The 56660-nt window shown below is 61.1% G+C and carries 52 protein-coding genes, 1 other RNA gene and 1 riboswitch (1 of these 54 running past the window's edge); of the genes, 36 read left to right on the forward strand and 17 right to left on the reverse strand.

Annotated features, from left to right (window positions below):
• The first annotated feature begins 357 nt into the window (after positions 1 to 357).
• On the forward strand, positions 358 to 1683 hold the full coding sequence (gene hisD / locus JN756_RS05160; protein WP_017845969.1) for a histidinol dehydrogenase: 1326 nt from the start codon (positions 358 to 360) through the stop codon (positions 1681 to 1683).
• Between the two features lie 3 nt (positions 1684 to 1686).
• The gene (gene hisC, locus JN756_RS05165) at positions 1687 to 2739 is read left to right on the forward strand and encodes a histidinol-phosphate transaminase (protein ID WP_046384673.1); all 1053 of its coding nucleotides are present in this window, start codon (positions 1687 to 1689) and stop codon (positions 2737 to 2739) included.
• A gap of 129 nt (positions 2740 to 2868) precedes the next feature.
• On the opposite strand, the gene JN756_RS05170 is transcribed toward hisC, so the two are convergent.
• Positions 2869 to 4143, reverse strand: coding sequence for a uracil-xanthine permease family protein (locus tag JN756_RS05170; protein ID WP_017845967.1), 1275 nt, complete (start codon positions 4141 to 4143; stop codon positions 2869 to 2871).
• 2 nt (positions 4144 to 4145) lie between these two features.
• The gene (gene upp / locus JN756_RS05175; protein WP_017845966.1) at positions 4146 to 4784 is read right to left on the reverse strand and encodes a uracil phosphoribosyltransferase; all 639 of its coding nucleotides are present in this window, start codon (positions 4782 to 4784) and stop codon (positions 4146 to 4148) included.
• A gap of 163 nt (positions 4785 to 4947) precedes the next feature.
• Between upp and JN756_RS05180 the strand changes: the two genes are divergently transcribed.
• From JN756_RS05180 to JN756_RS05190, 3 genes are all read left to right on the forward strand, one after another.
• On the forward strand, positions 4948 to 5505 hold the full coding sequence (locus JN756_RS05180) for a hypoxanthine-guanine phosphoribosyltransferase (protein WP_010567709.1): 558 nt from the start codon (positions 4948 to 4950) through the stop codon (positions 5503 to 5505).
• 62 nt (positions 5506 to 5567) lie between these two features.
• Positions 5568 to 6053, forward strand: coding sequence for a hypothetical protein (locus JN756_RS05185; protein ID WP_128191582.1), 486 nt, complete (start codon positions 5568 to 5570; stop codon positions 6051 to 6053).
• A gap of 191 nt (positions 6054 to 6244) precedes the next feature.
• Positions 6245 to 6532 carry a PA4642 family protein gene (locus tag JN756_RS05190; RefSeq protein ID WP_046384671.1) on the forward strand — a complete coding sequence of 96 codons (288 nt, stop codon included), beginning with the start codon at positions 6245 to 6247 and terminating at the stop codon, positions 6530 to 6532.
• A gap of 62 nt (positions 6533 to 6594) precedes the next feature.
• On the opposite strand, the gene mqo is transcribed toward JN756_RS05190, so the two are convergent.
• Together mqo and JN756_RS05200 are read right to left on the reverse strand one after the other, a co-directional pair.
• Positions 6595 to 8103, reverse strand: a complete 1509-nt coding sequence (gene mqo / locus JN756_RS05195) for a malate dehydrogenase (quinone) (protein WP_057004261.1) — start codon at positions 8101 to 8103, stop codon at positions 6595 to 6597.
• A gap of 718 nt (positions 8104 to 8821) precedes the next feature.
• A complete protein-coding gene (locus JN756_RS05200; protein WP_046384669.1) occupies positions 8822 to 9055 on the reverse strand; it encodes a hypothetical protein in 234 nt (77 codons plus the stop codon).
• 193 nt (positions 9056 to 9248) lie between these two features.
• Here JN756_RS05200 and JN756_RS05205 point away from each other — a divergent pair, with 193 nt between their 5' ends.
• Positions 9249 to 9833, forward strand: a complete 585-nt coding sequence (locus JN756_RS05205; protein WP_046384668.1) for a YajG family lipoprotein — start codon at positions 9249 to 9251, stop codon at positions 9831 to 9833.
• Positions 9834 to 9888: 55 nt separating this feature from the next.
• On the opposite strand, the gene JN756_RS05210 is transcribed toward JN756_RS05205, so the two are convergent.
• Positions 9889 to 10098: a hypothetical protein gene (locus JN756_RS05210; RefSeq protein ID WP_017845958.1), complete on the reverse strand. Its 210-nt coding sequence runs from the start codon at positions 10096 to 10098 to the stop codon at positions 9889 to 9891.
• 182 nt (positions 10099 to 10280) lie between these two features.
• Between JN756_RS05210 and JN756_RS05215 the strand changes: the two genes are divergently transcribed.
• A complete protein-coding gene (locus JN756_RS05215) occupies positions 10281 to 10538 on the forward strand; it encodes a hypothetical protein (RefSeq protein ID WP_046384667.1) in 258 nt (85 codons plus the stop codon).
• Between the two features lie 121 nt (positions 10539 to 10659).
• On the opposite strand, the gene JN756_RS05220 is transcribed toward JN756_RS05215, so the two are convergent.
• Positions 10660 to 11823, reverse strand: coding sequence for a 1-acyl-sn-glycerol-3-phosphate acyltransferase (locus JN756_RS05220; protein ID WP_169850554.1), 1164 nt, complete (start codon positions 11821 to 11823; stop codon positions 10660 to 10662).
• 133 nt (positions 11824 to 11956) lie between these two features.
• Here JN756_RS05220 and JN756_RS05225 point away from each other — a divergent pair, with 133 nt between their 5' ends.
• From JN756_RS05225 to JN756_RS05240, 4 genes are all read left to right on the forward strand, one after another.
• Positions 11957 to 12139, forward strand: coding sequence for a CPXCG motif-containing cysteine-rich protein (locus JN756_RS05225; RefSeq protein ID WP_017845955.1), 183 nt, complete (start codon positions 11957 to 11959; stop codon positions 12137 to 12139).
• An 11-nt stretch (positions 12140 to 12150) separates the two neighbouring features.
• Positions 12151 to 12411: a putative signal transducing protein gene (locus JN756_RS05230; RefSeq protein WP_169881201.1), complete on the forward strand. Its 261-nt coding sequence runs from the start codon at positions 12151 to 12153 to the stop codon at positions 12409 to 12411.
• A gap of 36 nt (positions 12412 to 12447) precedes the next feature.
• Positions 12448 to 13068, forward strand: a complete 621-nt coding sequence (locus JN756_RS05235) for an SOS response-associated peptidase (RefSeq protein ID WP_057004262.1) — start codon at positions 12448 to 12450, stop codon at positions 13066 to 13068.
• A gap of 136 nt (positions 13069 to 13204) precedes the next feature.
• Positions 13205 to 14023: a M48 family metallopeptidase gene (locus JN756_RS05240; RefSeq protein ID WP_017845952.1), complete on the forward strand. Its 819-nt coding sequence runs from the start codon at positions 13205 to 13207 to the stop codon at positions 14021 to 14023.
• A gap of 80 nt (positions 14024 to 14103) precedes the next feature.
• On the opposite strand, the gene JN756_RS05245 is transcribed toward JN756_RS05240, so the two are convergent.
• From JN756_RS05245 to JN756_RS05255, 3 genes are all read right to left on the reverse strand, one after another.
• Complete coding sequence (locus JN756_RS05245) at positions 14104 to 14688, reverse strand: TMEM165/GDT1 family protein (RefSeq protein WP_017845951.1); 585 nt, start codon at positions 14686 to 14688, stop codon at positions 14104 to 14106.
• A gap of 88 nt (positions 14689 to 14776) precedes the next feature.
• Positions 14777 to 14898: riboswitch (yybP-ykoY riboswitch) on the reverse strand.
• A gap of 50 nt (positions 14899 to 14948) precedes the next feature.
• Positions 14949 to 15947: a methyltransferase gene (locus JN756_RS05250; protein WP_017845950.1), complete on the reverse strand. Its 999-nt coding sequence runs from the start codon at positions 15945 to 15947 to the stop codon at positions 14949 to 14951.
• A gap of 30 nt (positions 15948 to 15977) precedes the next feature.
• The gene (locus tag JN756_RS05255) at positions 15978 to 16943 is read right to left on the reverse strand and encodes a 2-hydroxyacid dehydrogenase (protein ID WP_017845949.1); all 966 of its coding nucleotides are present in this window, start codon (positions 16941 to 16943) and stop codon (positions 15978 to 15980) included.
• An 84-nt stretch (positions 16944 to 17027) separates the two neighbouring features.
• Between JN756_RS05255 and JN756_RS05260 the strand changes: the two genes are divergently transcribed.
• Positions 17028 to 17660, forward strand: a complete 633-nt coding sequence (locus JN756_RS05260) for a LysE family translocator (protein WP_017845948.1) — start codon at positions 17028 to 17030, stop codon at positions 17658 to 17660.
• Between the two features lie 93 nt (positions 17661 to 17753).
• Here the strand turns inward: JN756_RS05260 and JN756_RS05265 are convergent, their stop codons facing one another.
• Positions 17754 to 18824 (reverse strand): hypothetical protein, encoded by a 1071-nt coding sequence (locus JN756_RS05265; protein WP_046384663.1) that lies wholly within the window; start codon positions 18822 to 18824, stop codon positions 17754 to 17756.
• Positions 18817 to 20856 (reverse strand): lipase family protein, encoded by a 2040-nt coding sequence (locus tag JN756_RS05270; protein WP_201021903.1) that lies wholly within the window; start codon positions 20854 to 20856, stop codon positions 18817 to 18819. The genes JN756_RS05265 and JN756_RS05270 overlap by 8 nt, the downstream gene beginning before the upstream one ends.
• 256 nt (positions 20857 to 21112) lie before the next feature.
• Between JN756_RS05270 and JN756_RS05275 the strand changes: the two genes are divergently transcribed.
• From JN756_RS05275 to JN756_RS05300, 6 genes are all read left to right on the forward strand, one after another.
• Positions 21113 to 22795 (forward strand): fatty acid--CoA ligase, encoded by a 1683-nt coding sequence (locus tag JN756_RS05275; RefSeq protein WP_017845945.1) that lies wholly within the window; start codon positions 21113 to 21115, stop codon positions 22793 to 22795.
• Between the two features lie 331 nt (positions 22796 to 23126).
• Positions 23127 to 24998 carry a DUF1302 domain-containing protein gene (locus JN756_RS05280; protein ID WP_046384661.1) on the forward strand — a complete coding sequence of 624 codons (1872 nt, stop codon included), beginning with the start codon at positions 23127 to 23129 and terminating at the stop codon, positions 24996 to 24998.
• Between the two features lie 29 nt (positions 24999 to 25027).
• A complete protein-coding gene (locus tag JN756_RS05285; protein ID WP_046384660.1) occupies positions 25028 to 26392 on the forward strand; it encodes a DUF1329 domain-containing protein in 1365 nt (454 codons plus the stop codon).
• 225 nt (positions 26393 to 26617) lie between these two features.
• Positions 26618 to 29347: a winged helix-turn-helix domain-containing protein gene (locus JN756_RS05290; RefSeq protein WP_057004263.1), complete on the forward strand. Its 2730-nt coding sequence runs from the start codon at positions 26618 to 26620 to the stop codon at positions 29345 to 29347.
• Positions 29348 to 29473: 126 nt separating this feature from the next.
• Positions 29474 to 30118, forward strand: a complete 645-nt coding sequence (locus JN756_RS05295; protein ID WP_046384658.1) for an MBL fold metallo-hydrolase — start codon at positions 29474 to 29476, stop codon at positions 30116 to 30118.
• Between the two features lie 211 nt (positions 30119 to 30329).
• On the forward strand, positions 30330 to 31103 hold the full coding sequence (locus JN756_RS05300; RefSeq protein WP_046384657.1) for a YiaD family glycine zipper/OmpA-like lipoprotein: 774 nt from the start codon (positions 30330 to 30332) through the stop codon (positions 31101 to 31103).
• 68 nt (positions 31104 to 31171) lie between these two features.
• Here JN756_RS05300 and JN756_RS05305 read toward each other — a convergent pair whose 3' ends face one another.
• From JN756_RS05305 to JN756_RS05320, 4 genes are all read right to left on the reverse strand, one after another.
• Positions 31172 to 31753, reverse strand: a complete 582-nt coding sequence (locus JN756_RS05305) for a BON domain-containing protein (RefSeq protein ID WP_017845939.1) — start codon at positions 31751 to 31753, stop codon at positions 31172 to 31174.
• A complete protein-coding gene (locus JN756_RS05310) occupies positions 31750 to 32343 on the reverse strand; it encodes a phosphoheptose isomerase (RefSeq protein ID WP_003171862.1) in 594 nt (197 codons plus the stop codon). The genes JN756_RS05305 and JN756_RS05310 overlap by 4 nt, the downstream gene beginning before the upstream one ends.
• A 92-nt stretch (positions 32344 to 32435) precedes the next feature.
• Positions 32436 to 32807: a YraN family protein gene (locus JN756_RS05315; protein ID WP_017845938.1), complete on the reverse strand. Its 372-nt coding sequence runs from the start codon at positions 32805 to 32807 to the stop codon at positions 32436 to 32438.
• On the reverse strand, positions 32807 to 34618 hold the full coding sequence (locus JN756_RS05320; protein ID WP_057004265.1) for a penicillin-binding protein activator: 1812 nt from the start codon (positions 34616 to 34618) through the stop codon (positions 32807 to 32809). The genes JN756_RS05315 and JN756_RS05320 overlap by 1 nt, the downstream gene beginning before the upstream one ends.
• Before the next feature lie 187 nt (positions 34619 to 34805).
• Between JN756_RS05320 and rsmI the strand changes: the two genes are divergently transcribed.
• From rsmI to lpxC, 18 genes are all read left to right on the forward strand, one after another.
• Positions 34806 to 35711, forward strand: a complete 906-nt coding sequence (gene rsmI, locus JN756_RS05325) for a 16S rRNA (cytidine(1402)-2'-O)-methyltransferase (protein WP_162231502.1) — start codon at positions 34806 to 34808, stop codon at positions 35709 to 35711.
• Positions 35712 to 35807: 96 nt separating this feature from the next.
• Positions 35808 to 36161: RNase P RNA component class A (gene rnpB / locus JN756_RS05330), an RNA gene on the forward strand.
• 355 nt (positions 36162 to 36516) lie between these two features.
• Positions 36517 to 36972, forward strand: a complete 456-nt coding sequence (gene mraZ / locus JN756_RS05335) for a division/cell wall cluster transcriptional repressor MraZ (RefSeq protein ID WP_003171868.1) — start codon at positions 36517 to 36519, stop codon at positions 36970 to 36972.
• Complete coding sequence (gene rsmH, locus JN756_RS05340) at positions 36969 to 37916, forward strand: 16S rRNA (cytosine(1402)-N(4))-methyltransferase RsmH (RefSeq protein WP_010213048.1); 948 nt, start codon at positions 36969 to 36971, stop codon at positions 37914 to 37916. The genes mraZ and rsmH overlap by 4 nt, the downstream gene beginning before the upstream one ends.
• On the forward strand, positions 37913 to 38206 hold the full coding sequence (gene ftsL / locus JN756_RS05345) for a cell division protein FtsL (protein ID WP_017845934.1): 294 nt from the start codon (positions 37913 to 37915) through the stop codon (positions 38204 to 38206). Before rsmH ends, ftsL begins: the two co-directional genes overlap by 4 nt.
• Entirely contained in the window at positions 38206 to 39948 is a 1743-nt protein-coding gene (locus tag JN756_RS05350; protein WP_164673122.1) for a peptidoglycan D,D-transpeptidase FtsI family protein, read from the forward strand. The genes ftsL and JN756_RS05350 overlap by 1 nt, the downstream gene beginning before the upstream one ends.
• Positions 39948 to 41411 (forward strand): UDP-N-acetylmuramoyl-L-alanyl-D-glutamate--2,6-diaminopimelate ligase, encoded by a 1464-nt coding sequence (locus JN756_RS05355; protein WP_017845932.1) that lies wholly within the window; start codon positions 39948 to 39950, stop codon positions 41409 to 41411. Before JN756_RS05350 ends, JN756_RS05355 begins: the two co-directional genes overlap by 1 nt.
• Complete coding sequence (locus tag JN756_RS05360) at positions 41404 to 42774, forward strand: UDP-N-acetylmuramoyl-tripeptide--D-alanyl-D-alanine ligase (protein WP_057004266.1); 1371 nt, start codon at positions 41404 to 41406, stop codon at positions 42772 to 42774. Before JN756_RS05355 ends, JN756_RS05360 begins: the two co-directional genes overlap by 8 nt.
• Positions 42774 to 43856: a phospho-N-acetylmuramoyl-pentapeptide-transferase gene (gene mraY / locus JN756_RS05365; protein WP_017845930.1), complete on the forward strand. Its 1083-nt coding sequence runs from the start codon at positions 42774 to 42776 to the stop codon at positions 43854 to 43856. Before JN756_RS05360 ends, mraY begins: the two co-directional genes overlap by 1 nt.
• A 6-nt stretch (positions 43857 to 43862) precedes the next feature.
• Positions 43863 to 45209, forward strand: coding sequence for a UDP-N-acetylmuramoyl-L-alanine--D-glutamate ligase (gene murD / locus JN756_RS05370; RefSeq protein ID WP_177030174.1), 1347 nt, complete (start codon positions 43863 to 43865; stop codon positions 45207 to 45209).
• A complete protein-coding gene (gene ftsW / locus JN756_RS05375; RefSeq protein ID WP_057004267.1) occupies positions 45206 to 46429 on the forward strand; it encodes a putative lipid II flippase FtsW in 1224 nt (407 codons plus the stop codon). Before murD ends, ftsW begins: the two co-directional genes overlap by 4 nt.
• Positions 46419 to 47489, forward strand: a complete 1071-nt coding sequence (gene murG, locus JN756_RS05380; RefSeq protein WP_046384652.1) for an undecaprenyldiphospho-muramoylpentapeptide beta-N-acetylglucosaminyltransferase — start codon at positions 46419 to 46421, stop codon at positions 47487 to 47489. The genes ftsW and murG overlap by 11 nt, the downstream gene beginning before the upstream one ends.
• A complete protein-coding gene (gene murC, locus JN756_RS05385) occupies positions 47482 to 48942 on the forward strand; it encodes a UDP-N-acetylmuramate--L-alanine ligase (RefSeq protein WP_201021904.1) in 1461 nt (486 codons plus the stop codon). Before murG ends, murC begins: the two co-directional genes overlap by 8 nt.
• Positions 48939 to 49907, forward strand: coding sequence for a D-alanine--D-alanine ligase (locus JN756_RS05390; protein ID WP_201021905.1), 969 nt, complete (start codon positions 48939 to 48941; stop codon positions 49905 to 49907). Before murC ends, JN756_RS05390 begins: the two co-directional genes overlap by 4 nt.
• Before the next feature lie 3 nt (positions 49908 to 49910).
• Positions 49911 to 50780 (forward strand): cell division protein FtsQ/DivIB, encoded by an 870-nt coding sequence (locus JN756_RS05395; protein ID WP_026139894.1) that lies wholly within the window; start codon positions 49911 to 49913, stop codon positions 50778 to 50780.
• 15 nt (positions 50781 to 50795) lie between these two features.
• The gene (gene ftsA / locus JN756_RS05400; protein WP_017845923.1) at positions 50796 to 52058 is read left to right on the forward strand and encodes a cell division protein FtsA; all 1263 of its coding nucleotides are present in this window, start codon (positions 50796 to 50798) and stop codon (positions 52056 to 52058) included.
• 69 nt (positions 52059 to 52127) lie between these two features.
• A complete protein-coding gene (gene ftsZ, locus JN756_RS05405) occupies positions 52128 to 53333 on the forward strand; it encodes a cell division protein FtsZ (RefSeq protein ID WP_017845922.1) in 1206 nt (401 codons plus the stop codon).
• Positions 53334 to 53445: 112 nt separating this feature from the next.
• A complete protein-coding gene (gene lpxC, locus JN756_RS05410) occupies positions 53446 to 54357 on the forward strand; it encodes a UDP-3-O-acyl-N-acetylglucosamine deacetylase (protein WP_003171886.1) in 912 nt (303 codons plus the stop codon).
• A gap of 95 nt (positions 54358 to 54452) precedes the next feature.
• Here lpxC and JN756_RS05415 read toward each other — a convergent pair whose 3' ends face one another.
• Positions 54453 to 55946 (reverse strand): sensor domain-containing diguanylate cyclase, encoded by a 1494-nt coding sequence (locus JN756_RS05415; RefSeq protein WP_079442879.1) that lies wholly within the window; start codon positions 55944 to 55946, stop codon positions 54453 to 54455.
• An 86-nt stretch (positions 55947 to 56032) separates the two neighbouring features.
• Positions 56033 to 56660, reverse strand: partial view of an OprD family porin gene (locus JN756_RS05420; protein ID WP_201021906.1) — the 3' end only. 701 nt of this gene lie beyond the right edge of the window; the window shows 628 of its 1329 coding nt (coding positions 702–1329); the start codon falls outside the window, past its right edge; it ends in the stop codon at positions 56033 to 56035.

Below are 56660 nucleotides of genomic sequence, written 5' to 3' on the forward strand. Positions count from 1 at the left end.
TGCGCCCGTCTATCCGCCTCATAGCCAGAATTCTCAGGTGCCCAAGCGGAAACGACTGCTGGGAAGGTGCGCTGACGTTCAATAACGAATCGCGCCTTACCCCAAAAGGCAAGTTATGTTAGTAGAAGATTTTTTTTCAATACCTAGCGACGCGTAGCAGCCTGCCTTTTGAGGCAAGGCCCTACGGGTTGGTACTGTGGCCGCGCCATGCCGCGTTGCGGGACTTGGTAAGGAAACAATCCCTTACCGGCGTCCCGCGCCTTGCCTGGCACGGCCACAGCACCAACGCGATTCGTTATTGAACGTCAGCGCACCTTCGGGCGCCTGAGTTTTTGCCAATCCTATGAGGCCCTCGCTATGACCACGTCCACTGCAATTGCCCGACTCAACGCTGCCGACCCGGATTTCGCCCATCATCTGGATCATCTGCTGAGTTGGGAAAGCGTGTCCGACGACTCGGTCAACCAGCGGGTGCTCGATATCATCAAGGCCGTGCGCGAGCGCGGTGACGCCGCGCTGGTGGATTTCACCCGCCAGTTCGACGGCCTGGACGTCAAGTCCATGTCGGACCTGATCCTGCCCCGCGAACGCTTGGAGCTGGCCCTGACGCGCATCACCGCGCCGCAGCGCGAAGCCCTGGAACTCGCGGCGGCGCGGGTGCGCAGCTACCACGAAAAACAGAAACAGGATTCCTGGAGCTACACCGAGGCTGACGGCACCGTATTGGGCCAGAAGGTCACGCCGCTGGACCGCGCCGGCCTGTATGTGCCGGGCGGTAAAGCCTCGTACCCGTCGTCGGTATTGATGAACGCGATTCCCGCCAAGGTGGCCGGTGTGACCGAAGTGGTCATGGTGGTGCCGACCCCACGCGGTGAAATCAACGAGCTGGTCCTCGCGGCCGCCTGCATCGCCGGTGTCGACCGCGTGTTCACCATCGGCGGCGCCCAGGCTGTCGCGGCGTTGGCCTACGGCACCGAAAGCGTGCCGATGGTCGACAAAGTGGTCGGCCCCGGCAACATCTATGTCGCCACCGCCAAGCGCCATGTATTTGGCCAGGTCGGTATCGACATGATCGCCGGTCCTTCGGAAATCCTCGTGGTGTGTGATGGCCAGACCGACCCGGACTGGATCGCCATGGACCTGTTTTCCCAGGCCGAGCACGACGAAGACGCCCAGGCGATTCTGGTCAGCCCAGATGCCGAGTTCCTCGACAAAGTCGCCGCCAGCATCAACAAGCTGCTGCCGACCATGGACCGCGCCGAGATCATCGAGAAGTCGATCAATGGCCGTGGTGCGTTGATCCTGGTGCGCGACATGGAGCAGGCCATCGAAGTGGCCAACCGCATCGCGCCGGAACACCTGGAGTTGTCCGTGGCCGACCCACAGGCCTGGCTGCCGTCGATTCGTCACGCGGGCGCGATCTTCATGGGCCGTCACACCAGCGAAGCCCTGGGCGACTACTGCGCGGGCCCCAACCACGTGTTGCCGACCTCCGGCACCGCGCGCTTCTCGTCGCCGCTGGGGGTGTACGACTTCCAGAAACGTTCGTCGATCATCTTCTGCTCGCCACAAGGCGCTTCCGAGTTGGGCAAGACCGCCTCGGTACTGGCCCGTGGCGAATCCTTGAGCGCCCACGCCCGGAGCGCCGAATACCGCATCCTTGAAGACAATAAGGGGAACTGAGACATGAGCAAATTCTGGAGCCCCTTCGTCAAGGAGCTGGTGCCTTACGTACCCGGTGAACAGCCCAAGTTGACCAAGCTGGTCAAGCTCAACACCAACGAAAACCCCTACGGCCCGTCGCCCAAGGCGCTGGCGGCCATGCAGGTCGAGTTGAGCGACAATCTGCGCCTGTACCCGGACCCCAACAGCGACCTGCTCAAGCAGGCCGTGGCCCGCTATTACGGGATCGACGCCGGTAAAGTGTTCCTCGGCAACGGTTCCGATGAAGTCCTGGCACACATCTTCCACGCGTTGTTCCAGCACGACTTGCCGCTGCTGTTCCCGGATATTAGCTACAGCTTCTATCCGGTGTACTGCGGCCTTTACGGCATCAAATTCGACGCGGTGCCGCTGGATGAGCAGTTCCAGATCCGCGCGGCGGACTACGCCAGGCCGAACGGCGGGATCATCTTCCCTAACCCGAACGCGCCGACCGGCTGCGTGCTGGCCCTGGACGCGGTGGAGCAGATCCTCAAGGCCAGCCCGGATTCGGTGGTGGTGGTGGATGAAGCCTACGTCGACTTCGGTGGCGAAACCGCCATCAGCCTGGTGGATCGCTACCCGAACCTGCTGGTCACCCAGACCTTGTCCAAATCGCGCTCACTGGCCGGTTTGCGCGTGGGCCTGGCCGTGGGCCACCCGGACCTGATCGAGGCGCTGGAGCGGGTCAAGAACAGCTTCAACTCCTATCCGCTCGATCGCCTGGCGATTGTCGGCGCAGCGGCGGCGTTCGACGACCGCGAGTACTTCGAGAAGACCTGCCGGTGGGTGATCGACAGCCGCAACAAGGTCGTCGCGCAATTGGAAGGCAAGGGCTTTGAAGTGTTGCCATCGGCTGCGAACTTCATCTTCGCCCGCCACCCACGGCACGACGCCGCCGGCCTGGCGGCCAAGTTGCGTGAGCAGGGCGTGATCGTGCGGCACTTCAAGCAGGCGCGGATTGATCAGTTCCTGCGGATCAGCATCGGTACGCCGGAGCAGAACCAGGCGCTGATCGATGGCCTAGGCGAGCTCTAAGTCACACTGAAGATCTAACAATGTGGGAGGGGGCTTGCCCCCGATAGCGGCAGATCAGTCGATTAGATGTCGACTGGCACTCCGTCATCGGGGGCAAGCCCCCTCCCACATTCAGTTTTGCAGTGCTGGTTAGATCAACGGCTCATCCGGCTTCTTGTGCTTCCAGCCGTCATTGCCCGGCAGCAGCAGGTTCAAGCCAATCGCTACCACCGCACACAGGGCGATGCCCTTCAGGCCGAAATCGTCCGGACCGGTGCCGGTGCCGATCAGCACACCGCCAATCCCGAACACCAACGTCACCGACACAATCACCAGATTGCGGGCTTCGCCCAGGTCGATCTTGTGGCGGATCAGCGTGTTCATGCCCACGGCGGCGATCGAGCCGAACAGCAGGCACAGAATCCCGCCCATCACCGGCACTGGAATGCTCTGCAGCAGTGCGCCGAACTTGCCGATAAACGCCAGGCTGATGGCAAAGATTGCCGCCCAGGTCATGATCTTCGGGTTGTAGTTCTTGGTCAGCATCACTGCGCCGGTCACTTCGGCGTAGGTGGTGTTCGGCGGGCCGCCAAACAGGCCAGCGGCCGTGGTGGCAATCCCGTCACCCAGCAGGGTGCGGTGCAGGCCGGGCTTCTTCAGGTAGTCGCGACCGGTCACGCTGCCCACCGCAATCACACCGCCGATATGCTCGATCGCCGGGGCCAGGGCCACCGGGACGATAAACAGAATCGCCTGCCAGTTGAATTCCGGCGCGGTGAAGTGAGGCAGGGCGAACCACGGTGCGGCGGCAATTTTGGCCGTATCGACCACGCCGAAGTAGAACGCCATGGCAAAGCCCACCAGCACGCCGGAGATGATCGGCACCAGGCGGAAAATGCCCTTGCCGAACACGGCCACGATCAGGGTGGTCAGCAGCGCCGGCATCGAGATCAGCATCGCCGTCTGGTAATGGATCAGCTCGGCGCCATCGCCGGATTTACCCATCGCCATGTTGGCGGCAATCGGCGCCATGGCCAGGCCGATGGAAATGATCACCGGCCCGATCACCACCGGCGGCAGCAGCCGGTCGATGAAACCGGTGCCCTTGATCTTCACCGCCAACCCCATGAAGGTATAAACGAAACCGGCCGCCATCACCCCGCCCATGGTCGCCGCCAGGCCGAACTGGCCCTTGGCGAGAATGATCGGGGTGATAAAGGCAAAGCTCGACGCCAGAAACACCGGCACCTGCCGCCCGGTCACCAGCTGGAACAGCAGCGTGCCCAGGCCGGCGGTGAACAAGGCGACGTTTGGATCAAGACCTGTGATCAGCGGCATCAACACCAACGCGCCAAATGCCACAAAGAGCATTTGTGCGCCAGACAGGATCTGGCGCCAAAGCGGGTCGTTGAATTCATCCTGCATGTTCACGCGTCCTTCTGCTTGGTACCGAAGATCTTGTCACCGGCGTCGCCCAGGCCTGGGATGATGTAGCCGTTTTCATTCAGGCGCTCATCGATGGACGCGGTGTAGATCTGCACGTCCGGGTGGGCCTTCTCGACGGCGGCGATGCCTTCGGGCGCGGCGACCAGCACCATGGCGCGGATGTCCTTGCAACCGGCCCTCTTCAGCAGGTCGATGGTGGCAACCATGGAACTGCCGGTGGCGAGCATCGGGTCGATGATCATCGCCAGACGCTCGTTGATTTCCGGTACGAGTTTTTCCAGGTAGGTGTGGGCCTGCAGCGTCTCTTCATTGCGAGCCACGCCCACGGCGCTGACCTTGGCGCCGGGGATCAGGCTGAGGACGCCTTCGAGCATGCCGATGCCGGCGCGCAGGATCGGCACCACGGTGATTTTCTTGCCGGCGATCTTCTCGACCTGGACGGGGCCGGCCCAACCGGGGATCTCGTAGCTTTCCAGGGGCAGGTCTTTGGTGGCTTCGTAGGTGAGCAACGCTCCGACTTCCTGAGCGAGCTCACGGAAGTTCTTCGTGCTAATGTCGGCGCGGCGCATAAGGCCGAGCTTGTGTCGGATCAGCGGATGGCGGATCTCGCGAGTGGGCATGGGAAAGGCTCCGGCGGCGGGCAAAAAAACCGGCCTAGATTAATCTATCCGAGGGTGTTGTCCTATAGACATCTAGCACGTTAGTCCATTAAGGCTTGAACGTTGCGCCTCACATGCGTACCTTTGCCCGCTTTTCTTGCCACAGCACCCCCTGGAGAGCGCCATGTCCGCTGATCTCGAGCATATCCGTCAAATCATGCGCGAGGCTGACTGCCTGTACACCGAAGCGCAAGTCGAAGAGGCGATCGCCAAGGTCGGCGCACAGATCACCCGCGAAATGGCCGACACCAACCCGGTGGTCTTCTGCGTGATGAACGGTGGTCTGATCTTCGCCGGCAAATTGCTGACCCATCTGCACTTCCCGCTGGAAGCGTCCTACCTGCATGCCACGCGTTATCGCAACGAAACCAGCGGCGGCGACCTGTTCTGGAAAGCCAAGCCGGAAGTCTCGTTCATCGACCGCGACGTGCTGATCATCGACGACATCCTCGATGAAGGGCACACCCTGGGCGCGATCATCGACTTCTGCAAACACGCCGGCGCGCGCAAAGTCCATACCGCCGTGCTGATCGACAAAGACCACGACCGCAAGGCGCGCCCGGAAATGAAGGCCGATTTCGTCGGCCTGCCGTGCATCGATCGCTACATCTTCGGTTACGGCATGGACTACAAAGGTTACTGGCGCAACGCCAATGGGATTTACGCCGTTAAAGGCATGTGATCAAGGCTCCGACGCAGGGTTGCGCATGCTATCGTGCTTGGCTTCTGCGTCTGGAGCTGTTCATGAGCCTGTTGATTCGCACCTGCGCCGCCCTGGCGCTGACCCTCAGCTTGCCGCTGGCCGCCGCCCCGGCGCCGATGCACAGCCAATTCCTGCCGCCCGACGACCTGGCCCTGCGCGCCGAAGCGCCCGACCAGCAGCAACTGTTGCAAGTCACCGAGTATGCCGTGGTGGTAGGTAATCAGCGCCAATCCACGCAGCAGCCGATCCCGGTGACGTCGCCGTTGATGATTCGCCTCAAGGGTAAGTCCTTGAACAAAGGCGCAAGCATCGCCCAGGTGAACGTCAATTTCGACGCCGAAAGCAAAAGCCTGAAAAAGCCGGTGTTCGATGACAAGACCAAGACCCTGACCTTGTCCTACCCCGCGACCCAATACCGCGTGATCGTCGACCTGCTGCGCAATGACACGGTGTATGTGCAGTTCCTCAGTTATGCCAATGGGCATATCTGGGCGGATCTGCATACCGGCGTGGTACGCACCAAGTAGCCAGCACCCTGACGAACCCAATGTGGGAGGGTGCTTGCTCCCGATGACGGTGTGTCAGTCGACATCTAATTGACGGATCCAGCGCAATCGGGAGCAAGCCCTCTCCCACAGTGGTTCTCAGCGCTTTCGCCGCCCGCGCCTCGCAGGTAGACTTCAAACCCCATGTAAATGTCCGCAGGCTGGAGTCGGTAATGCGTAAAGATAAGAAACAGGTGATTGGTGACGAGATCGGCGACGATCAGATCAAGTTGTTCCTGGACTTCGAACCCGTCGACGCGACTTCACCCTCCCTGCACAAACTGATCAAGGCCTATCGTGGCCTGCGTATCGACGACTTCGAGCGCTTCCTGGGCTTCTTCAAGGCCGCTGGCCTGGACCTCGATGGCAAGGACGAGCATGGCCATACCTTCGTCGACCTGATCAAGGACCAGCGCAACGCCGCCGAGTACATTGAATTGATCGATAACGCCCGCGGCTGATCGCAGGCGAAAAAAAGCCCCGCGGCTCATATCGAGAAGCGGGGCTTTTTTATTTCGAGGCCTTAAGCGTAGCTTTGGGCTTCGTTGTTTTGCTCAACCAGTTCCAGGCTGATGTTGTTCTGCGCGTTGATCTTGCGGTACAGCTCGGCATCGGTCTCCAGGACCTTTTCACGGGCCGGGAAGATCTCGTGCAGTTTGGCCGCCCACTCGCCGGCAGCCTTGGTCGGGAAGCAGCGTTCGATCAGTTCGAGCATGATCGACACCGTCACCGAAGCGCCCGGGGACGCGCCCAGCAGCGCCGCCAGCGAGCCGTCTTTGGCCGCGACCAGCTCGGTGCCGAATTGCAGCACGCCGCCTTTTTTCGGGTCTTTCTTGATGATCTGCACCCGTTGGCCGGCCACTTCCAGGCGCCAGTCTTCGGCTTTGGCTTGCGGGTAGAAGCGGCGCAGGGATTCCAGGCGCTGTTCCATGGACTGCATCACTTCGCTGACCAGGTACTTGGTCAGGTCCATGTTGTCCCGGGCCACGGCCAGCATCGGGCCGATGTTGCCGGCGCGCACCGACAACGGCAGGTCAAGGAACGAGCCGTGCTTGAGGAACTTGGTGGTGAAACCGGCGTAAGGCCCGAACAGCAGGGACGTCTTGCCGTCGACCACGCGGGTGTCCAGGTGCGGCACGGACATCGGTGGCGACCCCACGGCGGCCTGGCTGTAGACCTTGGCCTGGTGGTGCTTGACCACTTCCGGGTTGTCGCAACGCAGCCACTGGCCACTGACCGGGAAACCGCCGAAGCCTTTGCTTTCTTCGATGCCCGAGGCTTGCAGCAGCGGCAGGGCCGCGCCACCGGCGCCGAGGAACACGAACTTGGCGTCCACGTCGCGGCTGTTGCCGCTGTTGACGTCCTTGATGCTCACGGTCCAGCCCGCGCCATTGCGCTTGAGGCCGGTCACGCGTTTGCTGTACTTGACTTGGGCATCGGGCGCGCTGGTCAGGTGGTTCAGCAACTGGTTGGTCAGGGCGCCGAAGTTCACGTCGGTGCCGTTCTGCACACGGGTCGCGGCGATTTTTTCGTCGAGCGGGCGGCCTGGCATCATCAGCGGCATCCACTCGACCATCTCGTTGCGGTCTTCGGTATAGCGCATATCCGAAAATGCATGATGCTGGCTGAGGGTTTCAAAGCGCTTCCTGAGGAAGGCTACGCCTTTGTCGCCCTGCACGAAGCTCAGGTGCGGCACCGGGGTGATAAAGGACCTGGACGAGCCAAAGGTGCCTTTTTTGGTCAGGTACGCCCAGAACTGCTTCGACACCTCGAACTGGGTGTTGATGTGGACAGCTTTCTTGATGTCGATGGAACCATCGGCGGCCTGGGGTGTGTAATTCAGCTCACACAGCCCGGCGTGGCCGGTACCGGCGTTGTTCCACGGGTTGGAACTCTCCGCGGCTCCCGAGTCCATCAGCTCAACGACTTCCAGCTTGAGGCCGGGGTCGAGCTCTTTGAGCAGTACGGCTAGGGTGGCACTCATGATGCCGGCCCCTACCAGTACTACGTCGACTGCTTCGTTATGCGCCATTTAACGCGTCTCCAAAATCTGCAGCACCAAATTGACGGCATGGCTGCCAGGAGTGACGGGGCGGTTCACGTGTTGCCCCAGGTTACCCATGGCCAGGATCGCCATGTCCGATTCGCAATTCTTTGCAAGTTCAGCGCACGCTTCCTGCCGGGCTAATCCGCCTATGAACGCATTCATGGGCTGCCGTGGCAATTCGACTTATGGTCAAAGCGTGCGATCCGTGCAATCAATCCGTAGCGGACAGGCTCAAGCCCCGGAGCACTCGGTCCTGTGTGATTGGGCTGTTCCAGACGCTGATGGTGCTTGTACAAACGCCAAACTATTCATTTGCTCGCCACACTCTTGTGAAGTTGTGAAAACCCGTTTTTTCACGCTCTTTTGAAGACGTGAACCTCAAAAAAGGGCTGCCCCAGCCTGGCACCTGGCCCGGAAAACCTTGCCGGCATGCGGCAAAACGGGCAAACAACTCAAGTGGCCGAGCGCAATGGCAGCTCTGGCAGATTCGGTAAAGGCGGGTGGTTTGCAAAGAAAACAGCAAGCGCGCCAGCTTCACACGATCTGTGTGGGCGGCTCTCTGTGGGCGATCTGGGGGGGCTAATACCGAAGCATTAACGATGTCGCGAGGCCCGATCAGGAGACGTCCTTATAATCGGGGGGAGATTGTAGCGAAGAACGCCAAGGAAATGGGCGTGTTTTATGACTTTTATTAGGCGTTCGGTCAGGCGGCCAACGGGTGGCGATGCGGCGACTGCGTCGCGCGTGGGCTGATACGGGCGCTGGCGGGCAGCGGGCGGTGCATCCAGCTCAAGCGGATTTCTTCGATTTCCACCCAGCCAGCGCCGACCGGAGGCTGGCTGCACTCTTTGAAAGCCTGGCAGCGACCTTGCACATCGAGCAGGGCAAATTGGCGAAGGGCGGGCTTGCGGGTAAACAGCGACCAGAGAAAATGCATGAAATCAGCCTCCTGAGATTGAGGCCAAGCATGCCTGCCGGGGATGACGGGCGCGTGTATCGGCTGTGACATATCGGTGACACCGAACCCCTACAATGCCTGCGGGTCTTAGGTTGTAACTGACGCTAGTTCCCGGCGAGGGCCGCCCGCTATACTGCCGGCCTGTCGGTACTCGATTTCTGGAGAGAAGAGCATGTTGCAACGCCTGTTGTTCGGTTTGATCACTGTGACCAGTTTGACCCTGGTTGGCTGCGCCAATAGCCCGCAACAACTTAGCCCGCAACCGAAGCTCACCACGCAGTTGGCCCCGGTGGGTCACGGTCAGCCGGTGTCGGTGCGTGTGGTGGATGGTCGTCCTTCGCCGACCCTGGGCTCCCGTGGTGGCCTGTATCCGGAGACCGCGCTGGTGTCGGTGAGCGGTGCCGATGTGCTCCCCAAGCTGCAAGCCCAGGCTGAAGCCGCGGTGCGGCTGCTCGGCTTTACCCCGGCCAACTCGCCGGGCGCGCCGCAGTTGACCATCACCCTGGCCGAGCTGAAATACCAGTCGCCCAAAGAAGGCCTGTACGTGACGGAGGCCACTATCGGCGCAACGTTCAAGTCCGACGTGAGCGCCGGCACCCGTCGCTACAGCGGCCGTTATGGTGCGTCCCTCAACCAGCGCTTCGGCATGTCGCCTAACCAGGAGACCAACACCAAGCTGGTCAGCGACGTCCTGAGCGACGCTCTGACCCGTCTGTTCAAGGACCCGAGCATCGGCCAGCTGCTCAGCTCGCAATAACGCTCAATAACAAGCCGGGCTCAGCGCTGAGCCCGGCTTTTTTGTGCCCGCCGTTTCATGCCGCGGTGTCGATACCGAAGTCGAGCAGGCTTATCCCGGTCAGCAGGTCCGTCTCCGGCAGGTCCGCATGCTGGTGCCCGCCAAGGGCGCAATACACCAGCCAGTGGCGGTCCTGGACGTTGAACGCGAGGCCGCCGATCAGCGCCTCTTGCTCATCGCTTGGGGCTATCAAATACAGTCGATCCTGGTTTTGCGCGTGCAACATGACAAGCTCCCGAGCGTTCGAAGGGCCACAGAGTGAACGGTTAAGGTGACGTTCAGGTGACGCCGTAAATTACTCGATACATTAGCTGTCAATGGGGGAAGGAGCTTTTAGGCGCAGGAGGCGACTTCCGTTCAGGTTTGTATCTGAATGGATACCAAGGCACTGTTTCAACGAGGTGTGTGATGGCGCTGGCCGGACTGCTGATCAATGTTGTTGCTCTATCAGTGGCCTGCTCTGGGGCTGCACTGCTATTCATTACCCGTTTGAAGGAACAGCGCGCCATGGCCAGGCTCGCCGCGCAAAGCGAAGAGCGCGCCATCGACCAACCCATGCTGTTTCTGGATGTACGCACCGAACGGGCGCATCGCCTGGCTTATCGTATTGGTTTCGCCTGCCTGGGGCTGGCGCTGCTGGTTTCATGGATCAGCACGCGTTTTTAGTTGCACCCTGAAACGACGGTGGGAGCGGGCTTGCTCGCGATAGCGAAGTTACAGTCGGTACCGCTGTGACTGAACCACCGCATCGCAGGCAAGCCCGCTCCCACAGGTTTGGCTAGGTGTATTACAGCGGGATTCCCGCCTTGACCCGATATTGATTGCGCACTGGCGTTGCATATTGCACCACCAGGAACGGCCGGTGTTCGACCGGGCACTCGCTCAAGCGCCGCTCCCACTCTGCCTTGGCCTTGGCCAACTCGTCGGCCGGGAAGATATCCGCTGCCTTGGGTACCTGCAGTTGCGGGTCGGCGTCACTCCACTGGGCGTAGGCCAGGTAGTGAACCGGGAACAGGCGATAACCTCCGAGAATCTGCCGGTCCATTTCCACGGCGAGCAGCTTGGTGTCTTCGAAGCGCTCGGTGATCGGCGGCGCAAAGTTCACATGCACCCGGCCCTTGTAGCCGGTAATGCCCAGGGCAATGCTCACATCGTCTTCACCCGGTGCCTTGGTGTAGGTGCCGGTGGTGGCGCGGATGTACAGCTCGCGAGCCTTGGCCAAGTCGCATGGGTCGTATTCGTAGCTGATGGACACGGGCGTCAGGTTCAGCGACTGGATCACCTCGGCGAACGGCTCGTCCTTGCGGCTGACGTGGAACATCTTGAGGATCGCCGATTCGGTGCGGTCATCCCCATCCTTGGCGCGGCCTTCGGCCTGGGCGATCCAGATCGACTGGCAGTCGTGGCGGATCGAATGGTTGATGTAGGCCGACAGCAACTGGTAAGCCGCCATTTTTTCCTTTCGCCCGGTGATCGAGCGGTGCACGATGAAGCTCTTGTTCAGGCGCATCAGGTCGCTGACAAACGGCTTTTGCAGCAGGTTGTCGCCGATGGCGATACGCGGTGTCGGCAGGCCGGCGTGGTACACGGCGTAGTTGACGAAGGCCGGGTCCATCACGATATCGCGATGGTTGGCCAAAAAGACGTAGGCGGTGCCCGATTTGAGCTGTTCCACGCCGGTATAGGTCACGCCGTCGGTCGCTCGATCAATGGTGTGGTCGACGTAATACTCGACTTTGTCCTGCAGCGTGGCCACGGTGGTGACGCCGGCGAATTCACGGCGCAGTTTGCGGGCGATCATGGGTTTGAGCAGCCAGCCCAGCGCGCCGGCAAAGCGCGGGAAGCGGAAGTGGGTCAGGATGTCCAGAAAGGCCTTGTCACTGAACAGCCGCTCCAGCACTGCCGGGACTTCGCTGTCGTTGTAAGGTCGGATGGTATCGAATTCGCCCATCATGCTCTCTTGTTAGAAACGGCTAGGGTAAGTAGAGGAAATACCAGGGTGCGGCCCGAGTAATGGGCTCGGCCGAAATATAACCCTGTAAATAGACCGGCGATTATACGCACAAGTCACTTGGGAGACTGCGATGCTGGAAACCGCGCTGTACGATTGTCCTTATTGTGGTGAAGTGGTGGAGACAACCGTGGATTTATCCGGCGGCGACCAGACCTATATAGAAGACTGTCAGGTATGTTGCCGACCGATCATTTTCAACCTGCAGGTCCATGGTGAAGAGTGGATGCTCGAAACTCGCAGCGAAAACGAATAGCAGGTACGCCCATGCAGCGAATCTACGAACCGGAAAACCTGATGGAAGGCGAGCTGCTGCAGCAGATGCTCGCCAGCGAAGGGATCGAGGCGCATTTGGTGGGGCGCCATTTGCTCGGCGGTAGCGGCGAGTTACCGATTTTCGGGCTGCTGGGGCTAGAAGTGGACAACGACCAGGCAGCCTGCGCGCGCGAGCTGATCACCGCGTATAACGGTGCGCAACCGTTGCCCGCCGATGAACCCGACAGCTTCCCCGACGTGTTGGTCTGTTAGGCTGTCGGTCGGTTTACCCAAGAGTCGTGTTGCCCCATGTGTGGACGTTATGCCCTGTTTCGCTGGAACCCCACGTTTGCTGCCTTGCCGGGCTTTCCGGCGGATCAGCAGGCCCAGTGGAATATTTCTCCCAATGATTCGGTGCTGATCCAGCGTGCCACCGACGGCCAGCGCACCCTGGCCCGCGCCCGCTGGGGCCTGACACCGCCGTGGCTGACGGACCTTTCCCGTACTCCGGCGCATGCCCGCGCCGAAACCCTGGCTGAGCAACCGATGTTCCGCGAAGCGTTTCGCCAGCGTCGCTGCCTGTTGCCGGCCAACGGGTTCTACGAATGGCGCGGCACCCAGCGCAAGCGGCCGTACTGGTTGACGCCAGGGGAAGGTTCGACGCTGTTTTTTGCGGCCATCTGGGAAGCGTATCCGGTGCAGGAGCAAGTGTGGCTGAGCACCGCGGTGGTGACCCAGGCGGCGCAGAGTCAGCGGCGGCCGTTGATTCTGGATGCGGCGGGGCAGGAAGCCTGGCTGAACCCCGAGACGCCGCTGCCGGTGTTGCAGGGACTGTTGGCCAGTGAGCCGGTCGCCTTGCGTGAACGGGTGCTGGCCAACATGGTCAACGATCCCAAGCTGAATGGGCCGGAGTGCCTGACTCCGGCTTGAGCCAGAAAGTCCGCCACCGTTGTGGGATGTATCCGAAATTTAGCCTCTGCACGTCTGATGTATCTGGCGTCGATACAAATCACCGCCTAGGATACGCGCCATGTTTTCAGGGCGTCTTTTCAGGGAGAGTGTGTTGATGAAGAAATCATTGGCCGTAAGTGTATTGGCGGCAGCAGTGCTGCTGGCCGGGTGTCAGTCCGTCAACACCACCAGCGGCGGTGCCGTTGGGGTGGAGCGCAAGCAGTACATGTTCAGCATGCTGTCGAGCCAGGAAGTCGACCAGATGTATGCGCAGTCCTACCAGCAGACCCTGGGTGAAGCCAGCGGCAAAGGCCTGGTGGACAAGACCAGCGCCAACGCCAAGCGCGTGCAGGCCATCGCCAACCGCCTGATCGCCCAGGCGCCGACCTTCCGTCCGGATGCGGCGCAGTGGAAGTGGGAAGTGAACCTGATCAAGAGCGATGAGATGAACGCCAACTGCGGGCCGGGCGGCAAGATCTTCGTGTACAGCGGGCTGATCGATAACCTCAAGCTCAGCGATGACGAGCTGGCGGCGGTGATGGGCCATGAAATCGCCCACGCCTTGCGCGAACATGGCCGTGAAGCCATGTCCAAGGCCTACGGCATCGAGATGGCCAAGCAGGGCGCCGGCGCGTTGCTTGGTCTCGGCCAGGACAGCATGGCGCTGGCCGATACCGTGGCCAACTACGGCATGACCTTGCCCAACAGCCGCAGCAATGAAAACGAAGCGGACCTGATCGGCCTGGAGCTGGCGGCCCGCGCCGGTTACAACCCGAACGCCGCCATCACGTTGTGGAACAAGATGGCCAAGGCTTCGGAAGGCGCGCCTCCGGAGTTCATGAGCACTCACCCGGCCTCCGACAGTCGGATCGCCTCGTTGCAGGCGGCGATTCCGAAGGTGATGCCGTTGTATCAGCAGGCCAAGAAGTCCTGATAATCCAAGCCTCATGAAGATCCAAATGTGGGAGGGGGCAAGCCCCTCCTACATTGGATTGGGTTTGCAGGCTTGGATCCTTAGATCCAACCGCTGCTTTGCATGGCCTTGTACACCGCCACGATCGCCAGGACAAAAAACGCCGTAGCCGCCAGTCGACGAATCAAGGTCAACGGCAATTTCTCCGCGGCAAAATTCCCCGCCAGAACCACCGGTACGTTGGCAATCAACATGCCCAGGGTGGTGCCGATAACCACCAGCCACAGCTCAGGGTATTGCGCCGCCAGCATCACCGTGGCGATCTGCGTCTTGTCGCCGATTTCGGCGAGGAAGAACGCAATCAGGGTGGTCAGGAACGGCCCGAACTTGCGCGTGGTGCTGGCTTCGTCATCGTCGAGTTTGTCCGGCACCAGGGTCCACAGCGCCGTGGCGCAGAAACTCGCGGCGAGAATCCAGTGCAGCACCGCATCCGAGAAGAAACTGCCGAACCAGGCACCTACGGCACCCGCAGCGGCATGGTTCGCCAGGGTCGCGGCGATGATGCCGGCGATGATCGGCCAGGGTTTGCGAAAGCGTGCGGCAAGGATGAGCGCGAGCAGTTGGGTCTTGTCGCCGATTTCGGCCAAGGCAACGATTGCGGTAGGGACGAGCAGTGAATCCAGCATCAGGTAGGTTTCCAGGGGCGGGTCGACACGGCTATGACACGTACAGCCTTCCCGCCCCGGGTAAGGTGTGCGTGTCATAGGTCTTGTCAAACCCCGGTCCGTCTGAGCGGACTCCTGGGTCGCATACGCCATGGTCTGCTGACCAAGTATGTTGACGTATGCCGGACGAGCGTGGCGCTCGTGGGAGACTACTCCCCTAGGACGGAGCGGATTCTGCCTAGGCAAAATCCATTCGGCAAGTGTTCTTTTGCAAACGCCGATCAGCCGCGCTTGGCGCGATAGATGCGAAAACCATTGCCTTCGGCCTTGACCGCACACACGCCCAAGTGCTCTTCGATCAGCGGCTGGTACTTCAGGAAGCTGTTGGCAACCAGTCGGAGTTCGCCGCCTTTTGCCAGGTGTTTCGCGGCTTTTCGCAGCAAGTTCTCCGTGGCGAAGTAATCGGTGTGTACCCCGACATGGAACGGCGGGTTGCTCAGGATCGCGTTCAAGCCCATTGGCGCGGCATCGATGCCGTCTGCGGTCAGCACGTCGGCTTCCAGACCGTTGGCCGCCAGGGTCAGGCGGCTGCTGGCGGTGGCGAAGGCGTCCACATCCAGCATCGTCACCGTATTGTGCGGGTAGCGACGTTTGACCGCCGCGCCCAACACACCGGCGCCGCAACCGAAGTCCAGCAGGTGGCCGCTGGGCAGTTTGTCCAAATGCTCCAGCAACAACTCGGTGCCACGATCCAGGCGGCCATGGCTGAACACGCCCGGCAGGCTCACCACTTTCAGCGGACCTTCGGCCAGCGGCACTTCGAAAACCTGCGCCAGGCTCTCCAACTCCACCGCTTGCGGCGCGTTGGCCACGGTGACCTGCCACAACTGGCAGTGCCGTGCGTTATCGAGTTTGCGCGGCTTGCCGAAGGGGATCATCTGTTTGGCGGCGCTTTCGATCCCGCCTTTTTTCTCCCCCACCAGAAACAGCTCGGCACCGGGCAGGCGCGCGGCCACGGCGTTGAGCAGATAGTCGGTGAGGTCCTTGGACTTGGGCAGGAAGATCACTGCCGCATCAAACGTGCGCTGCGGCACATTCACGCCGAACTGGCTGCGCTCGGGGAAACGTGCGTCGAGCGCAGCCTGGTCACCGGCATGCCAGCACCAGCCGTGGGCGTTGGGCAGGCGGCCAAGCAAATCGTCGGCAGGCAACCCCACCAGCAGCAGGTTGCCTTGAAAAAGTTCGGCCTGACGAAGCAGTACTTCACTGCGCGGATCCATGGTCTGCTCCTTGAAAAGGGGCGCAGTTTATCAACTGACGACGCGCAGCGGGGCGCCGCTGAAAAAGCCGCGGGCGTTTTCCGCCAGTTGGCCGACAATCCGCTGCCGCGCTTCGCGACTGCCCCAGGCGTTGTGGGGCGTGACGATCAAGCGCGGGATATCGTCGGCCAGCAACGGGTTGCCATGCACCGGAGGTTCGACGCTCAGCACATCGGTCGCCGCGCCGCCCAGGTGGCCATTGCGCAAGGCGTCGGCCAGGGCCTGTTCGTTGATCAGGCCACCGCGCGCGGTGTTGACGATAAACGCGCCGGGCTTGAGCAGCGCCAGCTCGCGAGCGCCGATCAAGTCGCGGGTGTGTTCGTTGAGCGGGCAGTGCAGCGTCAGCGCGTCGACCTGCGCCAGCAGTTCATCCAGCGGCATGCGGTCGGCGCGGGCAGGGCGCCCGGGAATGGCGCCGAGTATGACGCGCATGCCAAAGGCCTCGGCCAGCCGTGCGACGGCACTGCCCAGTTCGCCATGCCCGAGCAAACCGAGGGTTTTGCCCTCCAGCTCGACGATCGGGTGGTCCAGCAGGCAGAACTGCTTGGCGGCTTGCCATTTGCCCGCGCTGACATCCCGTTGATAGTCCTTCAGCCGCGTCGCCAGGTTGAGCAGCAGCATGATCGTATGCTGCGCCACCGACGGCGTGCCGTAGCCCTGACAGTTACTGACGGTGACGCCATGGGCGCGGGCGGCTTCAAGGTCGACGTTATTGGTGCCCGTGGCCGACACCAGGATCAGTTTGAGTTCGGGGCAGGCGGCCAGGGTTTCGCTGTTGAGCGCAATCTTGTTGCTGATAGCGACCTGGGCGCCTTGCAGGCGTTCGACCACATTCTGCGGGGTGGTCTGCTCAAACAGCTGCAGCTCGCTGAAACAGTTGTGCAGCTCACTGAGATCGAGATCCCCCAGGTCGAGGGATGGGTGATCTAGGAAGACGGCGCGGCGATTGTTCGTCATCAACTGTACCTTTTGTGACAGGGTTCGAAGGCGTAATCTGCCGAGCCTATCAGATGAAATAATCCGTTACTTAATGGAGTGAGTATGTACGTCGCCGAGTTTTTGACCGTGGCCTTGATTCACCTGCTGGCAGTGGCCAGCCCCGGTCCGGATTTCGCGGTGGTGGTGCGCGAAAGTGTCACCCACGGCCGCCGCGCCGGGACCTGGACCGCATTGGGCGTGGGCTCGGCGATTTTCCTGCACGTGGGGTACTCGTTACTCGGCATCGGTTTGATCGTGTCCCAGTCCATCGTGCTGTTCAACGCACTGAAATGGGCGGCGGCGGCCTACCTGCTGTACATCGGCTTCAAGGCCCTGCGCGCGCAGCCGGCCAAGCCAGCCGCCGAGGGCGAACTGCACCGCGAAGTCGGCGAACGCACCCCACGCGGGGCGTTTACCGCAGGCTTTGTGACTAACGGTTTGAACCCCAAGGCCACGTTGTTCTTCCTGTCGCTGTTTACCGTGGTGATCAACCCGCACACACCGCTGGCGGTGCAGGCGGGTTATGGCGTGTACCTGGCGGTAGCGACGGCGGCGTGGTTCTGCCTGGTGGCGATGTTGTTCAGCCAGCAGCGGGTGCGTGCAGGGTTTGCGCGGATGGGGCATTGGTTCGATCGGACGATGGGGGCGGTGTTGATTGCCATCGGCGTAAAACTGGCGTTCACCAGTATGAAATGAGTCGAACTCTCTTACGACCGGCACCAAGATGGAATATGGTTTTGTCCTTGGCGGAACCAGCGGGTTCGAAAGCCAATTTTTGTATAGGCGGCATCACCATCTCCTGTTGGGGAAATCGACTTCACGTACTGGATGGGCGCTCTCCGGTAAGGGGTCGGTAAGCCCCTCGACATCTGTCTTCTCCTCGAATATTTGACCGTTGTTACCGACCAGCCTATAGCTATACGAAGGCAGTCTTTTCCCCCATTCGTCCACAATGAGGTAGCGCCCAAACCCGGGCTTATCCGGTTCTGGGAGCCAGTCGGGTAACAGCTGCGGGCGGGGGTCCCGACAATCGGCATAACGCCAGCGTGAAAAACACTCGGGGGCGCGTCCTGTGCGCAGGCTTTGTAGTTTCCAGAAGTCTGGCGTCGATTGACCATCTGCCACGACATTGCCGTCGGGATAGGTGAAAGCGGTGTGGTTTCCCTCCTTTTTTTCCTTTGGCCCCGCCGAATAAACTATGAAATCGGAATGTATGACTGGTTCGAAATATACCTGCCGCGCCTGTAATGCTTGGTAACTGAGGTAAATGCTGCCCTCGCCGGCCAAGCCCACAGTTTTTTTGTAAGGCCCCAAAAACTCTTCATCGACCCAAGGGTAGTAATCCTTCTTGATCGTCAGATCGCCTTCAACCTTGATATCAGCTCCTCCCCGTGGCGAGTCGTTGTAGTCAAATATCACAACCACGCCGCCCCCTCCCCCTGAAGTCACATTCTCGCCAAAACGCGTCGGATCGGCATAAGCCACGCCAAAGGTCACATTCGCCAAATGCCAGCGGCACGCGCCACCGCCATCTTTCGGCAGTTCTACTTGGTAGAGATCACTCTGCCCCTGGCGCTCCAGTTCCTTGTAAACCGAGTGATGACCATCCCGTTCAGTGCGCTGGCCGCTGGCGCCGTAGTCGACACGCTTACAAATGGGCGAGCGGTACATCACCCACATGGTTTCGGTTTTTAGCTCCTTGGGCAGTTTCACGGTGACGGTTATTTTTTCGCTGTTGGCAGGCGGCGCCAGACTGTAATCCTGACGGCATCCACTGAGGCTAAAAAACATCGCGCACACAACAGTGAGCAGGCGGAGAAACCGGATTTTGTTCTTTCGCGTGTTGATCGGCTTAACCATCGGTCTTCTCGTAATAAGCTTTTGGGTCGGCAATGGCGTTAAAACGCTGCAGCGCCTCGGTGCCACCTGCTACTCGCTGGGTGATATGCAGGGCTTGGTCTACCAGGCGCTGTAAGTCGAGGAACACGCGATTGCGGGTCAGTTCGTCCTCGTGAATGCTCCCGTAGTAATCCTTTAGCTGTTGTTCGAACTTGCGCCGTTGGACCTGTCGCTCCAGCAACGGATCGCGCTCTGCATCAATCGATTCCAGTAATTGGTTATGGATATAGGGTTGGTATTGCGACATGAAGTGATCGCCAATACGCGGCATTCGACCCGTCGCCGGGTTGCTGTAGCGAGGGAAGAACCGGGCCCGGCTTTCGGCGTTCAGCGATGTGTTCAGGCACTGCGTGGCCTGCTCGACTTGCTGGTCACCGTCCTCGCTCAGACTGGGGACCAAATACAGCTTGGCTTTTTCCGGCAGTTCGTAGGCGATAGTGCTGCGATAGGGCGTGCCATCGGGTTTGCGGTAAGCGGGGTATGGTGTGATCTCCTGTTGCTGGTGTTGCTTGGCCCGGAAAAACATGGCGATCTCACCGTGATGGCTGAACGGGTCTTCATGTTTGAATACTGCGCTGGAGACGGCTTGACGTAGCGACCAACTAAACCCAGCGAGCAGGCCGACAGGGCCATAGGCGTCATATAGGTAATTGTCCAGCGCGGCCTCGGGGGGCACGCGAGGAATGGCGTCCATGTCATTGACATGGCGAAAGTGCCATAGGTCGCCCAAAAACTGTACGGCGTGGAGGGTGAAGGTGCGGGGCATGCCGTAGGTGTAGAGCAGAGGGTTATGGTTTTTCAGCGAGGCCGCGTGGATGAGGCCAAGCGCGCCGCCCAGGCTATGGCCGCAAATGAACAATTTTTTATCGCGAGCACCACCAAGAATCGTCTTGCCAAAATCAGTATCAAAAACTCTTCTCGCCACCTCAAAGGCATCGCGAAAGCCAAGGTGCACACTGCCCACAGCAGTAAGGTCAGGGCAAGGAACCTTAGGCTCGCAAACCGCAGCGATCTCCGGTTTCACAGGACGAAAGGTCGCATCGGTGATGAGGTCAGCAAGCCCTTCCGTCTCAGTGCCGCGCCACGCCACCAACGCCTGGGATGCACTGATAGCGTAAAGCAGCTGGGTATGACCTTCCGGCACGTCTGCCTTAGCGGTATCCAAGGCTTTGATCGTCAAATAACGATCACTAAAAGGCACATCAACCACCACACATGGCCATGCCTGGCCGTTATCCCAAACCCGAGGTGTACGTGACAAATCCAGGCATTGCTGCTCGAAAAACTCGTTGACGGAACCCAGTTCGCGTTCATCCCGCGTGCTATACGCCAAAATACTCATCAACCCCAGGTTGTAGGCATTGACCAGGCTGTACCCAGACTGGTGATGCAACATCAGAGACCAGGCGCGAAATGGGCAGACTTCCAGCACATGACGACGGTCCAGTTCATCGCCACTGACGGTGAAGCCGTTGAACTTTCGTTCCGGGAAATGAAACGCCGGTAGCTTATTCGAATCATTCAAGGGGGGCTGGAATGTTGGTTGTTGGTCACATAATTGACCGATTCGCAGATAGTGGTAACAGCGTCCCGCAGCCAGCGCCTGCTTCTCAATCGGCGAAAAGTCTGGGCGTTGCGGGCCATACAGCGGTGTACGATCCCCGATAACCGGTCGAGGCGGCTCTGCGCGCTCAGCACGCAAACGACGCGTTTGCAGTTGATCGGCCAAAGGGTTGGCCTCCATCAACAACGTGATAGGCAGCGGATGCAAGCCCTCAACGCGAATCACCCCCTCGGCATCGCTGCGGCCAAGAAACTCCGGCACAACACGCTCACGAGTGGCCTCATTCACCGCACGGTAAGGCAGGTTCGCCAGGGGCTCGCCCTGCTCATCCAGCAATTGGAACTCTATCCAATGCCGTTTCTGTTTGCCGCCGATGAAATCCTTGTTCGGGTTGAGTGTGTCCGTGCGGTGCATGGGATCGTTGTGCATAGCGGTCCTTTAGCGATGGATGCGACGAAAGTCCAAAGCGTAAAGAGTTGCTATCCGTGACGAATGTCGGAAGGTTCGCCTTTCAGCGAAGGGTGCTTCCTGATCTAATTTGCTCATGTCCCGAAGAGAATGTTGGCGCAAAGCTATCATTCGCAGCAGGCTGCAAATCATTCCTTTGGCTGATTTGGTCGACACCTAACGTCTCTACAGTGCAGGTCTTCAAGCCGAGACCGTGCAGTCATAAAAAGGGATTCGTATGTTGCAGACCCGTGTTATCCCGCCCGCCGAAGGTGCGTACCAATATCCGCTGTTGATCAAACGCCTGCTCATGTCCGGGGCCCGCTATGAGAAGACCCGGGAAATCATCTATCGCGACAAGCTGCGCTACACCTATCCAACCCTGATCGAGCGGGTCGCGCGCCTGGCCAATGTGCTCACCGAAGCCGGGGTCAAGGCTGGTGATACCGTTGCCGTGATGGACTGGGACAGCCACCGTTACCTGGAATGCATGTTCGCCATCCCGATGATCGGCGCGGTGATTCATACCATCAACGTGCGCCTGTCGCCGGAACAGATTCTCTACACCATGAACCACGCCGAGGACCGCTTTGTGCTGGTCAACAGCGAGTTCGTGGGGCTCTACCAGGCGATTGCCGGGCAGCTCACCACCGTCGACAAAACCTTGTTGCTGACCGATGCGGCCGAGAAAACCGCTGAACTGCCGAACCTGGTGGGGGAGTACGAAACCCTGCTGGCCGCCGCCAGCCCGAAATACGATTTCGAGGATTTCGACGAAAATTCCGTCGCCACCACCTTCTATACCACCGGCACCACCGGCAACCCCAAGGGTGTGTACTTCACCCATCGCCAATTGGTGCTGCACACCATCGGCGTGGCGACCATCATGGGCAGTGTCGACAGCGTGCGCTTGCTGGGCACCAACGACGTGTACATGCCGATCACGCCGATGTTCCACGTGCATGCCTGGGGCCTGCCGTATGTGGCCACCATGCTGGGCCTGAAACAGGTCTACCCCGGGCGTTACGATCCGGAATACCTGGTGGAGCTGTGGCGCAAGGAGAAGGTCACCTTTTCCCACTGTGTGCCGACCATCCTGCAAATGGTGCTCAACGCCAAGGCCGCCCAGGGCGTGGACTTTGGCGGCTGGAAAATCGTCATCGGCGGCAGCGCCCTCAATCGCACGCTGTATGAAGCGGCCAAGGCCCGTGGGATTCAACTGACCGCCGCGTATGGTATGTCCGAGACCGGGCCGTTGGTGTCCTGCGCCCATCTCAACGATGAGCTGATGGCCGGCACCGAGGACGAGCGCACCACTTACCGCATCAAGGCCGGTGTGCCCGGGCCGTTGGTGGAAGCGGCGATCATTGACAGCGACGGGCATTTCCTGCCCGCCGATGGCGAGTCCCAGGGCGAACTGGTGCTACGCGCGCCGTGGTTGACCGAGGGTTACTACAACGAGCCGCAAAAGGGCGCCGAGCTGTGGGAAGGCGGCTGGATGCACACCGGCGACGTGGCGACCCTCGACGCGTTTGGGGTGATCGATATCCGCGACCGCATCAAGGACGTGATCAAGACCGGCGGCGAGTGGATCTCGTCCCTGGCTCTGGAAGACCTGGTCAGCCGCCACCCGGCGGTACGCGAAGTAGCGGTGGTGGGCATCGCCGATCCGCAGTGGGGCGAGCGCCCGTTTGCGTTGCTGGTGGTGCGTGATGGCCATGTGATAGGCGCCCGTGAACTCAAGGAGCACCTCAAGCCGTTCGTGGAGTTGGGCCACTTGAGCAAGTGGGCGATTCCAAACCAGATCGCCATTGTTACTGAAATTCCCAAGACCAGTGTCGGCAAGCTCGACAAAAAACGTATCCGCGTCGACATCATTGAGTGGCAGGCCAACAACAGTACGTTCCTCTCTACCCTTTGATACCTTTCGCCGTGCCCGTTCGGGCACGGCAATGCTCTATCTCGCGGCTTCACTTGTGATTTGCCGATTTTCAGCCATCCTTGCCGCGTCGGCCTTCGTCGACGTGGCAAAAGGGCTGTGGCAGACGGGTCGGTGATGCAAATCACACTTTAGAGGGATCAAGCGGTACCCCCTGCTGGCTATAGTCCCTCTCAGAGTTTTTCAAGGATGTTGCGCTTCGAGCCATGGGGGCTCGGTTGCCGGGCGGCATTGGAATCGTTGTATTCCGGCCGTTACATGCATCACCGAAAGAACTCACTGCCATAACAATAATGCACATGGAGTAGCGTCGATGACCTCAGTAAATCAGTTCTGGCGCCGGGCAAGATTGCCCCTGGCCGTCAGTCTCGCTTCTACGCTCGCCGGGCCGGCATTCGGCGTCAGTTTCAATATCGGTGAAATCGAAGGGAATTTTGACTCCTCTCTTTCCGTGGGGGCCAGTTGGTCGACAGCCAAGGCCAACCGCGATCTGATCGGCGTCAACAATGGCGGCAAGGGCTTGTCCCAGACCTCCGATGACGGCCATTTGAACTTCAAGCGCGGCGAGACGTTCTCGAAAATCTTCAAGGGCATCCATGACCTGGAACTGAAATACGGCGACACCGGTGTGTTTGTTCGCGGCAAATATTGGTATGACTTTGAACTCAAGGACGAAAATCGTGAGTTCAAGGACATCAGTGACAACGGCCGTCCTATGGGCGCCCGGTCTTCCGGCGGGGAAATTCTCGACGCCTTCATTTATCACAACTACTCGATTGCCGATGAGCCCGGTTCCGTGCGTTTCGGTAAACAGGTTGTAAGTTGGGGCGAAAGTACCTTCATCGGCGGCGGCATCAACTCCATCAACCCGATTGACGTAGCGGCGTTCCGTCGCCCGGGTGCCGAGATCAAGGAAGGCCTGATTCCGGTCAACATGTTCTATGTGTCGCAGACACTGACCGAAAACCTGTCGGCGGAAGGCTTCTATCAGTTGGATTGGGAGAAGACCGTCACCGATAACTGCGGGACGTTTTTCTCCCAGGCGGACGTCATTACAGGCGGCTGCAATGACAACCTGCGGTTGCTCAGCAAGCGCTCTGTCATCGCTGCGGGTGGTGGTTTGCCGCTGATGAATCGGTTTGGCGTCGACATCAATGACGAAGGTGTACTGGTCAAGCGCGGTTCTGATCGTGACGCACGCGATAGCGGGCAGTTCGGTGTGGCCATGCACTACAACTTCGAGCCGCTGGACACTGAGTTCGGCGCTTATTTCATGAACTACCACAGCCGTGCGCCGATTTTCAGCGCCAAGGGCGCATCGGCTGCGACTTACGCCGCGGCTAACGCATTGACGTCCACGCCAGCCAGTAGCCTGCGTCCACTCATCGTGGCCGGTAACTCCAGCTACTTCGTCGAATATCCAGAAGACATTCGCTTGTACGGTTTGAGCTTCTCGACGACCTTGCCTACCGGCACAGCGTGGAGCGGCGAGATCAGCTACCGGCCGAACGCGCCGGTTCAGCTCAATACCACCGACATCTTGTACGCGGGCGTTACGCCGTTGATAGGCTTGAACGGTGCTTCCCCGCTCAAGGGCGCCGCCGGTCAGGATCTGAATGGCTATCGCCGCAAGGAAATCACCCAACTCCAGACCACCTTTACGCACTTCTTTGATCAGGTCATGGGCGCCAGCCGGCTGACACTGGTGGGCGAAGTGGGGCTGACCCACGTCGGCGGCCTGGAAAGCAGCTCGAAAGCGCGCTACGGGCGTGATCCGGTATTTGGTCCTGGGGAAGGCCCACTGTGCGCGACGCTCAACGCGGGAACCATTGCCGGTGCGGGCGCAGGTACAGACCGCAGTAACCTGACGGCCAACTGCAACAATGACGGCTTTACCACCGCCAACTCCTGGGGCTATCGCGGCCGGGCAATCTGGGAATACCCGGATGTGTTCGCGGGTGTGAACCTCAAGCCCAACGTGGCCTGGTCCCATGACGTCAGCGGTTATTCGCCAGGCCCTGGCGGCAACTTCGAAGAAGGTCGCAAGGCTGTCAGTCTCGGCCTGGATGCTGAATACCAGAATACCTACACCGCGAGCTTGGCCTACACCAACTTCTTCGGCGGTAAGTATTCCACTGTGGACGACCGTGATTTCATCGCCCTCAGCGTCGGCGCCAACTTCTAAGCACACTGCATTTCAGGAAGAACCAGAACATGAAAATAACTAAAAGTCTGTTGCACGTCGGTGTGCTTGGGCTGTCGATCCTGGCGAGTAACGTCATGGCGGCGGTGTCGGCGGATGAGGCCGCCAAGCTGGGCACGACCCTGACCCCGATGGGCGCCGAAATGGCCGGTAACGCCGCAGGCACCATTCCTAAATGGTCGCCGTTGCCGACGAATGCCGGCGCCGTCGACGCCCGTGGTTTCCTGGCCAACCCTTATGCCAGCGAACAACCGCAATTCACCATCACCGCGCAAAACGTCGAGCAATACAAAGACAAGCTGGCGCCGGGGCAGTACGCGATGTTCAAGCGCTACCCGGACACCTTCAAGATGCCGGTCTACCCGACCCATCGCGGCGCCACTGTACCGGCCGAGGTGTTCGCCTCGATCAAGAAGAACGCCACCAACACCAACCTGGTGTCCGGCGGTAACGGTCTGGAAAACTTCGAAACCGCCGTGCCGTTCCCGATTCCGAAAAGTGGCGTTGAAGTCATCTGGAACCACATCACCCGCTATCGCGGCGGCAGCGTGACCCGCCTGGTGACCCAGGCCACGCCGCAGACCAACGGTTCGTTCAGCCTGGTGTATTTCAAAGACCAGTTCGTGTTCCGCGACAAAATGAAGGACTTCGACCCGAAAAACCCCGGCAACGTGCTGTTCTACTTCAAGCAGCAAGTGACCGCACCGGCACGTCTGGCCGGTGGTGTGCTGCTGGTTCACGAAACCCTCGACCAGGTGAAGGAACCGCGCTCGGCGTGGGTCTACAACGCCGGCCAGCGCCGTGTACGCCGGGCGCCGCAAGTGTCTTATGACGGGCCGGGTACCGCTGCCGACGGCCTGCGTACCTCCGACAACCTCGACATGTACAACGGTGCGCCGGACCGCTACGACTGGAAACTGGAAGGCAAGAAAGAAATCTACATCGCCTCCAACAGCTACAAGATCGACGATCCGAAACTCAAGTATGTCGACATCATCAAGGCCGGCCACATCAACCAGGACCTCGCACGCTACGAGTTGCGCCGCGTGTGGCATGTGGTCGCGACCCTGAAGGAAGGCCAGCGCCACATCTACGCCAAGCGTGACTTCTTCATCGACGAAGACACCTGGCAAGCGGCCGTGATCGACCACTACGACGGTCGCGGCCAACTGTGGCGCGTCGCCGAAGCCCATGCCGAGAACTACTACGACAAACAAGTGCCGTGGTACGCCCTGGAAACCCTCTACGACCTGCAGTCCGGCCGCTACCTGGCCCTGGGCATGAAGAACGAAGAGAAACAGGCGTATGACTTCGGCTTCACCGCCGGCATCAGCGACTTCAGCCCGGCGGCCCTGCGCCAGGACGGTGTTCGCTAAGCTGCACGCGTAGCCAAATGTGGGAGGGGGCTTGCCCCCGATAGCGGTCTGACAGCCAAGAATTCTATTGGCTGCCCCAGCGCAATCGGGAGCAAGCCCCCTCTCACATTTCTTGTCGCAGTTCTTTTTCAGGCAAATGTTGCAAAGATCTACAAAACCGCCGCTTTTACCGCTAGTCTGCGGACATCTGCAATGCCGACAACAGCCTTCTACAAGAGCCCGGCGATGACTGATCTGTCCCGAATCCAGGGGCCTGCCAGCGCGGTGATTCCGACCCTGGAAGGTCGCTTCTACAGACCTCCGCTGCCTGACGGCTACGTGCTGCGACCGCGCCTGTGCGAACGGCTGAGCGCTGGCCTGGAAGGGCGATTGCTGCTGGTCTGCGCGCCGGCTGGGTTCGGCAAGAGTTCGCTGGCGGTCGAGTTCTGCCAGAGTCTGCCCGCCCATTGGCAAAGCCTTTGGCTGGGCCTGAGCCCACGGGATAACGACCCCGGGCGTTTTCTCGAGCGCCTGCTTGACGGCTTGCAGCAATACTTCCCGCAACTGGGTGCGCAATCCCTGGGCCTGCTGAAAATGCGTCAGCGTCATCAACCGTTTGCCTTCGAAGAATGGCTCGATGGCTTGCTCGATGAGCTGGCGCTGCAGTTGTCCACGCGTGCGCCTTTGTTGCTGGTGCTGGATGACTACCATTTGGCCCAGGGCCCGGTGCTTGATCGCTGTCTGCAATTTTTCCTCAATCATTTGCCCGATGGCCTGCTGGTGCTGGTTACCAGTCGCCAGCGCCCCGACTGGCACCTGGCGCGCTTGCGCCTGTCTCGGCACCTGCTGGAGCTGCATGAGCAAGACCTGCGCCTGACCCACGCCGAATCCCTGGCGGTGTTGGATCGCCACAGCAGTTCGCTGCGCGGCGAGGCGCTGGATAATTTGATCCGGCGCAGTGAAGGCTGGGTCGCTGGTTTGCGTTTCTGGCTGTTGGCGGCCTCCGAAGCGGGGAATGAGGGCGCCTTGCCGCAGAGCCTGCACGGCGGCGAAGGCTTGATACGCGACTATTTGCTGGAAGAAGTGATTGATTGCCTGCCGGCGGAAGTCCAGGCATTCCTCTATGAAACCGCTTCGCAGGAACGCTTTTGCAGTGAACTGTGCGACGCCATACGCGATGCCCACGACAGCGCGGAAATCCTGCGTTACTTGCAGGCTCATCAGGTATTTCTGGTGCCGCTGGACGAGCAGGGGCACTGGTTCCGTTATCACCATTTGTTTTCCGACCTGCTGCGCACCCGGCGCGCGAGCAGCGCCGTGCTGCCGCCCGCCAGCCTGCACCTGCGCGCCTGTCGCTGGTTCAACGCCCAGGGGCTGATCGATGAAGCGGTCGAGCAGGCGCTGCGCGCCGGTCATCTGGATGTGGCGGCGAACCTGGTGCAGAACCTCTCCGAGGAGCAACTGCTGGCCGAGCAGAACGTTGGCATGCTCCTACGCTGGAAAATGGACTTGCCCGACAGCCTGCTGATCAGCACGCCCCGGTTGATCGTGCTGTACAGCTGGGCCTTGGGCCTGGCGTGCCAGCTGGATGCGGCGGAAGAACTGTCCGGCTATCTCAGCCGCTTCCTGCCGGCGCCATCGGCCACTGCGCAGAAGTCGATGCTGGCGCAGTGGCTGGCGCTGAGCGGGATCATCGCCCGGGGCCGAGGCGACCGCGAGCTGACTCAGCGCTATTGCAGTGAAGCCTTGGAAAGCCTGCCGCAGCGCCGTTATGGTCAGCGCCTGATGTGCCTGTCGACCCTCTCCAACCTGGCGATCGTCGATGCCGACCTGTGGCGCGCCCGTGGCTTGAACCGCGAATCCCTCGAATTGGCGCAGCGTGTCGGCAACCCGCTGTTTGAGGCCCTGGCCCATTACGACCGTGCCCGGGTCTTGCAGGCGCGGGGTGAAATCCTGCGCTCGCTGGATGAAGTACACCAGGGCCTGCAACGCTTGCACGACCTTTCGCCCCAACGGTTGTACGCCGTGCGCGCCCGATTAGCGCTTTACGAAGGCTACCTGCTGCTCGCGCGTTGTCAGCCTGAAGCCGGCCTGGTCCGCCTGCGCGCCGGCCTGGCCGAAGCCCGCGCCTGCCGGGATATCAGCGTGCTGATCGGGCATTGCGTGATTGCCAACTTCGAAGGGCGCCGCGGCGACTTCCCCAAAGCCTTCGCCGAACTGGCCGAGGCCGAACGCCTGATGCACATCTGGGACGTGCCGCCGATTTACTACCTGGCAATGATCACCCTGATCAAATGCGAGCTCTGGTTGGCCCAGGGGCGTACCGACCTGGCCGACGCCTGGCTGACCCGCCTGGGGCAAACCTACAACGGCGCACACGCGGCGGCGGCCCCGGAGTTTCATCCGCACCTGCCGCAGCATATCGAGCTGCAGCAAGCCGCGTTGGATGCGATCCGCCATCAACCGGCGGCGGCCCTGCAGCGCCTCGAAGACCTGGCGCAACACGCTCATGGCAGCGGCCGCCAGATGATTGCCCTGATGGCGCTGACCCAGCAGGCGCAGTTGCTGCTGGAGAGCGGCCAGGAGGCCAAGGCGCGCGAGGTGTTGGTTCGCGCCCTGGAAGCCGGAGCCGGCGGCGCGCTGCAACCCTTCCAGCGCCTGCTTGAAGGGTATCCCGACTGGATGCGCGATCAACTCGGCCAAGACCCCCATGGTTTATTGAACCAGAGCCTGTTGGCGCTGCTGCCGGCCGTTGCTGTCAGCGAGCCGGCGCCCAACCATGAAACCCTGAGCGCCCGCGAGCTGGCAGTGCTGCAACTGATCGCCCAGGGCTGTTCGAACCAGGAGATCAGTAACCGACTCTTCATCTCCCTGCACACGGTCAAGACCCACGCCAGCCATATCAACAGCAAGCTCGGCGTGGAGCGGCGCACCCAGGCGGTCGCGCGGGCGCAGGAGCTGCGGTTGATTGGTTAAAGCCTGAGTCCGCTGGCGAGCTTGCTTGCGTTGAGGTGCGACGCCGCTCCAGTCTGGTTTAATAGTGCAATCATTCTGGCGACAGTCGCCCGGAAACCCTATGCCGTTTGCACAAGAGGACCGTTCATGGACACCGCAAAGCCGACCCTTATCCGCGAAACCTTCCCCGTCGGCCCTTTGCAGTGCAACTGCACCATCATCGGCGACCCCATCAGTAAAAAAGCCATCGTGGTCGACCCCGGCGGCAATCACGAACTGATCCTGGCGCGGCTCGAGGCGCTGGGCCTCAAGGTGGTGAGCATCATTCACACCCATGCTCACCTGGATCACTTCCTGGCGTCCGGCCAGTTGAAGGAGAAGACCGGCGCGACCCTGCATTTGCACAAGGCCGACCAGTTCCTCTGGGATAACCTGGAGATGCAGTGCCAGACGTTTGGCGTGCCGTATACGCCGGTGCCGTCGCCGGACCGTTGGCTGGCCGACGATGAAGAGCTGGCTTGCGGTTGCGGCGTCGCATTGCATACGCCGGGGCACACGCCGGGGTCGATGAGTTTCTGGTTTGCCGATGCCAAGCTGCTGATCGCTGGAGATACGTTGTTTCGCCGGGGCGTAGGCCGCACGGATTTGTGGGGCGGGGACCAAGCGGCGATTGTGCGCTCGATCAAGCAGCGCCTGTATACGCTGGATGAGGCGGCGACGGTGGTGACCGGTCACGGGCCGGAGACGCGACTCGGTGACGAGATGCGCGAGAACCCCTTTGTGCGCGCATGATTGCAACGTAGGCGGTCAAGCCCTGTAGCAAAAAACTCAGCGTGTGTTCAGCGTGTGTCTGCTACGGTTTGTGTCGCGACGATAGTCCTGCGTTTTTTGTTACAGGTTAAGATACGTCCACGGAATTTTTACCGTTTGTCGCGTTCAAAACCCGGCAAAGATCCATTGTCCATATCCTCTGCACCCAGGGTGCAAAAGTAGGAGCTTCTCCATGTTCACTCCGCGTCGTCTGCTCGTTGTCGCTACTGCCGTAGCCATGTTATCTGGCTGTGCTTCACCCAATCCGTATGACGGTAGCAGCCAGGGACAGGCGAGTAATGAATCCGGTGGCATGAGCAAGACCGTCAAGTACGGCGGCCTCGGCGCTCTGGCCGGTGCGTTGGCCGGTGCAGCCATCGACCATAACAACCGTGGCAAGGGCGCACTGATCGGTGCCGTCGTCGCGGGTGCAGGTGCGGCGGGTTATGGCTACTACGCCGACCAGCAGGAAAAGAAACTGCGCGAAAGCATGGCCAATACCGGGGTTGAGGTTCAGCGCCAGGGCGATCAGATCAAACTGATCATGCCGGGCAACATCACCTTCGCCACCAACTCGGACGCGATCTCCAGCAGCTTCTATACGCCGCTGAACAACCTGGCCAACTCGCTCAAGCAGTTCAGCCAGAACACCATCCAGATCGTGGGTTACACCGATAGCACCGGCAGCCGCCAGTTGAACATGGACCTGTCCCAGCGTCGTGCGCAGAGCGTGGCCAACTATCTGACCTCCCAAGGCGTCAGCGCTGCCAACCTGAGCGCTCGTGGTGCCGGTCCGGATAATCCGATCGCCAGCAACGCCGACGTCAACGGTCGCGCGCAGAACCGTCGTGTAGAAGTGAACCTGGGCCCAATCCCAGGCCAGCAGTATGGCCAGCCAGGCGCCCAGCAACAGGCGCCGCAGCAGAACAACCAGTTCCAGGGCAACCCGTACTCGCAATACCAGTAATCTGCAGCCAATAAAAAGGGCGCCGTGCAATCAATGCACGGCGCCCTTTTTTGTGGCCGTCGGTTACATCAATCGATGTACTCGAACACCTTCACGATCTTCTGTACGCCGGACACACCCTGTACTAAGTTCGCCGCACGGGTCGCTTCTGCCTGGGTCAGCAGGCCCATCAGGTAAACGATGCCGTTGTCGGTGACGACTTTGATGCGTGAACCGGGAATGGCGTTGTCGGTCAGCATCTGCGCCTTGATCTTGGTGGTCAGCAGCGCATCGTTGCTGATGGCCAGCAGGGTGATCGGGTCCATTACCTGCAATTCGTTGTGGACCTTCTTGACCCGCTGCACGGCCGAGGCGGCTTGTTCGGCCTGGGCCTTGAGTTCGGCACGTGGCGTTTGGCCGGCGAGCAGCACCACGCCGTTGAAGCTGGTCACGACGATGCGCGACGCGCCATTGCCCAGGTCCGTAGCGGCCTTGGCGACGTTGACCTCGACCTTGGTTTCGATCAACGAGTCGTCAATCTTGCTGCCGAAGGTGCGGGTGCCCTTGTCGTCCTGGATGGGGGTGTCACGTGTCGCGGTGATTGCCGTGCTGCAGCCGCTGATGCCGAGGCACAGCGCAATCGCCAATAGGCTGAGGCGTTTAACGGTCATTCTTCACTCCCGAACAGTTGGCTGTCGATCAGATCGCACAGGCAGTGGATCGTCAGCAGGTGGACTTCCTGAATACGTGCGGTGACATTGGCCGGGACGCGAATCTCCACGTCCTCGGGCAGCAACAGCGAGGCCATGCCGCCGCCGTCGCGGCCAGTCAATGCTACGACAATCATTTCGCGATCATGTGCGGCCTGGATCGCCTGAATAATATTCGCCGAGTTGCCGCTGGTGGAAATCGCCAGCAGCACGTCACCCGGTTGCCCCAGGGCGCGGATCTGTTTGGAGAAGATTTCGTTGTAGCTGTAGTCGTTGGCGATCGAGGTGATCGTCGACGAATCGGTGGTCAAGGCAATGGCCGGTAAGCTCGGACGCTCGCGCTCGAAGCGGTTGAGCAACTCGGACGAGAAATGCTGGGCATCGCCGGCCGAGCCGCCGTTGCCGCACGAAAGCATTTTGCCCTCGTTGAGCAAGGCATTGACCATGACCTGACTGGCTTGCTCGATGTGCGGTGCAAGTACGTCCATCGCCTGTTGCTTGGTGTCGATGCTGGCCTGGAAAAGCTGGCGAATTCGGGATTGCATGTCCATCTGTGTGACCTTAAGTAGCGCGGCTATTTGGCACAGGAATGTGCAGCCCGCAAAGCAAAGAGCAAAAGTATGTGGTGAAGATGTCCGGCGAATCAGCTGTCGAAGGCATCTTTGAGCCAGTTCAAATCAGCTTTGCCAGACGGTGTGCTTTCAATGGCAACCACATCGAAACGGCAGGGGGAGTCAGCCCAGCGATGCTCCTTGAGCAGGAAAAACTGCGCGGCGAGTATCAGCTTCTGACGCTTGCGCCCGTCGATACTGGCGAGCGCGCCACCCCATTGTGCGTGTTTTCTGTAGCGGACTTCGACGAATACTACTGTATCGCCGTCAAGCATGACCAGATCAAGCTCGCCGCGTTTACACAACCAGTTCTGCGCCAGAAGGCGCAGACCCTGTTGTCGAAGATACTCAAGCGCTTGAAGTTCGGCATCCTTGCCGCTTTGTGCGCTGGACCGCTCGGGCATCAGCGTGGGGTATCGGGCAGACGCTGGACCTCGCCGCCGACGAACTTCGCCCACGGCATCTGGCGGTCAACGCGCTGGTGTGTGCTGATGCCCAGGTTGCCCGAGAGGCCGTCAATGCGCGTATCCGGCAATGCCTTGAGTTGGCCTACGCGTGGCGCCAGGCGGTAGGCATCGACGCCCATCGCGTACAGGCGGCCAAGGCTGCCATTGGCTTGCGGCCATTGTGCAGCGACCTGGTTGCGCAGCGGGTCGGTGGTGTTGAGCAGCCAAGGGGTTTCGCAGAACATCACGTTGGTCATGTCCAGGTACTGGTTCTTGTCGCCGCTGGCGCTGAACACGTGAGACGTCGCATACACCGGCACGTCGCCAGCGTACTGGAAGTTCAGGGTCGGCTTGATCTGCTGGGCCAGTTGCGGGGTGACGGCCAGGAAGATGAACTCGATATCCTGGCGACGCGAAGGTTGTGCGGCGACGTCGGTGCCGACGGCGCTTTGCAGGCTCTTGGCACGGCCTTCGCTTTTACGCAGTTGGAACAGATCGGCAATCTGCTGGGCGAGGGCGACCGGCTGGTCGACGTACTCGACGCCGACAACGGTGCCGCCGTTGGCTTCCCAGTCCTGGCGGAAGGCCTTGTAGACACGCTCACCCCATTCGCCACGGGGCACCATCGCAGCGGCGCGGTGCAGGCCGTCGGCACGGGCGCGGCGCGAGACTTCGCGAGCTTCGTCTTCAGCCGCCAGGCCGAACTGGAACAACTGCGCCGGGTTTTGATCGGTCTCGCTGTAGTTCAACGCCAGGGTGGTAATCGGCAATTGCGGGCGCGCGCTGAGCTGTTTGACCAGCGGCTTTTCCAGCGGCCCGACGACCAATTGCACGCCGGCAGCCTTGGCCTTGGCGTAGAAGTCGTCGAGGGAGGTCAGGCGCGAGCTGTCATAGAACTCGATGACCGGCGGCTTCTGCCCGGCTTGTTCAGCCTGGTAATGCGCGGCCATGAAGCCTTCGCGCAGGGCCTTGGCCACGGTGGCCAGTGGACCCTCCTGCGGCAGTAGCAGGGCGATCTTGTTCAGCGGCTGGCTCGCCAGTTCCTTGAGTTTGGTCAGCGGCGTCGGCAGTTGCACGGCGGCCGGATGGCCGGGGTTCTGCGCGCGCCAGGTGTCAATGGCGGCTTGCTGTTGCTCCAGCGTGCCGGCGCCCTTGACCGCCTGGGCCAGGGTGATCCAGCCGTCGAGCGTCGGGTTGCCGCTGGCTTGCAGCTGTTCGGCCGGCAGCGCGGCAATCAGCGCCCAGATGGCTTCATGGTTGCTCTTGGCGGCGTCGCCGGTCAGCAGTGGCGCCATGGTCACGCGCTCGCGAGCGGCGGCCAGGGTCTGGCCGTCGGCTTCATAGGCGCGTGCATGTACGGTGCCGGTGCGGACCTGCTGTTCGGCCGGCAGCTCCTTCAGGTTCTGCAGGCTGGGGTGGTTCAACGCCGCCAGCGCGGCCTTGGGCTGGTTGCGCGTCATGGCCAGTTCGGCGGCCAGGGTGTTGGCGAACACCTGCGCGGCGGGCTTGAGAACATCCAGCGGCACCTGCGCAAGAATCTGCGACGAGCGGCCAGCGTTGTTCTGGTGGTAGGCCATGTCGGCCGCGCTCAGGCGCAGCAACGCAGCTTTTTCGGGCGTGTTGGCGGTAGTCGCCTGTTCGAGCAGTTGCTCGATACTGGCATCCGGGGTCCGTGGCAGGTCGCCAAGGCGGGACGAGGGCGAGCTGGCACAGGCGCCCAGCAAGGCAGCGAGGCAGAGGGCGGAGAGCAGCCGCAGGCAAGGGATCATGTAAGTGTTCCTGATACCGATCAAATTAGCGTGGAATTGTACCCAAGCACTGGCCCAGGCGCGATGTTACTGGCGTGAAACCGTGAATTTAGGTGGTGCAAATGTTGCGTTTGGGTGGCTAGGGCCGACCGACGGCTGAAACGGCATCCATCTCGATGGCATATTTCCACGGCGTCGACGCGCTACAATGTGGCTTTTGCCAACCATCGAGGTGTGCGTTTTGACTGCTCCAGGTCCTTTGAATTCCACTGCAGGCTCGCTTTTTGTCGTGGCGACGCCCATTGGCAACCTGGACGACATCAGCGCCCGGGCGCTTAAAGTGTTGCGCGACGTTAAATTGATCGCTGCGGAAGACACTCGGCACTCCCAGCGCTTGATGCAGCATTTCGGCATCAGTACGCCATTGGCGGCCTGCCACGAACATAACGAGCGCGAAGAAGGCAGCCGTTTTATCACGCGCCTGCTGGCCGGTGACGATGTGGCGCTGATTTCCGATGCCGGTACCCCGCTGATTTCCGATCCCGGTTACCACCTGGTCCGTCAGGCGCGTGCCGCGGGTATCAATGTAGTGCCGGTTCCGGGCGCATGCGCGTTGATTGCGGCGTTATCCGCCGCGGGGTTGCCGTCGGATCGTTTCATCTTCGAAGGTTTCCTGCCGGCCAAGGCGGTGGGGCGTCGCGCACGTCTTCAGGCGCTTAAGGAAGAACCGCGCACGCTGATCTTCTATGAAGCCCCGCATCGTATCCTCGAATGCCTGCAGGACATGGAGCTGGTGTTCGGTGGCGAGCGCCTGGCGCTGCTGGCCCGTGAGCTGACCAAGACCTTCGAGACGCTCAAGGGGCTGCCGCTGGAAGAACTGCGCGCGTTTGTCGAAGGTGACAGCAATCAGCAGCGTGGCGAGTGCGTGGTGCTGGTGGCGGGTTGGACGGCGCCGGAAAATGAAGACGCCGTCGGTGGCGAAGCCATGCGCGTCTTGGATCTGCTGCTCAAGGAAATGCCCCTTAAGCGAGCGGCGGCGCTGGCGGCGGAAATCACCGGGGTGCGTAAAAATGTGTTGTATCAGGCCGCGCTGGATAAACAGAAAGCCGAATAGTTCCGGGGTTAAACCGGTATTCCGTCTGAACGTGATGGCATTGCTGCACTTTTAATACTTGTCCTAACTCCGTCGTGCCGTTAACCTGCGCGGCGGAGAGTCGATTGGACAGTCGCTGCCCTCTATGAAAATTAGGGGGGGGAGGAAAGTCCGGGCTCCATAGGGCGAAGTGCCAGGTAATGCCTGGGAGGCGTGAGCCTACGGAAAGTGCCACAGAAAATAACCGCCTAAGCACTTCGGTGCCGGTAAGGGTGAAAAGGTGCGGTAAGAGCGCACCGCACGTCTGGCAACAGTTCGTGGCTAGGTAAACCCCACTTGGAGCAAGACCAAATAGGGTCCCAAGGCGTGGCCCGCGCTGGGACCGGGTAGGTTGCTAAAGATGTCCAGTGATGGCCATCGTAGACGAATGACTGTTCAAGACAGAACCCGGCTTATAGATCGACTCTCCACCTTTTTTCCTTCTGTCCGAATCTCGTGCAGAAACCCGGTAGTAACGCAAGAATCCCTCCCTGCCAAATCATTGGCAGATGCATCTTGGTAATACCAAAAAAATCTTACTCTTAATAAATTACTTTAACTTTGAAGCATAGCTCTTTGAGCTATTTGTGCTTATTGAGCCAAAAATACCGCTGAACTCTGATTTCTCCTCCTCTTGCGCTCCTAAATCTCCGTTCTGTAAGGCTTTTCCTTGAATCCGCGCCTTGACGGTGTGGTGGGCGCATTCCTATAGTGTGCGCAAGTGGCGGAAAGTGGCACAAAGTGGGTTTTTTTAACGTAAAGCGCTAAAATTTGGAGAAACGCATCTGTGTTTCGCGGAGCTAACGCTATCAGTCTCGATGCAAAAGGCCGTCTCGCTATGCCGAGCCGGTATCGTGACGAGCTGATTTCGCGAAGTTCCGGGCAGTTAATCATCACGATCGATGCCGTTGACCCTTGTTTATGCGTTTACCCCCTCGATGAGTGGGAGTTGATTGAAACCAAACTGCGTGCCTTGCCTTCATTGCGTGAAGAAAACCGCCGTCTGCAGCGTTTGCTGATCGGTAATGCCGTCGACCTCGAACTCGATGGCAGTGGTCGTTTCCTGGTGCCCCCGCGTCTGCGCGAGTACGCCAAGCTCGACAAGCGCGCAATGCTGGTGGGCCAACTGAACAAGTTCCAATTGTGGGACGAAGATGCTTGGGATGCTGTTTCTGCAGCTGACCTGGCTGCTATTCAACAACCGGGCGCCATGCCTGATGAACTGCGTGATTTGATCTTGTGACTATTGATAGCGGCTTTAACCACATCACCGTACTGCTTGACGAAGCCGTTGAGGCTCTCGCCGTACGCGCGGATGGCTGCTATCTGGATGGCACCTTCGGCAGGGGCGGGCACAGCCGGTTGATACTCAGCCAGCTCGGGCCCGACGGTAAACTCCTCGGGTTCGACAAAGACCCCCAGGCGATTGCCACCGGGCAAGCGCTAGCGGCCGAAGACGGCCGCTTTGTCGTTGTACAACGCAGCTTTGCCGAGCTGGGTGCCGAAGTCGCCGAGCGCGGCATGGCAGGCAAGGTGGCCGGGGTTTTGCTCGACCTGGGCGTGTCCTCGCCGCAGCTCGATGACCCGGAGCGCGGTTTCAGTTTCATGAACGACGGCCCGCTGGATATGCGTATGGACCCCACCCGTGGTGTCAGTGCCGCCCAGTTCATCGCCACCGCGCCGGTGGAAGAAATCGCCCGTGTGTTCAAGGAATACGGTGAAGAACGCTTCGCCGGTCGCATGGCGCGCGCCGTGGTCGAGCGCCGCGAAATCCAGCCGTTCGAGCGCACCGCCGACCTGGCGGAAGTGCTGAAAGTCGCCAACCCTGCCTGGGAAAAGGGCAAGAACCCGGCGACCCGTGCGTTCCAGGGCCTGCGCATTCACGTCAACAATGAGTTGGGCGATCTGGAAGCCGGCCTCGAAGCCGCGCTGGAAGCCTTGGAAGTGGGCGGGCGCCTGGTGGTGATCAGCTTCCACTCCCTGGAAGACCGCATCGTCAAACTGTTCATGCGTCGCCTGGTCAAGGGTGAATCCGACAACCTGCCACGCAACCTGCCGGTGCGTTTCGAAGCCTTCGTGCCGAAAATCAAAATCCATGGCAAGGCGCAGTTCGCTTCCGAAGCTGAACTCAAGGCCAACCCACGCTCCCGTAGCGCCGTCATGCGCGTCGCGGAGAAGTTGCGGTGAGCAGGCTCTTCGCCAAGCCCCTCCCGGGCGGCAGCTTCTTTATGTTGCTGCTGTTTATCGGCGTGCTGGTGTCCGCGATTGCGGTGTCCTACAGCGCCCATTACAACCGCCAACTGCTCAATACCCTGTACGGCGAATTGAGTGTGCGTGATAAAGCGCAGGCGGAGTGGGGCCGGTTGATCCTCGAGCAAAGCACCTGGACCGCCCACAGCCGCATCGAAATACTGGCCACCGAACAGTTGAAGATGCACATCCCTGGCGCGGCCGAAGTTCGAATGGTGGCGCCATGATGAAACTCGAAGGCGCACTTTACCCGTGGCGCTTCCGCCTGATGCTCGGCTTGCTGGCCTTGATGGTCGGCGCCATCGCCTGGCGGATCATCGACCTGCAGGTGGTCGACCGCGACTTCCTGATCGGCCAGGGCGATGCTCGTAGCCTGCGACATATTCCGATTCCAGCACACCGCGGCCTGATCACCGACCGTAACGGCGAGCCCCTGGCCGTCAGTACGCCGGTGACCACGCTGTGGGCCAACGCCAAGGAATTGCAGGTAGCCAAGGACAAGTGGCCACAACTGGCTGCCGCGTTGGGTCAGGACCCGAAAGCCCTGGCCGAGCGCCTGGAAGCCCAGGCCAATAAAGAATTCATCTACCTGGTTCGCGGCCTCACCCCCGAACAGGGCCAGCAAGTGCTCGACCTCAAGGTCCCCGGTGTCTATGGCATCGAGGAATTCCGCCGTTTCTACCCGGCCGGTGAAACCACCGCGCACATGGTTGGCTTTACCGACATCGACGACCATGGTCGCGAAGGGGTTGAGCTGGCCTACGATGAATGGCTGGCCGGCGTGCCCGGCAAGCGACAGGTCATCAAGGATCGGCGCGGCAGACTGATCAAAGACGTCCAAGTCACCAAAAACGCCAAGGCCGGCAAGCCCTTGGCGTTGTCGATTGACCTGCGCCTGCAATACCTGGCCAACCGCGAGCTGCGTAACGCGATCATCGAGAACGGCGCGAAGGCCGGCAGCCTGGTGATCATGGACGTGAAGACCGGCGAGATCCTCGCCATGGTCAACCAGCCGACCTACAACCCGAACAACCGTCGCAACCTGCAACCGGCGATGATGCGCAACCGCGCGATGATCGACGTGTTCGAGCCGGGTTCGACCATGAAAGCCATCTCCATGAGTGCCGCCCTGGAAACCGGGCGCTGGAAGCCCAGCGACAAGGTCGAGGTCTACCCCGGCACCCTGCAGTTGGGCAAATACACCATTCGTGACGTGTCGCGTACCGAAGGCCCGGTGTTGGATCTGACAGGTATCCTGATCAACTCCAGTAACGTGGGCATGAGTAAGGTCGCCTTCGATATCGGCGGCGAAACCATCTACCACCTGGCGCAAAAGATCGGCTTGGGCCAACCCACCGGCCTGGACTTCCCGGGTGAGCGCGTGGGCAACCTGCCGAACTACCGCGACTGGAAAAAAGCCGAGACCGCTACGCTGTCCTACGGCTATGGCCTGTCGGTGACCGCGATCCAACTGGCCCACGCTTTCTCTGTATTGGCCAATAACGGTCGGATGGTTCCTTTGAGCCTGATCCACGTCGACGAAGCGCCGAAAGCGACCCAGGTGATTCCGGAAAACGTCGCCAAGACCATGCAAGGCATGCTGCAACAAGTGATCGAAGCACCGCGTGGCGTATTCCGCGCCCAGGTGCCGGCGTATCACGTGGCCGGCAAGTCGGGTACTGCGCGTAAGACCTCGGTCGGCACCAAAGGCTATGCCGAGAACTCCTATCGCTCGCTGTTCGCCGGTTTCGGCCCGATGAGCGACCCGCGCTATGCCATCGTCGTCGTGATCGATGAACCGAGTAAAGCGGGCTACTTCGGTGGCCTGGTGTCGGCGCCGGTGTTCAGCAAAGTGATGTCCGGCACCCTGCGCCTGATGAACATCACGCCGGACAACCTGCCGCCGACCCAACAAGCGAACGCCGGACCACCGGCCGCCGCGGTAAAAGCCAATGGAGGGCGCGGCTGATGTCTCTTAGCCTGAACAAGATTTTTGCCCATGCCGGTCGCGATCTGCTGATTCGCGAGCTGACGCTGGACAGTCGTAATGTACGCGCCGGGGACCTGTTCCTGGCGGTGCCTGGCGGTAAATACGATGGCCGCGCGCACATCGCCGATGCCCTGCAACGCGGCGCCGCCGCCGTGGCGTATGAAGTGGACGGTGCCACCGTGCTGCCGATCACCGACGTGCCGTTGATTCCCGTCAAGGGCCTGGCCGCGCAACTGTCGGACATCGCCGGGCGTTTCTACGGCGATCCGAGCCGCCACCTGAACCTGATTGGCGTGACCGGCACCAACGGCAAGACCAGCGTGACCCAACTGGTCGCCCAGGCGCTTGACCTGTTGGGCCAGCACTGCGGCATCGTCGGCACCCTGGGCACCGGTTTCTATGGCGCGCTGCAAAGCGGCCTGCACACCACGCCGAACCCGATCGCCGTGCAAGCGACCCTGGCCGACCTGAAAAAGGCCGGTGCCAAGGCGGTTGCCATGGAAGTGTCGTCCCACGGTTTGCACCAGGGCCGCGTTGCTGCGCTGGCTTTCGATGTGGCGGTGATGACCAACCTGTCCCGCGATCACCTGGACTACCACGGCACCATGCAAGCCTACGCCGCCGAGAAGGCCAAGCTGTTTGCCTGGAACGACCTGAAGTGCCGCGTGGTGAACCTGGATGACGCGTTCGGCCGCGAGTTGGCTGCCCAAGACAGCGAAGCGCGCCTGATCAGCTACAGCCTGGAAGACTCCCGCGCCTATCTGTATTGCCGCGAAGCCCAATTCAATGACGAGGGCGTGCGCGCCACGTTGGTGACGCCGCAGGGCGAGCACCATTTGCGCAGCACCTTGCTGGGTCGTTTCAACCTGAGCAACGTCCTCGCGGCGATCGGTGCGCTACTCGGCCTGGATTACGCGCTCGATGAAATCCTGCGCGTGCTGCCGAAGCTGGAAGGCCCGGCCGGTCGCATGCAACGTCTGGGCGGCGGTTCGCAGCCTCTGGTGGTGGTCGATTACGCCCACACCCCGGACGCACTGGAAAAAGTCCTGCTGGCCCTGCGCCCACACGCCAAGGGCAAGTTGCTGTGCCTGTTCGGCTGTGGCGGTGATCGCGATCGCGGCAAGCGTCCATTGATGGCCGAGATTGTCGAGCGTCTGGCCGATGGCGTGCTCGTCACCGACGACAACCCGCGCAGCGAAGACCCGAGCCAGATTTTCGACGACATCCGCGTCGGCTTCAAAGACCCATCCAAAGCCAGTTTCATTGCCGGTCGCGGTGCGGCCATTGCCCAATTGATCGCCAGCGCCAGCGTCGACGATGTCGTGGTACTGGCTGGTAAAGGTCACGAGGACTACCAGGAAATCAACGGCGAGCGCCACGCTTTCTCCGATCTGGTCGAGGCCGATCATGCCTTGACCGCCTGGGAGGTCGCCCATGCTTAAAGCGATGAAATTCAGCGAGCTGACCCAGGCCCTCTCGGCGCGCATGCTGTCGGGTGATTGCAGTTTCAATGGCGTCAGTATCGATAGCCGTGCGATCAAGCCGGGTCAACTGTTTGTTGCCCTGGCCGGTCCGCGTTTCGACGGCCATGACTACCTGAATGAAGTCGCCGCCAAAGGCGCGGTCGGTGCCCTGGTGCAACGCGAAGTGACGGACTCCACCCTGCCGCAATTGCTGGTGGCCGACACGCGCCTGGCCTTGGGCCAACTGGGTGCGCTGAACCGTGCGGCGTTCACCAAGCCGGTGGCCGCGATCACCGGCTCCAGCGGCAAGACCACGGTCAAGGAACTGCTCGCCGGTGTCCTGCGCACGCGCGGGCCGGTGCTGGCCACCCGTGGCAACCTGAACAACGATTTCGGCGCACCGCTGACCCTGCTCGAACTGGCCCCGGAACACACGGCGGCCGTGATCGAGTTGGGCGCTTCGCGTATTGGCGAAATTGCCTACACCGTGGCGCTGACCAAGCCTCACGTGGCAATTATCAACAACGCCGGGACTGCCCACGTCGGCGAGTTCGGCGGCCCGGAAAAAATCGTCGAAGCCAAGGGCGAAATCCTCGAAGGCCTCGATGCCTCGGGCATAGCTGTGTTGAATCTTGACGACAAGGCCTTCGAGACCTGGCGTGTACGCGCCGCCGGTCGCAAGGTGCTGACGTTCGCCGTGCTGAATGCTGCGGCCGATTTCCACGCGTCGAACATCGCGGTCGACGCCCGTGGTTGCCCGTCCTTTACCTTGCATTCGCCGCAAGGCGAGCAGCATGTGCAGTTGAACCTGCTGGGCAACCATAACATCGCCAATGCCTTGGCGGCCGCGGCTGCGGCTTACGCCCTGGGCGTGTCGCTGTTTGGCATCGCCACCGGCCTGGGCGCGGTGCAACCGGTCAAGGGCCGTACCGTCGCGCAATTGGCCAGCAATGGCATGCGCGTGATCGATGACACTTACAACGCCAACCAGTCCTCGGTCTGCGCCGCCATCGACCTGCTCAAGGGTTTCGATGGGCGCAAGGTGCTGGTGCTGGGTGATATCGCCGAACTGGGCGATTGGGCCGAACAGTCCCATCGGGAAGTCGGCGCTTACGCCAACGGCAAAGTCGACGCGCTCTACGCCGTCGGCCCGAACATGGCTCATGCCGTCAATGCCTTCGGCCCCGGTGCGCGGCATTTCGCCACCCAGGCCGAGTTGATCCAGGCGCTGCGTGCGGGCGAACAAGACAAACACACAACCATTTTGATCAAGGGATCGCGCAGCGCGGTGATGGAAAACGTCGTCGTGGCCTTGTGTGGCTCAAGTACGGAGAAACATTAATGCTGCTGCTGCTGGCTGAGTATCTGCAACAGTTCCACAAAGGCTTCGCGGTCTTCCAGTACCTGACCCTGCGCGGGATTCTGGGCGTGCTGACCGCGCTGTCTCTGTCGCTGTTCCTGGGGCCGTGGATGATCCGCACCCTGCAGAGCCTGCAAATTGGTCAATCGGTTCGCAATGACGGCCCGCAGTCGCACCTGTCCAAATCCGGCACCCCGACCATGGGCGGCGCGCTGATTCTGTCGTCCATCGGCATCAGCACCTTGCTCTGGGCCGACCTGTACAACCGCTACGTTTGGGTGGTGCTGCTGGTGACCTTGTTGTTCGGCGCCATCGGCTGGGTCGATGACTATCGCAAAGTGATCGAGAAAAACTCCAAGGGGCTGCCAAGCCGCTGGAAGTATTTCTGGCAGTCGGTGTTCGGCCTGGCCGCCGCGATCTTCCTCTACATGACGGCTCCAAGCGCGGTCGAGACCACCTTGATCATCCCGATGCTCAAGGATGCGAGCATTCCGCTGGGCATCGGCTTCGTGGTGCTGACCTACTTCGTCATCGTCGGCTCCAGCAACGCGGTGAACCTGACCGACGGCCTCGACGGCCTGGCGATCATGCCGACGGTGATGGTGGGCGGCGCATTGGGCATCTTCTGCTACCTGTCGGGTAACGTGAAATTCGCTGAATACCTGCTGATCCCGTATGTGCCGGGCGCCGGTGAACTGATCGTGTTCTGCGGCGCGCTGATCGGTGCCGGGCTGGGCTTCCTGTGGTTCAACACCTATCCCGCGCAAGTGTTCATGGGCGATGTCGGCGCACTGGCGCTGGGCGCGGCCCTGGGCACCATCGCGGTGATCGTTCGCCAGGAAATCGTGCTGTTCATCATGGGCGGTGTGTTCGTGATGGAAACCCTGTCGGTGGTCATCCAGGTGGCTTCCTTCAAATTGACTGGGCGCCGCGTGTTCCGCATGGCGCCGATCCACCACCACTTTGAACTCAAGGGCTGGCCTGAGCCGCGTGTGATCGTCCGATTCTGGATCATCACCGTGATTCTCGTGCTGGTCGGCCTTGCCACCCTGAAACTGAGGTAGAAACGAGTGTCCCTGATCGCTTCAGACCACTTCCGCATCGTTGTCGGCCTCGGCAAGAGCGGCATGTCCCTGGTTCGCTTCCTGGCGAACCAGGGCACGTCGTTTGCCGTCGCCGATACGCGGGAAAATCCACCGGAGCTGGTCACGCTGCGCCGTGACTACCCGCACGTGGAAGTGCGTTGTGGCGAGTTGGATGTCGAGTTTCTGTGCCGTGCCGACGAGCTCTACGTGAGCCCCGGCCTGGCCCTGGCGACACCGGCCCTGCAAGCCGCGGCGGCGCGTGGCGTGAAGCTGTCCGGCGATATCGACCTGTTCGCGCGCAACGCGAAGGCGCCGATCATCGCGATCAGCGGTTCCAACGCGAAAAGCACCGTGACCACCCTGGTCGGCGAGATGGCGGCTGCGGCCGGCAAGCGCGTGGCCGTGGGCGGCAACCTCGGCACCCCGGCGCTGGACCTGCTCAGCGACGACGTCGAGCTGTACGTGATGGAACTGTCGAGCTTCCAGCTGGAAACCACCCACGACCTGGGCGCTGAAGTGGCCACCGTATTGAACGTCAGCGAAGACCACATGGACCGCTACAGCGGCCTGCCGGCCTATCACCTGGCCAAGCACCGGATCTTCCGCGGCGCCAAACAAGTGGTGGTCAACCGCCAGGATGCCCTGAGCCGTCCGCTGATGGGCGAGGGCCTGCCGTGCTGGACCTTCGGCCTGGGCAAACCCGACTTCAAGGCCTTCGGTATCCGTGAAGAGAACGGCGAGAAATACCTGGCCTTCGAATTCCAGAACCTGATGCCGGTGCGCGAGCTGAAAATCCGTGGCGCCCACAACCAATCCAATGCCCTCGCGGCCTTGGCGCTGGGGCATGCCGTGGGCTTGCCGTTCGACGCCATGCTCGCGAGCCTGCGCACCTTCGGCGGCCTCGAGCATCGCTGCCAGTGGGTCCGCGACCTGAATGGCGTCAGCTATTACAACGACTCCAAGGCCACCAACGTCGGTGCGGCCCTGGCCGCCATCGAAGGCCTGGGTGCCGATATCGACGGCAAGCTGTTGCTGATCGCCGGTGGCGACGGCAAAGGCGCCGACTTCAAGGACCTCAAGGGGCCGGTGGCCGCCCATTGCCGCACCGTGGTGCTGATCGGCCGCGATGCCGACTTGATCGCTGCCGCCCTCGGTGATGCGGTGCCGCAAGTGCGTGCCAGCTCCCTCGACGACGCGATTGCCCAGTGCAAAGCCCTGGCCCAGCCGGGTGATGCGGTGCTGCTGTCGCCGGCGTGCGCCAGTTTCGACATGTTCAAGAACTACGAAGAGCGCGGCCAGCTGTTCGCCCGCGCCGTGGAGGCCTTGGCATGAATCTCAACTTCCGTAACATCATCAAGCCGTACCCGTCGCCGATCATTACCGGACGCGGCATCGACCTCGACTTCCCGATGCTCGCCGGTTGCCTGGCTTTGCTGGGCCTTGGGTTGGTGATGATCACGTCGGCGTCCTCCGAAGTGGCGGCCGTGCAGTCGGGCAACACCCTGTACATGATGATCCGTCATTTGGTGTACCTAGTGATCGGCCTCGGCGCGTGCATCGTCACCATGATGATCCCCATCGCCACCTGGCAGCGTCTGGGCTGGCTGATGCTGATCGGTGCGTTTGGCTTGCTGATCATGGTGATCCTGCCCGGCATCGGCCGCGAGGTGAACGGTTCGATGCGCTGGATCGGCTTCGGTGCGTTCAACGTGCAGCCGTCGGAAATTGCCAAGGTGTTCGTGGTGATCTACCTCGCCGGCTACCTGGTGCGGCGTCAGAAAGAAGTGCGTGAAAGCTGGATGGGCTTCTTCAAGCCGTTCATCGTGCTGCTGCCCATGGCCGGCCTGTTGCTGATGGAACCCGACTTCGGGGCCACCGTCGTGATGATGGGCGCCGCTGCGGCGATGCTGTTCCTCGGCGGGGTCGGGCTGTTCCGCTTCACCTTGATGGTGGTGCTGGCGGTGGCTGCCGTGACCGTGCTGGTGCAGGCGCAACCTTATCGGATGGCCCGTCTGATCACCTTTACCGACCCGTGGTCCGACCAGTTCGGCTCCGGCTATCAGTTGACCCAGGCGCTGATCGCCTTCGGTCGCGGCGAGTGGCTGGGCGTGGGCCTGGGCAACAGCGTGCAGAAACAATTCTACCTGCCGGAAGCGCACACCGACTTCGTGTTCTCGGTGCTCGCCGAAGAGCTGGGCGTGGTCGGTTCGCTGTGTACCGTCGCATTGTTCGTGTTCGTGTGTGTGCGCGGCATGTACATCGGCTTGTGGGCCGAGAAGGCCAAACAGTATTTCGCTGCGTATGTGGCGTATGGCTTGTCGTTCCTGTGGATCGGCCAGTTCCTGATCAATATCGGCGTGAACGTCGGCCTGCTGCCGACCAAGGGCCTGACCTTGCCGTTCCTCAGTTACGGCGGCAGTTCGCTGGTGATCTGCTGTGCCTGTCTTGGCTTGTTGCTGCGCATCGAGTGGGAGAGTCGAACCCACCTGGGCAGCGAAGAGATGGAGTTCAGCGAAAGCGACTTCGCCGAGGAGCCGACCCATGGGCGCTAACGTGCTGATCATGGCAGGCGGCACCGGGGGCCATGTGTTCCCGGCCCTGGCCTGTGCGCGCGAATTCCAGAGCCGTGGCTACAGCGTGCATTGGCTGGGAACGCCGCGTGGTATCGAAAACGAACTGGTGCCGAGCGCCGGCTTGCCGCTGCATTTGATCAACGTCACGGGCCTGCGCGGCAAGGGCAAGCTGTCGCTGCTCAAGGCACCGTTCGTGTTGCTCAAGGCGGTGTGGCAGGCGCGCAAGGTCATCCGTGAATTGCAGCCGGTGTGTGTGCTCGGTTTCGGCGGTTACGTGACCGGCCCCGGCGGCGTCGCGGCCAGGCTCGCGGGCGTGCCGGTGATCGTGCATGAGCAGAACGCTGTCGCCGGCACCGCCAACCGCTTGCTGGTGCCGCTGGCGGCGCGGGTGTGCGAAGCGTTCCCGAATACCTTCGGCGCCTCGGACAAACGCCGCACCACCGGCAACCCGGTACGCACCGAGCTGTTTATGGACATTGCCCGGCAGCCCTTGGCCGGGCGCAAGGCGCACCTGCTGATCCTGGGCGGGAGCCTGGGCGCCGAGCCGCTGAATAAATTGCTACCGCAAGCGCTGGCGCAACTGCCTGTGGACGTGCGCCCGCAGGTCTTTCACCAGGCCGGCAAGAACCACGATGAAGTCACCGCCACGCGTTATCGCGAGGCCGGTGTCGAGGCTGATGTGCAGCCCTTCATCAAAGACATGGCCCAAGCCTATGGCTGGGCCGACCTGGTGGTCTGTCGCGCTGGTGCGCTGACCGTCAGTGAACTGGCCGCCGCCGGTCTGCCGTCCTTGCTGGTGCCTTTGCCCCATGCGATCGACGATCACCAGACCCGCAACGCCGAATATTTGGCCGGGGAGGGCGCTGCCTTCCTACTGCCGCAAAGAACGACTGGCGCCGCCGATTTGGCCGCACGCCTGACCGAGGTTTTGATGCAACCGGAACGACTCAACAGCATGGCGAGCACCGCACGCCGCCTGGCCAAACCTGACGCAACCCGCACCGTGGTCGATATCTGCCTGGAGGTGGCCCATGGTTGAGAATCAGAAAGCCATGCCGCAACCGGAAATGCGCCGCATCCGTCGTATCCACTTCGTCGGGATCGGCGGCGTGGGCATGTGTGGCATTGCCGAAGTATTGTTGAACCTGGGCTACCAGGTGTCCGGCTCCGACTTGAAAGAGTCGCCGGTCACCGAGCGCCTGAAGTCCTTCGGCGCGAAAATCTTCATCGGCCACCGCGCCGAGAACGCCGTCGAGGCCGACGTGCTGGTGGTGTCCAGCGCCGTGAACACCTCCAACCCGGAAGTTGCCAGCGCCCTTGAGCGCCGCATTCCCGTGGTGCCCCGCGCCGAGATGCTGGCCGAGCTGATGCGCTACCGCCATGGCATTGCTGTCGCCGGTACCCACGGCAAGACCACCACCACCAGCCTGATCGCCTCGGTGTTCGCCGCCGGTGGCCTGGACCCGACCTTTGTGATCGGTGGCCGCCTGAATGCAGCCGGCACCAATGCGCAACTGGGCACCAGCCGCTACCTGATCGCCGAAGCTGACGAAAGCGATGCCAGCTTCCTGCACCTGCAACCGCTGGTGGCCGTGGTCACCAACATCGACGCCGACCACATGGCGACCTACGACGGCGACTTCAACAAGTTGAAGAAAACCTTCGTCGAGTTCCTGCATAACCTGCCGTTCTACGGTTTGGCAGTGGTGTGCCTGGATGACCCGGTGGTGCGCGAGATCCTGCCGCTGGTCAAGCGTCCGACCGTGACCTACGGCTTCAGCGAAGACGCCGACGTGCGTGCGATCAATGTGCGCCAGCAAGGCATGCAGACGTTCTTCACCGTGCTGCGCCCGGACCGCGAACCGCTGGACGTGTCGGTGAACATGCCGGGCAACCACAACGTGCTCAATTCCCTGGCGACCATCTGCATTGCCTCCGATGAAGGCGTCAGCGATGAAGCCATTGTCGAGGGCCTGTCGGGCTTTGCCGGCGTGGGCCGGCGCTTCCAGGTCTACGGGCAACTGCCGGTGGAAGGTGGCGAGGTGATGCTGGTGGACGACTACGGTCACCACCCGACCGAAGTCGCCGCCGTGATCAAGGCCGTGCGCGGTGGTTGGCCGGATCGTCGCCTGGTGATGGTCTACCAGCCGCACCGCTACAGCCGCACCCGCGACCTGTATGACGATTTCGTCAATGTACTGGCCGATGCCAACGTGCTGCTGCTGATGGAAGTCTACCCGGCCGGTGAAGAACCGATCCCCGGGGCGGACAGCCGCAAACTGTGCAACAGCATCCGTCAGCGCGGCCAGTTGGACCCGATCTACATCGAGCGTGGTGTGGACCTGGCGCCGATCGTCAAGCCGCTGCTGCGCGCCGGCGACATCCTGCTGTGCCAGGGTGCCGGTGATATCGGCGGCCTTGCGCCTAAATTGCTGGCGAGCCCCTTGTTCGTAAACAAAGCACTTGCTGCTGAACAGGGGAAGTCGAAATGACCACGAACTACGCCTCCCTGTTCTCCACCATCGCCCCTGCCGACTTCGGCCGCGTGGCCGTGCTGTTCGGCGGTAAGAGCGCTGAGCGTGAAGTGTCGCTCAAGTCCGGCAACGCCGTGCTCGAAGCGCTGCAAAGCGCGGGCGTGAATGCGTTCGGGATCGACGTGGGTGACGACTTCCTCGCACGCCTGCAGGTCGAGAAGATCGACCGCGCCTTCATCATCCTGCACGGCCGTGGTGGTGAAGACGGCAGCATGCAAGGCCTGCTGGAGTGCGCCGGGATTCCTTACACCGGCAGCGGCATCCTCGCCTCGGCGCTGGCCATGGACAAGTTGCGCACCAAGCAGGTGTGGCACAGCCTGGGAATTCCTACCCCGCGTCACAGTGTGCTGTGCAGCGAAGACGATTGTATTTCTGCAGCCAAGGAACTGGGCCTGCCTTTGATCGTCAAACCTGCCCATGAAGGCTCCAGTATCGGCATGGCTAAAGTGAACTCGGCCGCCGAATTGATCGACGCATGGAAAGCGGCAAGTACCTACGATTCGCAAGTGTTGGTGGAACAGTGGATCCAAGGTCCCGAGTACACCATCGCCACCCTGCGTGGCCAGGTATTGCCGCCCATCGCCTTGGGCACGCCCCACACTTTTTACGATTACGATGCCAAGTACCTGGCTTCCGATACCCAGTACCGGATCCCCTGCGGCCTTGACGCAAGCAAAGAACAGGAATTGATGGACCTCACGGCGAAAGCCTGTGAGGCGCTGGGTATCGCCGGTTGGGCGCGGGCAGACGTGATGCAGGACGACCAAGGGAATTTCTGGTTCCTGGAAGTCAACACCGCACCGGGCATGACCGACCACAGCCTGGTCCCTATGGCCGCGCGCGCAGCCGGCCTGGATTTCCAGCAGTTGGTGCTGGCGATCCTGGCGGCCAGCGTTGCCGGTGAAGAAAGGCAGCGAGGCTAAGACATGAAAGGCGCATCGCTTCGTCATCAGCCCCCACCCGCACCCGGCCGCAAGCCGGTGCCACGGGGTGCCAGCCGAATGGTGGCTAAAGAGCCGATGTCGGCGCGCCTGCCGAAAGCCAACTTTGGTTTCCTCAAGGCGCTGTTCTGGCCGGTGTTGCTGGTGGTGTTGGGCTTCGGCACTTACGAAGGCGCGCAGCGTCTATTGCCTTATGCCGACCGGCCGATCACCAAGATCAGCGTGCAGGGCGACTTGAGCTACATCAGCCAGCAAGCGGTGCAGCAGCGCATCGGCCCGTTCCTGGCGGCGAGCTTCTTCACCATCGACCTGGCCGGCATGCGCCGGGAGCTGGAGCAGATGCCGTGGATCGCCCACGCCGAAGTCCGCCGTGTATGGCCGGACCAGGTGACGATCCGCCTGGAAGAACAACTGCCCGTGGCCCGTTGGGGCGATGAGGCGCTGTTGAACAACCAGGGCCAGGCGTTCACCCCGCGTGAGCTGGCCAATTACGAGCACCTGCCGCAGCTGTTCGGGCCGCAGCGGGCGCAGCAGCAAGTGATGCAGCAGTACCAGGCCTTGAGCCAGATGCTGCGGCCGCTGGGCTTCTCCATTGCACGCCTGGAATTGCGTGAACGGGGCAGCTGGTTTTTGACGACCGGGGCAGGCAGTTCCGGCCCGGGCATCGAGTTGTTGCTGGGACGCGACCGCTTGGTGGAAAAGATGCGCCGCTTTATTGCCATCTATGAAAAGACCTTGAAAGAACAGATTACGAACATTGCGAGCGTCGACCTGCGTTACGCCAACGGCCTTGCCGTCGGCTGGCGTGAACCGGCTGCGCCCACGGCAGCGCAACCCGCTGTCGCGAAGAATTAAGAAGAGGCAGGACCCATGGCAAACGTGCAAAGCGGCAAAATGATCGTCGGTCTCGATATCGGCACCTCCAAGGTGGTGGCGCTGGTGGGCGAGGTCGGGGAAGACGGCACGATCGAAATCGTCGGTATTGGCACGCATCCGTCCCGGGGCCTGAAGAAGGGCGTGGTGGTGAACATCGAGTCCACCGTGCAATCGATCCAGCGCGCCATCGAAGAAGCGCAGCTGATGGCCGGTTGCCGGATTCACTCGGCGTTCGTCGGCGTGGCGGGCAATCACATCCGCAGCCTGAACTCCCACGGCATCGTGGCGATCCGCGACCGCGAAGTCAGCGCGGCCGACCTTGAGCGCGTACTCGATGCCGCCCAGGCCGTGGCGATCCCGGCAGACCAGCGCGTGCTGCACACCCTGCCGCAGGACTACGTGATCGACAACCAGGAAGGCGTGCGCGAGCCCCTGGGCATGTCAGGCGTGCGCCTGGAAGCCAAGGTCCACGTGGTGACCTGCGCGGTCAATGCCGCACAGAACATTGAAAAGTGCGTGCGTCGCTGCGGCCTGGAAATCGACGACATCATTCTCGAGCAACTGGCTTCGGCCTACTCGGTACTGACCGACGACGAAAAAGAACTGGGCGTGTGCCTGGTCGACATCGGCGGCGGCACCACCGACATCGCGATCTTCACCGAGGGTGCGATCCGTCACACCGCCGTGATCCCGATTGCCGGCGACCAGGTCACCAACGACATCGCCATGGCGTTGCGCACACCGACGCAGTACGCCGAAGAGATCAAGATCCGCTATGCCTGCGCTCTGGCCAAACTGGCCGGTGCCGGTGAAACCATCAAGGTGCCGAGCGTGGGCGACCGTCCACCGCGCGAGCTGTCGCGCCAGGCCTTGGCCGAAGTGGTCGAGCCGCGTTACGACGAGCTGTTCACCCTGATCCAGGCGGAACTGCGCCGCAGCGGCTACGAAGATTTGATCCCGGCCGGCATCGTGCTGACCGGTGGCACCTCGAAGATGGAAGGCGCGGTCGAACTGGCCGAAGAGATCTTCCACATGCCAGTTCGCCTGGGCGTGCCCCATGGCGTCAAAGGCCTGGGCGACGTCGTGCGCAACCCGATTTATTCCACCGGTGTGGGCTTGCTGTTGTACGGGCTGCAAAAGCAGACCGACGGCATTTCCCTGTCGGGCCCGAGCATCCGCGACAGCTACCGCGGCGACGACGAAGCGAAAGCGCCGTTGTTCGAACGGTTGCAGGCTTGGGTCAAAGGCAATTTCTAACGATTTACCGCAACACCGTAAAAAAAAGCAGTAGGCGAAAAAACTAGAGAATACGAAAGGAGAGGGAAAATGTTCGAACTCGTAGACAACATCCCCGCAAGCCCGGTCATCAAAGTGATCGGTGTCGGCGGTGGCGGCGGCAACGCTGTCAACCATATGGTCAAGAGCAACATTGAAGGCGTTGAATTCATCTGCGCCAACACTGATGCCCAGGCGCTGAAGAGCATCGGCGCGCGGACCATCCTGCAATTGGGCACCGCCGTGACCAAGGGCCTCGGCGCCGGCGCCAACCCGGAAGTCGGCCGTCAAGCCGCGCTGGAAGACCGCGAGCGTATCGCCGAAGTGCTGCAAGGCACCAACATGGTGTTCATCACCACCGGCATGGGCGGCGGTACCGGTACCGGTGCAGCGCCGATCATCGCCGAAGTGGCCAAGGAAATGGGGATTCTGACGGTCGCCGTCGTGACCCGTCCGTTCCCGTTCGAAGGCCGCAAGCGCATGCAGATCGCCGACGAAGGTATCCGTCTGCTGTCTGAAAGCGTCGACTCGTTGATCACCATCCCCAACGAGAAGCTGCTGACCATCCTGGGCAAGGACGCGAGCCTGCTGTCCGCGTTCGCCAAGGCTGACGATGTACTGGCCGGTGCCGTTCGCGGTATCTCCGACATCATCAAGCGCCCGGGCATGATCAACGTCGACTTCGCCGACGTGCGTACCGTGATGAGCGAAATGGGCATGGCGATGATGGGCACTGGCTGCGCCAGCGGTCCGAACCGTGCGCGTGAAGCCACCGAAGCGGCCATCCGCAACCCGTTGCTCGAAGACGTGAACCTGCAAGGCGCACGCGGCATCCTGGTGAACATCACCGCCGGTCCTGACCTGTCCCTGGGTGAGTACTCCGACGTGGGTAGCATCATCGAAGCCTTCGCTTCCGAGCACGCGATGGTCAAAGTCGGCACCGTGATCGATCCGGACATGCGCGACGAACTGCATGTGACCGTGGTCGCGACCGGCCTGGGCGCAAAAATCGAGAAGCCTGTAAAGGTCATCGACAATACCGTTCACACCGGCCACAACAGCCACGCCAGCCAAGCGGCTGCCGCTCCAGCGCCTGCGCGCCAGGAACTGCCGTCGGTGAACTACCGTGATCTGGACCGTCCGACCGTGATGCGCAATCAGGCTCAGGCCGGTGCTGCAGCGTCCCGTAGCCCGAATCCGCAAGATGACCTGGACTACCTGGACATCCCGGCATTCCTGCGTCGTCAGGCCGATTAATGGAATGTATCAGGGCTATGAAGGTGATTGGTGTTCAGCAAAGGTCTGGTCTGCTATTATCGCCAGCCTTTGTTGATACCAGTTCGCAATTTGCGCTGAAGCGGTCCAAGCCATGATTAAACAACGCACCCTGAAGAATATTATTCGTGCCACAGGTGTAGGTCTGCACTCCGGGGAGAAGGTATACCTGACCCTCAAACCTGCACCTGTCGACACCGGCATCGTGTTTGTTCGTGCCGACCTGGACCCTGTGGTGCAGATTCCTGCTCGCGCGGAAAACGTCGGCGAAACCACGATGTCGACCACATTGGTCAACGGTGACGTCAAGGTGGACACGGTGGAGCACTTGCTCTCGGCCATGGCTGGCCTGGGCATCGATAACGCCTACGTCGAGCTCTCCGCGTCCGAAGTCCCCATCATGGATGGCAGCGCTGGTCCCTTCGTATTCTTGATTCAATCTGCCGGCCTGGAAGAACAGGACGCAGCCAAGAAGTTCATTCGCATTCTGCGGGAAGTGACAGTAGAAGACGGCGACAAGCGCGCCACCTTCGTCCCGTTCGAAGGCTTTAAAGTGAGCTTTGAGATCGATTTCGATCACCCGGTATTTCGCGACCGCACCCAAAGCGCAAGCGTGGATTTTTCCAGTACTTCGTTCGTAAAAGAAGTCAGCCGCGCCCGCACCTTTGGTTTCATGAGTGACATCGAGTACCTGCGCAAGCACAACCTCGCACTCGGCGGCAGCGTTGAAAACGCCATTGTGGTCGACGCGGATGGTGTACTGAACGAAGACGGCCTTCGCTATGAAGACGAATTCGTGAAGCACAAGATCCTCGATGCAATCGGTGACCTCTACCTGTTGGGCAATAGCCTGATAGGCGAGTTCAAAGGCTTCAAGTCGGGCCACGCCCTTAACAACCAGCTGCTGCGCAAGTTGATTGAGCAGACAGATGCTTGGGAAGTCGTGACCTTCGAAGATGCCAGCACCGCACCGATCTCTTACATGCGTCCCGTTGCGGCGGTGTAAGTAACAACTCTCTTTCTTTAGTTTTTAAGGGCTGCCTTCGGGTGGCCCTTTTTATTTTCCGTGGCGAGCGAGCCACAATGGCCTGTTCGCCTCAGTCATCGCGCCGTTGCCTCCACGATGCAATTGCGCCCACTGTGCTTGGCTTCATACAGCGCGCGGTCCGCACTGAGCTGCAAGTCCTCCAGGGACATGCGACTGCGCTTGTCCCACGTACTCAGGCCAATGCTCACGGTAATCGGCCGTTCATCCCCTGCCACCCGTGGCAAGTGCTCGACGCCGCGGCGGATATGCTCGGCGATTAGCCATGCGCCTCTGATATCGGTAGACGGCAACACCACGGCGAACTCTTCACCGCCATAACGTGCGGCCAGGTCGGCCGGGCGACGGATGTTGCCGCCGATCACCTGGGCGACGTTGCGCAACGCTTCATCGCCGCCGTGATGGCCATGACGGTCGTTGAATGCCTTGAAGTGGTCGACGTCGATCATCAACAGCGTCAACGGTTCGGCGGAGCGCTGGGCGCGGTCCCATTCCAGGCGCAGGCGTTGGTCCAGAATGCGCCGGTTGGCCAGGCCGGTGAGCGCGTCGGTGGCTGCCAGTTCTGACAGCACCTTCTCCGCGCGAAAACGGCGGCGCAGTTCCCGGCGCAGCATCCAGGTCAGCCATAACAGGCCGATACACAGGATGCCGGTGGCGCCGCCGGTCAGCGTCGCCGCGCGCTTCCATGGCGCGAACACGTCCTCACTGGACAACGCCACGACCACAATCAGCGGCAGCTCGCCGACATTGGTGAAGGTATACAGGCGCTCCTTGCCGGTGATGGTCGAGATGGCCCGAAAGCTGCCGCTTCCTTCGCGCAGCATGCGCTTGAAGTTGGGGCGATCACTCAGGTCCTTGTTGATCATGTCGCGCTCCAGCAGCGGTTGCTGGGCCAGGAGAATGCCGTGGCTGCTCAACAGGTTGACCGAGCTGCTATTGCCGATGGTCAGGCTGTTGAACAACTGATCGAAGTACGCCAGGCGCATGGTGGCCACCGCGACCCCGAGGAACTCGCCGTTGGCGCCGGTGACGCGGCGGCTGAACGCGATGCGCCAGACTTGCTCGCAATGGCACTGAATCATGAACGGCCGGCTGATGAACAGGTCGCTCTGGTTGGTGATTTTATGCACGAGGAAGTAATCGCGATCAGCCAAATTACGCGAGGTCGGCTTGAGCGTCGAAGAGTCAGCAACGACGGCGCCATTGGCGTCCAGCAACAGCACTTGGTCTTTGAACAGCGCGGCCGTCGACAGCTCGAATTGCACCAGATGCCGGATATCCCCAGATACCTTGGACAAATCCGTGCGCTGCGTGGCGGCGATCAACCCTTGCAGCGCGAGGTCGTATAGCTCGACGTTACGCAGCACATCGGCGTTGATCAGTTGGGTGATGTTGGTGGTTGAGCGTTTCGCCGCCTGCAGGGTGCTGGCGTGTTCGCGGATCAACAGCACCGCGACGATAATCACAATCAATGCGACGGTGAAGCCGCTGCCTAGCATCAACAATAATTCTGTGCGTTCAGATGGGGTACGAAAAGGGCGTGGACTCATCGGGCAGACTTCAACGGTGAAGATACTGGCAGTTTAGTTCTACCCGATGAAAATTGATTGTTTGGTTGCAAAGAAAGTGCGGCGACTTAGAACACGTTGATCGGATAGTCGACGATCACCCGGTATTCATCCACATCCCGATCCACCGCCGAGTAGCCATTGCTGCCGCGGTTGGTCGCCCATTGCAGACGCAGGGACAGATCCTTGGCCTTGCCGCCCTGCACCACGTATTTCACGTCTATGTCCCGTTCCCAGTGCTTGGCGTCCTGGCCGTCGGCGCTGTACCAGGCGCTGTAGCCCCGGCTGGTGGGATCGACTTTGCTCAGGTCGGTCTTACCGCTGCTGTAGGACACGGCAGTGGTCAGGCCCGGCATGCCGAGGCCGATGAAGTCGTAGGCGTACTTGAGCTTCCACGACCGCTCGTTGGGGCCGTTGAAGTCCGAGTATTGCTGGGAGTTGTCCAGGTACACGCTGTCGCCCTGGGTGATGTAGTCGAACGGTGTGTTGCCGTTGACCCGCTGGTACGCGGCGGTGACGCTGTGGCTGCCCACGACTACGGTGAAATGCAGGCTGTAGGTGTTGTTGTCGATGTTACCCAGCAACGACTGGCCGCTGTCTTGGGTGTGGTAGTAGTGCAGGCCGGGGTTGAGGCTGATCAGGTCGTTCAGCGCGTAGGTGTAGTCCAGGTCGTAGTAGTACTGGTGCCACACATCC

The sequence above is a fragment of the Pseudomonas sp. Y39-6 genome, from assembly GCF_023651955.1.
GTDB lineage: Bacteria > Pseudomonadota > Gammaproteobacteria > Pseudomonadales > Pseudomonadaceae > Aquipseudomonas > Aquipseudomonas veronii.

Excerpts from the sequence above, each read along its gene's own strand:
- hisD (WP_017845969.1), top strand. The coding sequence starts at position 358 with ATGACCACGTCCACTGCAATTGCCCGACTCAACGCTGCCGACCCGGAT.
- hisC (WP_046384673.1), top strand. The coding sequence starts at position 1,687 with ATGAGCAAATTCTGGAGCCCCTTCGTCAAGGAGCTGGTGCCTTACGTA.
- JN756_RS05170 (WP_017845967.1), bottom strand. The coding sequence starts at position 4,143 with ATGCAGGATGAATTCAACGACCCGCTTTGGCGCCAGATCCTGTCTGGC.
- upp (WP_017845966.1), bottom strand. The coding sequence starts at position 4,784 with ATGCCCACTCGCGAGATCCGCCATCCGCTGATCCGACACAAGCTCGGC.
- JN756_RS05180 (WP_010567709.1), top strand. The coding sequence starts at position 4,948 with ATGTCCGCTGATCTCGAGCATATCCGTCAAATCATGCGCGAGGCTGAC.
- JN756_RS05185 (WP_128191582.1), top strand. The coding sequence starts at position 5,568 with ATGAGCCTGTTGATTCGCACCTGCGCCGCCCTGGCGCTGACCCTCAGC.
- JN756_RS05190 (WP_046384671.1), top strand. The coding sequence starts at position 6,245 with ATGCGTAAAGATAAGAAACAGGTGATTGGTGACGAGATCGGCGACGAT.
- mqo (WP_057004261.1), bottom strand. The coding sequence starts at position 8,103 with ATGGCGCATAACGAAGCAGTCGACGTAGTACTGGTAGGGGCCGGCATC.
- JN756_RS05200 (WP_046384669.1), bottom strand. The coding sequence starts at position 9,055 with ATGCATTTTCTCTGGTCGCTGTTTACCCGCAAGCCCGCCCTTCGCCAA.
- JN756_RS05205 (WP_046384668.1), top strand. The coding sequence starts at position 9,249 with ATGTTGCAACGCCTGTTGTTCGGTTTGATCACTGTGACCAGTTTGACC.
- JN756_RS05210 (WP_017845958.1), bottom strand. The coding sequence starts at position 10,098 with ATGTTGCACGCGCAAAACCAGGATCGACTGTATTTGATAGCCCCAAGC.
- JN756_RS05215 (WP_046384667.1), top strand. The coding sequence starts at position 10,281 with ATGGCGCTGGCCGGACTGCTGATCAATGTTGTTGCTCTATCAGTGGCC.
- JN756_RS05220 (WP_169850554.1), bottom strand. The coding sequence starts at position 11,823 with ATGGGCGAATTCGATACCATCCGACCTTACAACGACAGCGAAGTCCCG.
- JN756_RS05225 (WP_017845955.1), top strand. The coding sequence starts at position 11,957 with ATGCTGGAAACCGCGCTGTACGATTGTCCTTATTGTGGTGAAGTGGTG.
- JN756_RS05230 (WP_169881201.1), top strand. The coding sequence starts at position 12,151 with ATGCAGCGAATCTACGAACCGGAAAACCTGATGGAAGGCGAGCTGCTG.
- JN756_RS05235 (WP_057004262.1), top strand. The coding sequence starts at position 12,448 with ATGTGTGGACGTTATGCCCTGTTTCGCTGGAACCCCACGTTTGCTGCC.
- JN756_RS05240 (WP_017845952.1), top strand. The coding sequence starts at position 13,205 with ATGAAGAAATCATTGGCCGTAAGTGTATTGGCGGCAGCAGTGCTGCTG.
- JN756_RS05245 (WP_017845951.1), bottom strand. The coding sequence starts at position 14,688 with ATGCTGGATTCACTGCTCGTCCCTACCGCAATCGTTGCCTTGGCCGAA.
- JN756_RS05250 (WP_017845950.1), bottom strand. The coding sequence starts at position 15,947 with ATGGATCCGCGCAGTGAAGTACTGCTTCGTCAGGCCGAACTTTTTCAA.
- JN756_RS05255 (WP_017845949.1), bottom strand. The coding sequence starts at position 16,943 with ATGACGAACAATCGCCGCGCCGTCTTCCTAGATCACCCATCCCTCGAC.
- JN756_RS05260 (WP_017845948.1), top strand. The coding sequence starts at position 17,028 with ATGTACGTCGCCGAGTTTTTGACCGTGGCCTTGATTCACCTGCTGGCA.
- JN756_RS05265 (WP_046384663.1), bottom strand. The coding sequence starts at position 18,824 with ATGGTTAAGCCGATCAACACGCGAAAGAACAAAATCCGGTTTCTCCGC.
- JN756_RS05270 (WP_201021903.1), bottom strand. The coding sequence starts at position 20,856 with ATGCACAACGATCCCATGCACCGCACGGACACACTCAACCCGAACAAG.
- JN756_RS05275 (WP_017845945.1), top strand. The coding sequence starts at position 21,113 with ATGTTGCAGACCCGTGTTATCCCGCCCGCCGAAGGTGCGTACCAATAT.
- JN756_RS05280 (WP_046384661.1), top strand. The coding sequence starts at position 23,127 with ATGACCTCAGTAAATCAGTTCTGGCGCCGGGCAAGATTGCCCCTGGCC.
- JN756_RS05285 (WP_046384660.1), top strand. The coding sequence starts at position 25,028 with ATGAAAATAACTAAAAGTCTGTTGCACGTCGGTGTGCTTGGGCTGTCG.
- JN756_RS05290 (WP_057004263.1), top strand. The coding sequence starts at position 26,618 with ATGACTGATCTGTCCCGAATCCAGGGGCCTGCCAGCGCGGTGATTCCG.
- JN756_RS05295 (WP_046384658.1), top strand. The coding sequence starts at position 29,474 with ATGGACACCGCAAAGCCGACCCTTATCCGCGAAACCTTCCCCGTCGGC.
- JN756_RS05300 (WP_046384657.1), top strand. The coding sequence starts at position 30,330 with ATGTTCACTCCGCGTCGTCTGCTCGTTGTCGCTACTGCCGTAGCCATG.
- JN756_RS05305 (WP_017845939.1), bottom strand. The coding sequence starts at position 31,753 with ATGACCGTTAAACGCCTCAGCCTATTGGCGATTGCGCTGTGCCTCGGC.
- JN756_RS05310 (WP_003171862.1), bottom strand. The coding sequence starts at position 32,343 with ATGGACATGCAATCCCGAATTCGCCAGCTTTTCCAGGCCAGCATCGAC.
- JN756_RS05315 (WP_017845938.1), bottom strand. The coding sequence starts at position 32,807 with ATGCCCGAGCGGTCCAGCGCACAAAGCGGCAAGGATGCCGAACTTCAA.
- JN756_RS05320 (WP_057004265.1), bottom strand. The coding sequence starts at position 34,618 with ATGATCCCTTGCCTGCGGCTGCTCTCCGCCCTCTGCCTCGCTGCCTTG.
- rsmI (WP_162231502.1), top strand. The coding sequence starts at position 34,806 with ATGTGGCTTTTGCCAACCATCGAGGTGTGCGTTTTGACTGCTCCAGGT.
- JN756_RS05350 (WP_164673122.1), top strand. The coding sequence starts at position 38,206 with ATGAAACTCGAAGGCGCACTTTACCCGTGGCGCTTCCGCCTGATGCTC.
- JN756_RS05355 (WP_017845932.1), top strand. The coding sequence starts at position 39,948 with ATGTCTCTTAGCCTGAACAAGATTTTTGCCCATGCCGGTCGCGATCTG.
- JN756_RS05360 (WP_057004266.1), top strand. The coding sequence starts at position 41,404 with ATGCTTAAAGCGATGAAATTCAGCGAGCTGACCCAGGCCCTCTCGGCG.
- mraY (WP_017845930.1), top strand. The coding sequence starts at position 42,774 with ATGCTGCTGCTGCTGGCTGAGTATCTGCAACAGTTCCACAAAGGCTTC.
- ftsW (WP_057004267.1), top strand. The coding sequence starts at position 45,206 with ATGAATCTCAACTTCCGTAACATCATCAAGCCGTACCCGTCGCCGATC.
- murG (WP_046384652.1), top strand. The coding sequence starts at position 46,419 with ATGGGCGCTAACGTGCTGATCATGGCAGGCGGCACCGGGGGCCATGTG.
- murC (WP_201021904.1), top strand. The coding sequence starts at position 47,482 with ATGGTTGAGAATCAGAAAGCCATGCCGCAACCGGAAATGCGCCGCATC.
- JN756_RS05390 (WP_201021905.1), top strand. The coding sequence starts at position 48,939 with ATGACCACGAACTACGCCTCCCTGTTCTCCACCATCGCCCCTGCCGAC.
- JN756_RS05395 (WP_026139894.1), top strand. The coding sequence starts at position 49,911 with ATGAAAGGCGCATCGCTTCGTCATCAGCCCCCACCCGCACCCGGCCGC.
- ftsA (WP_017845923.1), top strand. The coding sequence starts at position 50,796 with ATGGCAAACGTGCAAAGCGGCAAAATGATCGTCGGTCTCGATATCGGC.
- ftsZ (WP_017845922.1), top strand. The coding sequence starts at position 52,128 with ATGTTCGAACTCGTAGACAACATCCCCGCAAGCCCGGTCATCAAAGTG.
- lpxC (WP_003171886.1), top strand. The coding sequence starts at position 53,446 with ATGATTAAACAACGCACCCTGAAGAATATTATTCGTGCCACAGGTGTA.
- JN756_RS05415 (WP_079442879.1), bottom strand. The coding sequence starts at position 55,946 with ATGAGTCCACGCCCTTTTCGTACCCCATCTGAACGCACAGAATTATTG.